The sequence below is a fragment of the Streptacidiphilus cavernicola genome, assembly GCF_042510955.1.
In the GTDB taxonomy this organism is placed as follows: Bacteria; Actinomycetota; Actinomycetes; order Streptomycetales; family Streptomycetaceae; genus Streptacidiphilus; species Streptacidiphilus cavernicola.
In genome coordinates, this window is record NZ_JBHFAB010000001.1 from 227172 (window position 1) to 283878 (window position 56707).

Sequence of the window (56707 nt, forward strand, 5' to 3'; positions counted from 1 at the left end):
CTGTGCCTGGACTCCCCCAACGGCGCCACCGCCAACGGCACCCGGCTACAGATCTGGTCCTGCAACGGCTCCGCCGCCCAGCAGTTCCCGCTGATCTGACGCCAACCGCACGCACCGCACCACTCCGAAGCCGGCGGACGGGCTCCCTCCGGGGAGCCCGTCCGCCGGCTTCGTGCTGCGCCGGGCACGGGGCAACCGCCGCAGTAGCCCGTCCGCTCCCACGACCACGTCATCGGCAGCCACCACGTCACCACTGCGATTCCCCGTCAACCCACCGACCCTCGGACTACGGTTCTGGACTCCACTCCGGCCACGGCCCCGCGATTCGGCTACCGGAACACCTCGTGCGACTCCACCCAGCCGATCCCCTCGATCTCGACAGTGCCGCTCTTGACCGTGTACGTCATGCGGCAGCAACCGAAGCGCCCTTCCCGCAGATCCACCTCGCCGGGAAGAACAGGCCAACGGTCAGGGTCCGCCTGGACCAGGCTGGCCGTGATGCGGGCCACCGCCCACCGGTCCGCGGGCAGGGAGTCGATGACCTCCGCCGTCAAGGCCTCGAAGATGACGTTGCGCTGCGATTCCATACCAGACCCAACTCCCAACGATCCCAGCAGGTACGGCCTGCCAGGGCTTTCATCACCTGCCCCTGACCCGACATGCGAACCGTCGAGGTGATTGCTTGCAGGAGTAGGTCGCGGCGGACAGCGAGCGGCCGCAAAGCGCACAGACGGCTACTACCGTCGCTGCCGGCTCCGACGCGCCCACCTCCGCCCGCCTGGCCTGGACCGCTCGCCCGCCCGCCCACCGCAGGACAGCACCTCGCCGGTCACCCCGCCATCCGCAGCGACCCGCGGCATACCCGCGCCTCCCGGTCGCCGTGCGAACAGCGCTACCGCATCGCTCCTGAACTCCACCGGGGAGAGACTGCCGTCCCACCAGGACGCCCTTCTTCGGACCCACAAGGTCCATTGTTCAGAGTGTCTCCACGCAATGCGCTCGACTGCAGCACGCGGGCCGGGGGGCCTCAGTGCCCCCGGCGGGGGGTGAGGTAAGCGCAGGCGACCACTACAAAGGAGGAGGCGGGGACAAGGAGTTCGGCTACAGCGCGAGCCTGCTGACCGCAGCCCATGCCGAACCCCGACTCGGCTACGTCCCGGCCCTGAACCTCAGCAAGACCCAGGTGCGCGCCAAACCCGAGTTCACCTACCAGGAGGCCATCGCCCGGGTCGGCCGCCTGTTCTGCCCGCACACGCCCCGCACACGCCCCGCACGCTCATCGAGCTCTACCTCAAGATCCGCTCCTGCAGGTCCGAGGCCGAACGCGCCCCGGTCGTAAGGAACTCGCGCTCATCGAGCCCTCCGCGCAGCCGGGCCAGGTCGGCCGCCGCGAAACCCTCGGTGCACGTCCCCGAAGACATCGCGGGCGGGTGGCACAGACCCTGATGACTGCCATCGTCATCGCCATCCACAACATCAAGGAGATCGCCGCTTCGAGGGGGCCAGTGGCAGAAAGGCGGACGCCGCCCTCCGACTCACCGACGACCACGTGCTGCCCCGCACCCAAGCTCGGGCTGGCGCCTGTGTCCGCTCCTGGACCTGCTACCGCATCGAACCGAAGCGGTGTCCCGAAGCCCCTGACGTAGCCCCGCCAACGCAACCGAAGATCACATAGCCACAGGACCGGCGCAGCCTACGCGGAAGGCACCGGTCCCTGTGGCATGCCCGCACGCAGACCACTATCCCGGCTCAAGGCCCCTGGAATCCGTGCCGAGCGCTCCGGACCTATTGTCCGACAAGCCCAGCCTCAAATGACGAGATCCCGGCCAGCCACCGAAGTGTCTGACCGGGGTCTATTGGTGGGCCGTTCACGACCTGGCCTGACCTGGGACTATGACATGCATCCCGTTCCACCTTCCCAAGCCCGACAAGATTGCTTCCCAAATTGGCATGTCCACATAAGTCACTTCCAGCACCCTACTGCTGTTCCAGTCGGCAAGAAGCCAACACCGCAGACGGGTCGTTCACGAGATTCGCTGCCCAGGGTCGATGACGACAGTTGATCAGGCACGTCCCGAGCGGCCTAGATCACTCCCCGGATATATGCGCTTGCATGCATCTGGGTATATCCCCTACCGGCGGTCGTTGCTTGGAATGGCGCCCCGGACAGCGAATGCGTGGCCCAGATCCCGGCAGTCAGCGATCTTCGGCGGCGCCGATTGGCCGCCAGCGAGGGGCGGCGATGCCGATAGCGTATTGGCTGACCGGTGTCGGAGTTTGGCGAGCGGGCCCCGATCACTGGCGTCCGCCAGCGCCGGTGGCAAGGCCTGTCAGCGAGTGGTGGATTCTCCCTTTGTCGACCATGATTAGGTCGGGCGTCGGAGCCATGTCGATCTCGCCATTGCGTCTGGCCCAGTGGTACAGGCGGATTACTCCGGCTGATGTCTTCCGCGGTGAGCTTTGGAGTGTGTCTCATGTGGCTGCTTTCGCCAGTTTCTTGTAGCACGTCAGCGCGGCTGCGAGTCCGAGGAAGGCGAGGAAATGGCTGCTCTTGCGTTCGTAGCGGATGGTGAGGCGGCGGTAGCCGAAGGCCCAGGCGATGGGGGGACGATTCCGCGTCCGCACAGCCAGGCGAGGTGGTCGGCGGAGTGGTACGCCTTTGTCGCGCGGAGTTTGGCGGGGTGTCGGCGGCGTGGTCCGCGGCGGGAGCGGATCGGGGGCAGACCGAGGATCAGGGGCTTGAGTGCCTGGCTGTCGTGGGTGTTGGCGGCGGAGATCCCCACGATCAGGGATATGCCCTGGGCCTCGGACAGGATGTGCACTTGCTGCCGGGTTTGCCGCGATCGGCCGGGTTCGGGCCGGTCAGCGATCCCCCCTTTTCGCTCGGACCGACGCGCCGTCGGTGATGGCCGAGGTCCAGTCGAGCTCGTCGGCCGTGCCGAGTCGGTCCAGGACCGCTCGGTGCTGCCGGGGCCACACGCCGACCCTGGTCCAGGCCGCGAACCGTCGGTGCGCGGTCGCGGGCGAGACCCCGAACGACGGGGCAGGTGTCGCCAGGCGCACCGGCTCGTCAGCACGTACACAACCGCTGTGAACACCGCCCGGTCGTCCAACGGCGCACTGCCGCCACCTTGGCGACGTGGCGAGCACCCAGGCAACAACGGCGCGGCAAGCTCCCACAGACCATCAGGAACCAGTCGTTGCGACAGATCAACCCCCATGAGGGGCAATCATGCCGCAGGTCAGCTACTAGCCATATGAGACACGCTCTAAGCCTTCGACCAGCCAGGATCGTGGAGCCGGTAGGTCGTTCAGTAACGGTGCACAAGTTCGCCCAACGACTGCTGCAGGAAATCACTGGGGAACGCTTGCCTTATACATCTGGCCGGTGGGGTCGCTGGCGTTGGTGGGTTGGTTGTCGCTGTAGGCGTAGCCGTTCCACTGCTGGGGGTCGCCGGTGGCAAGGAGGGGGTCGGGGTTGAGGAAGTGGCCGGTGGCGGGTTGGTATTCGCGGGCGCCGAGGTTGGTCAGGCCGGTGGCGGGGTCCTGGGTGCCGCCGACGAAGCCCTTGTCGCCGAAGCCGTTGGCGACGGTCCAGTTGGTGGGTGTGGTGCCGCGGGGGTTTCCGAAGGGGTCGGTGTAGCGGCGGGTTTCCTTCAGGGTGGTGGCGTCCAGGGCGATGCCGGCGGTGCCGTGGGGGTCGGTGGCTTCGAAGGTTTCGATGGTGCCGCAGCGGACGATGGTCAGGTTGTTGGGCTGCGTGTAGTAGCGGGTGTCGCCGGTGACGTTGGTGTTGGGGGTGTAGGTGTACTCGTCGATGCCCAGGTTGATGGTGGTCTGGGTGGGGTCGCGGCGGATGAGCTGGTTGCCGCTGGTGTCGTAGAGGTAGGTGGTGTTCTTGTTGCTGGCGGTGGTGGTCCAGCGCTCGGCGATGCTGCTGCCGTCGCAGTCGGTGAGTTGCAGCTGGGTGCCGGGGGTGAGGTTGGAGACGGGGTCGTTCAGGCAGCGGCCGGAGGCGGGGTTGATCAGAGCGCTACCGGGTCCGGTCTTCCACTGCTGGCCGGTGCCGGCGTTGCAGTCGTAGAGCTGGATCAGGGTGCCGTTGGTGGTGCCGTTGGCGGCGGCGGTGACGCACTTGCCCTCGACTTTGAGGGTGCCGTCGGTGTTGAGGGTGAAGTTCTGGGGTGCGGCTCCGCTGCAGGCCGCGATTTGGATCTTGGTGCCGTTGGTGGTGGCTCCGCTGGCGTCTTCCGCGCAGAGCTTCCCGCCGCCGGAGGCGGTCAGGCCGGAGAGCAGGGGGCCGGTGACAGGGCCGGGGGTGGTGGTGCCGTCGGAGGCGAGGTGGTCCTCGCTGTCCCAGGTGAGGTTGGTGGTGCCGGCGGTGGTGGTGACTGCGGTGGTGTTGCCTTCGGCGTCGTACTGGTAGGCCGAGGCACCGGGGTTGTTGGGGCCGGTGCTGGCCTTGTTGAGCTTCGAGCCCGCGCCCTGTTTCCCGTGCCGCCGCGTATGCCCTCGAGTCAGTTGGTGACGTAGCCGCTCAGGTCGGCGACGACGTTGACCCTGCCGGTGTTGTTGTAGATCGCGATGGTGCCGTCCGGACCGATGGGGACCAGGGCAAGGTTGGGGATGGTGGTGCCGGCGCGGAAGTTGAGCGTCGACGCCAGCGGTCGGGTAGTCCCGCCGGGGTAGGCCGTCAGGTAACTCGCCGCGGTGCCTGCGGTCTCGGTCAGGTCTATCAGCACCGCGGCGGCGCCAGCGGGGATGCCGTGTACACCGGCGACCTTGAGGCGCAGTTCGGCCCCTGCTCCCAGCGGGGCCCTGGGCGCGCCGGTACCGGTGCGGGTGTCCAGCAGCCGGGTGGGCGTAGCGCTGGTGTAGAGCCCGTAGGAGCCGCGGTTGAATCCGTTGGTGAAGTAACCCACCACGTCGATGACCACGCCTGTGGTCCCGACCGCGTTGCGGACGGCTACCTTCCCGTCCGCTCCGGCTTGGACGATGACCATGTTGGACCGGGTCTCGTGTGCGGCGAAGGTGACCTGGGAGACCTCGGGAGTCGGCAGGCCGTCGTTGTCCAGGGTCAGGTAGCCGGCTTTGCTCGGGTTGACCGCGGTCACGTTCAGGATGACCTCGTGGGTGTCCGTCGCGGCGGGGAGTGTGTCGATGCCGCTGACGTTGACGGAGAAGCTGCCCCCGGGCCCGAGCGCGCCGTGGGTGTCACCGAGTCCGGAGCGGGTGTCGACCAGACGGGTGGGTGCCATCGGCGTCACCACGAATCCGCCCAGGGTCGAGGAAGGGACGAAGAGGCCTTCCTCGTCGACGATGATGTCCGCGCTGCCGTTGGCGTTGTACAGGTTCAGGGTGTCGTTCGCGCCCAGGGGCACAGTGGCCAGCGCGGAGACCGTCTGGCCTGCTGCGAAGTTCAGGACTGAGGTGGCGGGTCTGGCGCTGCCGGTGGCGTAGCCGGTGATGTACCCCGCACTGGTGGCATGGGTGACGGTGATGTTGACTACCGCGGCACGCGCGTGCGCCAGACCGTAGATGGTACTGATCCCCTGCGGCAGTTGGACGGTCACCACACCTTTGGGGCCGACCTTGCCCAGGTGTCCGCCGGTGAGGTCACGCGTGTCCAACACCCGGAACGGGTCTTCCGACCAAAACGTCGTCCCAGCTGGCGCCGCCGACGCGAGCGCCCGCACCGCCGCCGGCGTGGGATGGCGGTCCCCGGCCGCGTAGCTCGGCGAAGAACCGAGGAAGCCGGACACACCGGCCGTCAGTACCACCAAAAAGACGCATATGCGACGCAGCATCAGGAACAGTCTCGATTCACAAGCATGGCCGACAGGGTGCAGGTGCCTGCGGAGTCTAACGGCCTCACCGCGATTGATCGAGGTGAGGCCGTGACCACGAGGGCCGCTCGCGGCTGCGCCACCCGGGCATCGACGCCATGCCGACCACGACCGCACCCGGGGCACCGCCTACGCCGACTCGCTCACCGCATGGCTGGGCCCTGTGGGCGGCGGCGTCGGCGAGACTGCGCAACGATTGACGATCCCAGGTGCCCTGAAGTACCCGCTGCGCCACGCCGGGGAGCTGTTCAGTCTCGCGTCGAGGGCTCCGATGACCTGCACATTCTTGCGGCGGAGGCGTCATGACAATCCGTCACCACCGACTACAGGACAGAGCCGTTGAGTGGACAGGCCCTCCGCAAGAAGTACAAACGGCTCCAGGCGTTCAAGAAGGCCCATGCGTGCTGGAAACGCGCTGTGCGCCAGCACCCGAGGCTTTTTGCCCAGTGGGCATGGACACCGGGGTTCTCGTGATCAGGATGACAAGAGCGGAGTGACGGGAGACTCACGACGGCCCTCGACCACCCGCTGCAGAGCCGGGGTTCGCCGCTGGTACCGCCTCGTCAACCCGCTGATCTGCTCGACGAACGTCACCTTCGGACACGCGGTGTTCTCGCAGTACAGACGGCGCACCGACAAATCGATCCGCACTGCCCGACCTCCGACGGCCTCATCGGCGAGGTGCCGCTCATAGCGGCTGTGCTCCCACGACGACCACTGTCCGCACCCCGGGCATCCCACCGGACCCGCGCGAGTGCGTGCGGTCACCACCACCATGTCCTTCTTGGCCTCCACCGACTCGACAATGACCGTGTCAAGCTGCGGTAAGAGGGCCCTCAGTATCTCGTCACACAGTCGCAGCATCCCGCTACAGAGGGCCGAAGTCACGCCGTGTCATTGATTCCGATCAACGCCTACGAAAATCTTGTAAGAGCCAAGATCAAGACAGACCCGAACCAAGCCCGTGGTCCGCGTCCCCGACAGGCCCGCGCACCGTCGACCCGAGATCTGCCAGCAGCCCACCATCGGCGCACCCGTCGACCTCATGCCGAAACTGCGGCAACGACTGCCGTGGGGGCGGGCGCCCTGGGAGCTCGCCTACCGGTCGCTGCGCAGCCACATCGAAGGACTCAACGGTCGGCTGAAGGGAGTGAAGAGCTTCCTGCACTCCCGTGAGCGCCGGCAGAGCCGCGGCCGAGTCGCCCAGGCCCTGCTCGCGGCCGTCCAGGTGATGGTCGAGAACATCCACACCATCGAGTCGTACCTGCGCAAGCACCGTCTCTGGCTCGACGACGAATGCACCTTGGTCAACATCATGCCGACATTTGACCCCTACGCGCCCACCACGCTTCCGGAAGGGACCCCCGTGCCAGTCCGCCCGAACCCCGAACGGGACGGCCCACCGACAGATCCGTAGCCGATCCGGGCCCGAACGGGCGCAACAACCGCACACCGAACCGAGCCTTGGGACCACCAGCCCTCCGGTCCCAAGGCCGCTTCGCCATGCCCGCACAACCAACGCACGCTCCGCTCAGCGGACCCGCAGACTGCGCGGAAGCTTCCCGCGAGCCGCGGACACACCCATCCGGACCTGCAATGCAGGAGATCCCGCCCAGAATGATCATCTGGACGGGATCTCGTGAACCTTCCACGACCTAAGTCGTGAACGGCTCGTTGGTGGGGTGTTCACGAGTAGGGCTGAGCAGGGGCTCGGACGCTCAGTTGTTGATCGCTTCCCGCAGGCTCGGTGATCGTTTCCCGAATCGGCGCCCTGCGTGCTGTGGCGCCGAAGGTGGGCGGCTTGTGGGTGCCAGTCCTGGCTGGCGGACTCGCTGGCGCGGTCGTCGACTGCTGCTGGCTGGCCTTCGGTCGCAGAGCGGCCGTGGATGCGCCCGAAATAAATCAGCAATCGATTCAAGATCCTGGAAGCGATTTAATTCGGTTCAGCGGGGATTCTAAAATCGATGAAGTGGCATAGTTAAATCGGACATGGATCACCCGACGAGGCGTTGAACTGCGCTGATCCGGGTTGGTCGAGCCGCCCGGCGGCATGGTTGACGAATCCGTCAATGCGCTCTTTAATTACTTGAAGCGAGGGGTAGATTTCTTTCTTTGGGGATAGCCATGCCTTCTGACGTTCGAATTTCTCATGCGGTGGAGGTACTCCGAGGGCACCTCGCGGACACCGATTCCATCCACCTGACCCGCCGAGAGGTGACGGAGATCTGGCGCGAGGCTGAGCTGATTCAAGGTGAGACATGGCGTGCGGCGCGCGCGGCAGGGGGCACTGCGGTCGACGACTTTGATCTCTGGGGGGAGGCGATGAGGGCCCAGCGGACTCGCCTGAGCAGAGGGCATGCCATGGAGTTGCAGCTTGTGCTCGAAGACAGCGGCATCTACTGCGAGCCTGCCCTGGGGCGGCTGTCCTCCATGGCTGCCGTGGTTCACATCTATAGGAAGTGGCGCTGATCGGTAAGGTCGCCGGTCCGCTGATCTACTTCCTGATGCGGTGGAGCATAGCCGAGGAGGCGTCAGCGTATATGGCGGAGATAGCCGTGCCGCTGGGGCTGGTCTGCTTCGATCCCCAGGCCCGGCAGCTCAGGCCCTGAGCCCATGGCCCTGCGGCAGTCGCTTCCCAAGGAAGGTGCCAGCTACTGGGATCCGTAGCCGGCGGCCATCTCCAGGTTGGATTCGATGGCTCGGAACTGGGCGGTGAGGTATTCGGCCCAGGCACTGTTGGGAAACAGTTGGAGGTGGGGGCCGAGGGTGCCGGTGAGCATCCGGCGGAACTGGGTGAGTTCCCTGCTGACCCAGGTCAGTTCCCATGCCTCCAGTTCGGGTTCGCTCGCGCAGAAGTGGTAGCCGAGCTCGCGCGTCCAGAGCAGGGGCGGCCATCCTTCTTGCGCGCAGAGGTCTCTGAGCGTGACCAGTGCGCGACGGGTCTGCCAGCGGCTGAGTCCGCAGTCCGCGGCGAGTTCGAGCAGGGCCAGGCCGGTGGGGGCGACTTCGAGGAGCCGGGTGCGTACCAGGTCAGCGTGACGCTCCGCTGTCGCGGAGAGGCGCTTGGGCACGGCTGCTACTCACCCTTCAGGATGCGGGCCAGTTCCTCGTCCATGTCGGTCTTGCCGGTGTCGACCGCGGTCTCGATCCAGTCGAGGGTCGCGCGGACCCGGGCGATGTTCTCGTGGACGATGGTGCGTTCGTCCTGGCCCAGAGTGCGGTCGCGCAGGCCGGGGACGGCGCGGCCGGCGGCGGCGACGAAGGTGTGGCAGGCGGTGACCAGGTCCAGGAACTCCACGGTGCGGTCGATGTGCCGGACTGTTGGGGCGACGGGGCTGGTGCGCTCGAAGCTCTCGCGGGCCTGACGGCTGCGCTCGACTTGGGCATGGTTGACGTGGAAGCGGGCGGTGTCGTCGCCCATCGCCTTGAACGCGACCTCGGGGCGCCGCAGCAGGTTGGTCGCCGCTGTAGTGGCGACCGCCTCGTCGCGGGTGAACTCCTCGACCACGCGGGCCTTGTTCTCCGTGGAGACTTTGGCCGTGACCTGCGGGCGCCGCAGGAAATCGGTCGTGACTGTCGCGGCGACCTCCTCGTCGCTGGCCAGCTGGTGGATTGCGGTGATCTTCTCCTGGGTGCTCTGCGGGTTGTCGACGGTCCACCCCACCCGTCGGTTGGCGTCGTCTGCGCACCACCGGGCCTTGTCCTGCGGCGGCGTTTTGATCGCAGCGAACCTCTCCTCCTCGTCCTCGATCCGCGCCAAGATGCGGTGGATCGTGAACGAGACTCCTGGCTGCCGGCGTTCCTTCGGCCAGCGCGACGCCGCTTGCCGGTAGCTTTCCACCGTGGAGACCTGCAACCCGATGTCGTCGGCGAGGCGGAGCATGGACTGTCGGACCGACCCCGTGTCCACGGGGACGCCGCGGGGCCTGAGGGGTTCGATCTCCAGGGCTCGGTCGCCGATCGTGAACGCTCCCTGAGTCTGCTGTTCGACGACGTCGCGCAGTTCGGCGATGATCTGCTCGTAGCGGGACTGGCTGACGCTGCCGACCTTGTCGGTCTCCTGAGTCATGATTTGTCACCACCAACTACGGGCCGGGGCACGGCACTTGTGTCCGAGACAGGACGGGGCCCGCTTCCATCACGAGAGTCATCCCGCCAATCCTAAGATCGCAATAGATGACTGCAAATGACTCTCTTTGCACGGAAATTGGCGTCTGATGCCCCCACTCAGCACACACCATGCCCGCTGGATAGGCCACTGCGGTCGTTTGGGGTCATTGGCGGTCACCATCTGTGATCATGCCTATGTTCTCCTACGGTGGCGTGAGCTTTCGGACCGGAAGGGCCGGCCCGGAGTTCGCCGGTGGTCCTGCGGGTGGGAGGCAGATGATGACGACGCCGTGGTTCGAGCGACTGGACGAGGAAGAGGCCGTGGTGCGCGGCGAGTTGGCCGCGCTGCGGGAGAAGGCCGCCGCCCTGGAGGAGCGGCTCGCGCACTTGGCGATCACCCGGGAGACACTGGCGTCGCTGCAGGGCCGTGGCCGCGGGCGCATCATCAGCGGCCCGGTGCCGTCGGCACGGTTCCCGGGGCCGGCCGTCGTGTCCGAGGCGGAGCCGCCTGCTTCATCGGGGCCGCTGGATCTCGAAGTGGCCCGGGAGGGCATCTTGGTCCTGCTGGCCGGGGCGAACCGGGCGATGAAGGTGCAGGACATCGGGGACGCGATCGGCGAGCAGGCCGACCGGGTGGAGACCACGCGCGCCCGGCTGAAGAAGCTGGCGAAGGAGGGCCTGGTCGTCGAGGTGTCGCCGGCGTGGTTCGCGATCGCGCCCGCCGCCCCGCGACCTCGCCCGGAGAACCCGGAGGCAGAAGGGGCGGCCTGAGGAACAAGGCCGGGGGCGGCACCGCCGAGGGTTCAGCTCGGCGGTGCCGGATGCGTGAGGTCCGTTCAGCGGTGGCTCGCGCGCTTTGAGCGTAGTAGTCGTGCACGGCACTCGAAGCGCGGAGCCGCGAAATCACCGTGCCCGGTCGCCTGTTGGCGGTTTCGGGCGCGAATCGAGGCTCAATGCTTCCCACTTCGATCAGTCCCGCTCTGCGGCGGCCACAGCCCAGCACCGGTGAAGGCAGCCAGCCGGGCGACGGTGGCGACGTCGGGCCAGGAGAGTCCGGAGAGCAGGTCCGCGATGGCCTGCCGGTTGACCCCGGATCCCTCGGCCGTCGCCCGCAGGCTCAGCCCCTGCTCGTCCATGGCCTGGGCGAGGGTGCTGGCGATGTACCGCACGGCCTCGGCGGCCACGTCGGCGCCGGGCTGCTGGGGCCAGGCTTCCGGATCGTCGGTGAGTTGCCGCGGGGGGCGTGCGCGGGAGCGTCCGCCGACCATGTGCGCACCGTCCTGTCCATAGAAGTCGATCAATCATGGAATGGCTGCTTGTCCAGCCGGTATGTATGGACCGTGGCCCTTGATCCGCAGACGTCCGCGAAGATCACCCGCTATCGGCCTCGGAACCCTCCCGCCGCCTGGGACCAGGTCGCTCCGCTGGTGCGCTCGGTGGTCGCCGCGACGGTCACCGCGGTGCCCTACGACGTGGAGCGGCTGCTGCACATCACCGGACGCCTCGCGCTGTGGGCCGAGGCATCCGGATTGGAGCGGGAACCGGACGGCTGGCTTCGCAACGAGGTCATCGACGCGTTCGTGCTCTCCCTGCTCGGCGAGGTGGGCGCCTCGACCATCCGCACCTACCGCACCTGGCTGCTGCGGGTGCGCGACGCGCTGGCCTTCGCCGAGCGCGGCGAGCCGGCCCCGGCGCGACTGCACGCCCCGCCCAACCCCCACCAGCCCTACAGTCCGGCCGAGTTGGCCGAACTGCGGCACTGGGCAGCGCATCTGCCCCGCCAGCAGCGCGCCGACGGCCTGGCGCTGATGGGACTGGGCGCCGGCTTCGGTCTCACGCCGCGCGAGGTCGCGGCCAGTACCGGGGGCGACCTGCGTAGGTCTCCGGGCTCCGGTCCGCTGCTGCACACCGGGGTCCGCCGCCCGGTCCCGCTGGCGGCCCGCGCCGCCTGGGACCCGCTGCTTGGCGAACTGGCCGACGCGGCGGGCCGGGGTTACCTGTTCCGGCCCCGGCCCACGGTGGAGTTCGCCAAGAACCTCGTCAACTCCTGGCCGCTGGCGCACTGCCCGCCCGACCCGCTGCCCGCCCTGTCGGCGGGAAGGCTGCGGGCGACGTGGATCGTGGAGCTGATGGCCGCCCGTATCGACCACGACCTGATCGCCAAGGCCGCCGGACTGGCCTCGGCCGCCTCTCTGGCCCGCTACCAGCACCACGTTCCCCCGCTCGACGACGCCACCGCGATCCGGCTCCTGCACGGACCCGCCCGGTGACCCTGCCGCAGTCCTGGCGCGACCCCCTGAAGATTCGGGCCTGCCGTCCCAAGCCCGCCACCGACGCCCCCGCCACCTTGGCCGACTCCAAGGTCGGCCAACTCCTGCACCTGGTCCGCGCCAGCGGCAGCCTGGACCTGGTCGAACAAGAGCTGGCGGGGCGGCCCGGACCCTCCGGCCTTCCGGTCGAAGCCGTGCTGACCGGGCTGCTGCTGGCGCTGCACTACCACGACAGCGCACAACTGGCCGTCGCCTGCCGGGTCCTGCTCGATGAGCTCACCGACACCGCCAGGACCTGGCTCGGCATCGAAGCCGTGGACCGCACCGACCTCCACCAACGAATCGCGTTCGCCAAGCGCGTCTACCGGACCTTCGACCGCCTCACCACCGCACTGGACCCCGAACGCGTCGACCGCCGCAGCCGCCTGCCCCGCGACCAGGCCGACACACACGCCGCCACCTGGGAAGACACCAACCCCGAACACCTGCGCAGACGAGCAGTACTGCAGCAGATCAGCGACGCCTTCGTCCTGGCCCCGGTCCGCCACGCCCTCGACCGCGGCTGGCTCAAAGGCTGGCCCGGCGACGTCGGCGTCGACATGACCGGCGTCCCCGCCTGGCACCACCCGCCCAGCGACCGCCGCGACCTGGGCTCCATCGAGACCACCGCCGGCTGGCACTTCAGCGCCGGAGACACCGAGGGCGTCTTCGGCCACAGCCTGACCCTGCCGGTCGCCGCCAGCCGCCGCAGCAACGGCCGGCGCATCAGCCGCCACCCGCAGCTCGCACTCGGAGCCGTCCTGGACACCGGCGGCAAACGCCCCGGCCCCAACGCCGTCCACGCCCTGCAGCAGCTGCAGCACCTCGGACTGCCGACCGGCGTGCTGGCCGCCGACCGCGCCTACACCGACCAGAAGTCCGAACACTTCCAGACCCACGCCCGCAAACTCGGCTACCAACTCGCCCTGGACTACAAGCAGGAACACCGCGGCATCCAGGGCACCCACCACGGCGCCCTGCTGATCGACGGCACCCTCGCCTGCCCGCTGACCCCCAAGCCGGCCGCCACCGCCACCACCGGCCTGGACGACAAGCAGATCCGCGAGATCGACACCGACGAAGAACTGAAGAAGCGGATCGCCGCCCGAGAACCCTTCCACCTCAAACACAAGCAGGGCCCCGACCACACAGGCACGATCCGGCTGCAGTGCCCCGCAGCCGGAACCTCGCCCTCGATCACCTGCCCACGCTTCAACCGACTCCACCCACCCGCGCGTCCCGCGCCAACCGTCGTCGACCTGACCGACCGGCGGGCCGTCGCCGCCCACTCCGCCGCGAAGCCCGCCGCCCAGATCACCCAGGCCGAACGGCTCCACCCGCCCACAGCGAAGGAACTGCCCAGGATCTGCCAGCAGCCGACAATCACCATCCGCCCCGGTGACCTGGGAAAACTCGACAAGTTCCGCCAAGACCGGCCCTACCTCAGCGACGCGTGGCACGACGTCTTCAAGCCCATCCGGGCGAACAACGAGGGACTGAACGGGCGTGGGAAAGGGCACAAGGTCGACCTCGCCGAGCCGAAGCGCCGCCTCGCCCACGGCCGCGCGGCCCAGACCATCCTGGTCGCCCTGACGATCTGCACCCTGAACCTGCAGATCCTCCACGACTGGAAGCACACCACCGGCACCGCAGACCCGATCCTGGCGGCCGAGGACGGAGAACCGTCGGCCAGTGCGCCTGCGGGCAGACCCGCCGCGACCGGACGACCCCCGCCAACCGGCTAACCCGCAGTCAGGCGATGAATCCGAGAGCCAGGCCCCGCACCGCCGATGATCCACACGTCGGCGGCGGCCCCGGCATGCCCTCCGCACCCCGACCCACCCCCAGACCACACTGCTGAGCACCGGAAACCGAGCCACAGGGCCGCTCCGGCACTACAACGGCAGCCGGACGGACCCCGAAACCACGAGATCCCGCCGAGAAGGATCTTCTCGGCGGGATCTCGTCAACCGCTCCCGAGCGAACTCAAGAACAGCTGGTTGGTGGAGCTGAGGGGATTCGAACCCCTGGCCCCCTCGATGCGAACGAGGTGCGCTACCGGACTGCGCCACAGCCCCAACGAGAAGAAACTCTATCAGGTCCGCGAGGGTGGTTCTGCACGATTGCCGCGCTGGTGGGAGCAGGTCACTCGTTGGCGGCACGGGGGTGCGGGGCGTCGTCGGCGTACTGGTCGAAGAGCGGGGTGGCCGGGGGGCGCTTCGCCTTCGGGGGCTGGACCTGCGGCTGAGCCGGCGGCGGAGTGGCGGTCCCGCGGCCGGCGCTCCAGGTGTCCGGGGCGTTCAGGTCCAGGCCGCCGCCGGTGCTGCGGGGGGCGACCGGGGCGGTCACGTAGGTGGGGAGCGGGACCGGCACCGGGTCCCAGGACTCCGCGTCGGCCGCGCGGTCGCGCGGCGCGCTCCAGCCGTCCGTCTCGTCGGAGTCGTCCGTCTCGTCGCTGTCGGCGGCCTCGACCAGGGCCTGGACATGGTGCACGCCCGCACCCGCCGCGGTGCGTCCGGCCGGGTGGGCAAAGTCGCGCGGACGCGGGGAGGGGGCCGGGGCCGCCGCGGTGTCGGGCGCGGCAGCGGCGCGGCGGCGCTCGCGCTCCCGCTCACGGAGTTGCTGGGCGGCCTCGGCGGCGCGGCGGCGGTCGAGCTTGACCTCGAACCGGCGCCGCTCCTGGCGCCGCAGATGCGCGATGTAGACGGAGAAGAGAACAGCCGGAACGCCCGGGATCCAGAGCAGCGAGACGCCGCCCACCGCGGCGGCGATCATGCCGACGGTGAACGCGGCGAACAGCAGGATCACCATTCGCCGACGCCGCGCCAGCAGGGTTGCCCGGCGCTGCGGATCGGGACGGCGACCGGCGACGCCCTGCCCCTGCGGGCGAGCCGGACCGGAGCGGGCCGGGCCGGGGGACGGCTGGGCGGCGGCCGAAGCGTTCGGCGCGGACGCGGCTGCGGGCTGCGGTGCGGGCGATGCGGGCGGTGCGGGCTGGTGGGACGGGACCGGCCGCCCGGCTGCGGCACGCTCCGGCCCGGGAGCGGCGGCCGAGGGACGCGGCGACATCAGCGGTCCGGCGACGGACGGGCGCGCGGCGCGCGGCAGGGCCTGCGACGGCTGCTGCGTCAAGGGCCGCGCCGGTGAAGCCACCTGCCCCGCACGCGGCACCTGCCCCGAACCCGACGACTGCCCCGAACCCGACGCCTGACCCGCACGCGCTGACGGCCCGTTCGGCGAAGCGCCGTCCAGCGGCGGCACGTCCGCCTGCCCCGTGTCCGCCTGCTGTCCGGTGTCCGTCTGCCCGGTGACGGGCTCCTCGCGTCCGCGGGCGGCCTTCCGCTCCATCGCCGCGCGGCCGGACAGCAGCCGGATCGCGGTGCTGAAGCGCTCGGTGGGGCGGGCCTCGTTCAGCTCGTCCTGACGACGGAGCCACATCGGCACCAGATAGGCAGCCCAGGCCCCCACGATCACCGCGTAGATGAGGCCGCTACTGCTCACGCTTCACACCGTACGGGGGCAGGGGAGCCCCTCGCTGCAATTCCGGCCGGTGTGTCGCGCGATCGTGTTCATCTCACCCTATTTTTGTCGCTTTGGGCGGCAATTATTGGCAACGAGCGGCACCGAGCACCCAACTACTGGCCGAGATGTTGCTTCCCGCCGCGCCAGCGCGCCAGCAGTCCCTCCGGCACCTCGTCCGCCGTCAGCGCGAACACCAGGTGGTCCCGCCAGCCGCCGTCGATGTGCAGGTAGCGCGGACGGACACCCTCCTCGCGGAAGCCGAGCTTCTCCACCACCCGTCGGCTGGGGCTGTTCTCCGGACGGATGCAGACCTCGATCCGGTGCAGCCCCATGTCCCGGAAGCAGTGGTCCACCGCCATCGCCACCGCGGTCGGGATGATGCCGCGGCCGGCCACCGCCTCGTCCACCCAGTAGCCGACGTTGGCCGAGCACATCGACCCCCAGGTGATGCCGCCCACGGTCAGCTGGCCGACCAGCTCGCCCTGGTAGGTGACCACGAACGGCAGCATCCGCCCGGCCTGCGCCTCGGACCGCAGGAAGTGGACCATCTGCCGGTAGGTCGGCCGCGGGGTCGAGTTGTTGCCCGGCTGGGCCGGGGGCACGGTGGCCTCCCAGCGCCGCAGCCAGGACCGGTTCCGGGCGCTGGCCTCCTGCCAGGCCCGGCGGTCGCGCACCCGGATCGGACGCAGGCCCACCGGCCCCTCGTTCAGCTCGACCGGCCAGAAGGCGTTCAGCGCGGGCCTCCTGACGGGGCGTCCAGGTCGGTGCGCGGGTGGTCGCCGCCGCCGACCTGGTCCACGGCGTGCGCGAGCAGCGGCGCGAGGACGGCGAGGCCGTCCCTCACGCCGCCGCTGGAACCGGGGAGGTTGACGATCAGGGTGGACCCGGCCAGGCCGGACAGTCCGCGGGAGAGCGCCGCGGTGGGCACCCCGCCCGCACGGCCCTCGGCCCGGATCGCCTCGGCGATGCCGGGGACCGGACGGTCGATCACCCGGGCGGTCATCTCCGGGGTGAGGTCCATCGGGGTGAGCCCGGTGCCGCCGGTGGTGAGCACCACGTCGTAGCCCTCGGCCGCGGCGGCCCGCAGCACCTCGGCGACCCGCTCGCCGTCCGGGACCACCAACGGGCCCTCCGCCTGGAAGCCCATCGCGGTCAGCCCCTCGACCAGCAGCGGACCGCCCTTGTCGGGGTAGACCCCGGCGGAGGCGCGGTTGGAGACGGTGACCGCCAGCGCGCGGCGACGCGGCACCGCGGCCGGGGACGGTCCGGCGGCCGAGCCCGCCGGGGCCGGTTCAGCCGGAGACGGAGGCGGGGCCGCGGCCGGAGGCGGGGTTCTCACTGGGCGGCCTCGGCGAGAGCCTCGCGGTGCCAGTCGCCGCTCTTGCCGCCGGTCTTCGACTCGACCTGGACGGCGTCGATCCGCGCGCCCTTGTCGACGGCCTTGACCATGTCGATCACGGTGAGCCCGGCCACGGCGACGGCGGTCAGCGCCTCCATCTCCACCCCGGTCCGGTCGGCGGTGCGGACCGTCGCGGCGATCTCCACCGCCCGGTCGGTGACCACGAGGTCGACGGTGACGCCGGAGAGGGCGATCGGGTGGCACAGCGGGATCAGGTCGGGCGTGCGCTTGGCGCCCATGATCCCGGCGATCCGCGCCACCGACAGGGCGTCCCCCTTCGGCACGCCCTCGCCGCGCAGCAGTTCCACCACCCGGGGGGCCACCAGGACGCGGCCGGTGGCCCGAGCGGTCCGCACGGTGGCGGCCTTCTCGGAGACGTCGACCATGCGGGCCGCCCCCGTCGCGTCGACGTGGGTCAACCGGTCGCTGTGCGAGCTACTCAAGGTGTCGTCTCCTGGGGCCGTTGCCGTGCGGGCACAGGCTATCGCTGCCCGCCCCGAACGTCAGGTCAGCCACGGTCGCGGCTCCCGCAGGGCCCTGGCGGGCGGGGCTGCGGTGCATGCGCGCCGCAGGCGCGGAGCCCTGCGGGCAGCTGCAGTGCGCGAGCGCCGAGGTGCAGGACCCCGCCGGGCGGCCACGGCGCACGCGCGCCAAGGTGCGGCTTCGCCGCAGAGAGCGCGGCCCCGCGCCCCGCGCGGTCACTGCTCCGTTGCCGGGACCGCTTCCAGCAGGATCACCTGGACGGTCTCCCCCGCCGCCACCGCCGTGGTCGCCTCCGGCACCACCACCACCGCGTTGGCCTGGGCCAGCGAGCCGACCAGGTGCGACCCCGCGCCGCCGACCGGCGTCACGCTGCCGGCCTCCCCCGGCCTGCCCAGGACGTACCGGGCGCGGGCGAACTGACGGCGTCCGGACGGCGACTCCAGGGCCTGGGTCAGCGTGGCCCGGACCACCGGGCGGTGCACGTCCTCGACGCCCATCATCGCCAGGATGGCCGGCCGCACGAACAGCTCGAAGGAGATGTACGCGCTGACCGGGTTGCCCGGCAGGGCGAACAGCGGGATCCGGTCGTCGAGCAGCCCGAAGCCCTGCGGCTTGCCCGGCTGCATCCGCAGCTTGCGGAAGTCGATCTTCCCCAGCGCCGGTTCGGCCCCGTCCTCCTCGGCCGCCAGCGCCTCCTTGACCACGTCGTACGCGCCGACGCTGACGCCGCCGCTGGTGACCACCAGGTCCGCCCGGCTGAGCTGGTCCTCGATCACCTCGCGCAGCCGCTCGGCGTCGTCGGGCACCCCGCCGACCCGGTAGGCGATCGCCCCGGCGTCCCGCGCGGCGGCGGTCAGCGCGAAGCTGTTGGAGTCGTTGATCTGTCCGGGTCCCGGCTTGGTCCCCGGCGGCACCAGTTCGCTGCCGGTGGAGAGCACCACGACCCGCGGCCGGGGCCGCACCTTCACCGCGTCCAGGCCGATCGCGGCGAGCAGCCCGATCTGCGTCGGGCCGAGCACCGTACCGGCCGGAAGGACGGCCTGGCCCGCGCTGATGTCGTCGCCGCGGCGGCGGACGAAGTCCCCGCCGTCGGCCGGACGGAACACCTTGACCTCGCCGCTGGAACCGTCGGCCGCCCCGGCGGACGTGTCCGAGGCCGGACGCATCCCCGCGGCGGCGTCCCTGCCACCGCTCCCCCCGTCGGTCCACTCGACCGGGACGACCGCCTCCGCCCCCGGCGGCAGCGGCGCGCCGGTCATGATCCGGGCGCACTGGCCCGGACCGACCACCGGCAGGTTCGCCGTCCCCGCGGCGATGTCGCCGACCACGGTGAGCACCGAGGGGTACTCCGCGGTGGCCCCGGCGACGTCGGCGACCCGGACCGCGTACCCGTCCATGGAGCTGTTGTCGAACGGCGGGAGGTCACCGCCCGCGCTGATCCGGTCGATCGTCAGACAGCCCTGGGCGTCCAGGAGTTGCATGTCCAGCGGGGGCAGCGGCTGCACCTGGGCCAGGATGTCGGCGAGGTGCTCGTCGACGGTCCAGTAGCGCTCCGCGGCCTGGTCGGCGGCGCAGGGGTCGCCCTCCGCGGTGTGCCGGTGGCCCGCGTCCTGCTGCTCCGCCGCCGTGGTCGCTCCGTCGCTCACTGTTGGTACCCCCTGCTGCCGTGTGGTCGAGCCGTTCGGTCCACCCTGACGGACCGTACCCGTCCGATCATGCCTGATCGGCTGCCCGATCCGGCTGATCGGGCCGACCGGGAGCCGCTTGCCCGGCTACTCGTCGCCCGCGAGGAGGTCCAGTTCGCCGTCGGCGACGAAGTGCCGGAGCCAGTCGCGGAACTCCGGGCCGAGGTCCTCCCGCTCGCAGGCGAGCCGGACGATGGCGCGCAGGTAGTCGCCGCGATCGCCGGTGTCGTAGCGGCGGCCGGTGAAGATGACGCCGTGCACCGGGCCGCCCCGGCCCGGCGTGCGCTGGGCCAGCACCCGCAGCGCGTCGGTGAGCTGGATCTCGCCGTTCACCCCGGGCTTGGTGGTGTGCAGCACCTCGAACACGCTGGGGTCGAGCACGTAGCGGCCGATCACCGCGTAGCTGCTGGGGGCCTCGCCCGGGGCCGGCTTCTCCACCAGGTCGGTGATCCGGACGATCTCGTCGTCCGCGCCCAGCGAGCCGTGCCACTCGGCCGGCTTGACCGCGGCACAGCCGTAGAGGTGCGCCTGCGAGGGCTCGACTTCGATCAGCGCCACGACGCTGCCGCCCAGCTCGCGCTGGACGTCGATCATCTTGGCGAGCAGCGGGTCGCGCGGGTCGATCAGGTCGTCGCCGAGCAGGACCGCGAAGGGCTGGTCGGCGACATGCGGCTCGGCGCAGAGCACCGCGTGGCCGAGGCCCTTGGGGTCGCCCTGCCGGACGTAGTGCATGGTGGCGAGCTCGCTGGAGGCGCGGACCCGGTCCAGCTTGACCTGGTCGCCCTTGCGGATCAGCTGCTCCTCCAGCTCGTAGGCGCGGTCGAAGTGGTCCTCCAGCGGACGCTTGTTCCGGCCGGTGATCATCAGCACGTCGGTCAGCCCGGCGGCGGCGGCCTCCTCCACCACGTACTGGATGGCCGGCTTGTCCACGACCGGGAGCATCTCCTTCGGGGTCGCCTTGGTCGCCGGAAGGAACCGCGTGCCCAGACCGGCTGCGGGGATGACGGCCTTGGTGATCTGGCGCGTACGAGCTCTCGTCATGGGGATGACTGTACTGTTCCCGGGCTGCGGATCAGGGCCGACTCTCAGCATTCAGGGACAGATCACAGCCTTGCGCGAGAAGTGCGTATACCGGCTGCGACGTGGAGGTTTCCGAAACCTTCAGACCCACTTCCGGTACCGTCCCCGGCACCGTTCCCGGGGCACGGGCGGCGGCGAGCGCCTGGTCGGCGGCGCGGAGCAGCAGGGCCGCGTGACCCCCGTCCCTGGGCAGCACGGCGATGCCGATGGCCGCACTGAGCCCGTTCTCCGGAGCCGCCCCGGACCCCGCACCCGCACCCGACGCCGCGTCCACCCCGGTCTCCGACGGCCCGTCAGCCGCCACCAGCGCCGGAACCGGTACGGCGGGGAGGGCCAGCGGGTGCCGGCGCACGGTCCAGCGCAGCCGCTCGGCGACGTGCTCGGCCCCGGCGGCGTCGGTGTCCGGCAGCAGCACCAGGAACTCCTCGCCGCCGTAGCGCCCGAACACATCGGCCTCGCGGACCTCCATCGCCAGCCGCTGGGCCAGGTCCCGCAGCACCGCGCCGCCGCGCTGGTGGCCGTGCTCGCGGCGGATCCGGTCGAACCCCTCGACCTCCAGCAGCAGCAGGGCGAGCCGGTCCGCGCCGTCCGGCTGCGGGTTCCGGGCGCAGCGGGCGATCTCGCGGTCCAGCGAGAGCTGGAGGTAGCGGTAGTTCCAGACCCCGGTCAGCGGGTCGGTGTAGGAGGTGCGTTCGAGTTCGGCGCGGCTGTGCTGCAGCCGTTCCACTTCCTGCCGCAGGCTCTGCGTGTGCGCCGCGGCGATCCGGCGGGTACGGCGCAGGCTGGTGCCGACCACGGCGACGGCCAGCAGGGCGATCAGCAGCAGCGCGGCGAGGACCGCCGTCCACTGGTTCGCTGACAGGTCGGTCGGCATGGGAGGCCCTTTCTCGCCGCGTGCAGACTGGGCATGCACCGCTCACACCAGATCCGAAAGGGATGCCCCTTCGATGTTCAACGACAAGACAGCGCTGAGGACACGGCTTCTCGCCGCCCGCGCCGAGATGTCACCCGAGCAGCGGCAGCAGGCGGCGCTCGCGCTGGGCCGCCGAGCCCTCGACCTGCTGCCGGAGCAGCCGCGGGACGGACTGCCGAGCGTGGTCGCCGGCTACGTCTCGATGGGCGCGGAGCCAGGGACGCACGCCTTGCTGGACGCGCTGCGCGCGCGGGGCGCACGGGTGCTGCTGCCGGTGCTACTGGAGGACAACGACCTGGACTGGGGCGTGTACCAGGGCGCGGACGCGCTGGTGGCCGCCCGCCGGGGGCTGCGCGAGCCGGGCGGCGCACGGCTGGGCGTGCGGGCCGTGTGCGAGGCGGACCTGCTGCTGATGCCGGGCCTCGCGGTGGACCGACGCGGCGTCAGGCTGGGCCGCGGCGGCGGCAGTTACGACCGGGTGCTGGAGCGGCTGGCCGCGGCCGGGGCGAGCGGCGGCCGGGGCGGGCCGCGGGCGTCGCTGGTGACCCTGCTCTACGACGGCGAGGTGCTGCCGGAGGTCCCGGCCGAGCCGCACGACCGTCCGGTGGACGCGGCGGTGACGCCGTCGAAGACCTACCGCTTCGACAGCGCCACCGCCTGACCGTCACGACCTCACGGCTTCAGCGTCAGTGTGTCGGCCGCCGCCGCCTTCACCGCCGACTCGGTGAACGGCCAGGTCAGCAGCTGCCCGTCGGCCCACAGCTGGGTCTGGTCGTTGTAGTGCGCGTCATAGGCGTGCCCCGACGCCCCGCCCAGGTTGATCCACCGTGAGGCGTCCAGGTCGGACAGGTCCACCACCATCCGCATCGACGGCGCCCAGTCCACCTGGTAGCCGGCCGAGGCGTTCCAGCCGGTGGCGTCGACCGCCGCGGTGCCGCCGTCCAGCTGGTACGGGCCGCGGTTGAGCAGCTTGTGCACCAGCCCGGAGAAGATCGAGGAGTTGTCGGTGCCCAGCGTCTGCTCCTTGAGCGTCAGCGTGTGGATCCGGCCCCAGCTCCAGCTGCCGATGTCCTTGCCCATCAGCGCGGTGAGCTGGTTGCGGGCGTCGACCACGGCCTTGACCAGCATGTTGTCCAGGCCCTGGACCTGCGCGCCGCGGCTGTCGGTGTAGGTCCACCAGCTGCTCTCCGGGTCCTTCAGCAGCTGGGTGACCGCGGTGGTCCACTGGTCGCCGCCGTCCGGCTGGGCCTGGTCGGGGTCGCGGGTGCCGCAGATCGACTCCAGCTTGGGCGGCCCGTTGAGGCTGTCCGCCGGGACGTTGGCACTGGTCGGCGGCAGCTGCATGACGCAGTCGGTGGTGGCCCTGACCTGCGCCGGGAACTTCTCGTCGAAGGCCAGGTGGAGCAGGTTGCTCCAGACCGCGTTGTAGTACGCGGCGGCGGCGGAGCCGGAGTCCTGCTTGTCGTTCCAGTCCTTCAACAGCTGCAGCGCGTCGGTGTAGTAGGGCTTGTCGTAGTCGGCCGGGAGCTTCACCTTGAGCAGCATCGGCACCAGCGTGGTCGCCATGGTGCTGGTGTCGTCCAGCTGCATCTGCTGCATGTCGTCGGGCGAGATCCGGCCGTCGTTCTTCAGCTTGGAGGTGATCAGGCTGGTGATCTGCTTGGCCCGGGTGCCGTAGCCCCAGTCGTCGGTCAGTTCGTAGGGGTAGCTGCGGTCCACCAGCGCCTGGTTGGCGGTGACGATGTAGCCGGCCGCCGGGTTCTCCACGTAGGGCAGCGCCTTCTGCGGGATCATGCCCTTCCACCGGTACGCGGAGTCCCAGCCCGGCTCGGGATAGGTGCCGTCGTCGCCGGTGGCGCGGATCGGGATCTGGCCCGGCGCCTGGTAGCCGATGTTGCCCTGGGTGTCGGCGTAGATCAGGTTCTGCGAGGGCACCGCGAAGTCCTGGGCGGCGGCCCGGAACCCGGCGAAGTCCTTGGCCCGGTCCAGCTCGAACACGGCGTTCATGGTGCGGCCGGAGAGCGCGGGGTCCAGTGCGGTCCACTTCAGCGCGATGGCGTAGCCGCCGCCGCGGGCCGGGGCGTCACCGCCGACCGGGGCGTCCTGGCCGACGTTCTGCTCCTCGGTGCTGTGGTCGGAGATGATCGGCATGCCGTCGGCGGTGCTGCGCACGGTGACGGTCTGGTCCGGCCCCCCGGCCACCTTCAGCACCACCTGACGGGTGGTGAACTTCTGCTCCTTGCCGTCCAGCAGGTAGGTGTCGGGGCCGGTGACCTGCTCCAGGTAGAGGTCCTGGACGTCGGCGCCGAGGTTGGTGAAGCCCCAGGCGATGTCCTGGTTGTGGCCGATCACCACGCCGGGCATCCCGGCGAAGGTGTAGCCGGTGACGTCGTACGGGCAGGCGGCGCTGACGGTGGTGCAGTGCAGCCCCATCTGGTACCAGATCGACGGCATCCCCGGGCCCAGGTGCGGGTCGTTGGCCAGCAGCGGCTTGCCGGTGGTGGTGTGCTCGCCGGACACCACCCAGGAGTTGGAGCCGATGCCCTGCCCCGGGGTGCCCAGCAGCGCGGGCACGCTGTCGACGTTGGCGGCGAGCTGGGTCGCGGCCTGGTTCAGCCCCTGGACCGTCGTCCCGCCGCTCCGGTAGCCGGCGTTGGTCCCGGCCGCCGCGCCGCTTCCGTTCGGACCGGAGGAGCCCGGAGAGCCCGACGAACCGGAACCGGACGCCACGTCGCCGTCGGCCGGGGTGTAGACCGCCTGCGGGGTGCCAGCGCCCTTGACCGTCCCGGTCTTCAGGATCGTCCCGTTGGTGCTGTACGGGTAGTCGGGGTAGAGCTGGGCGATCTGCTGCTTGCTCAGGCTCTGCGAGAGCAGCGAGCGGTCGATCTCCTGCTGCATGTTGCCGCTGAGGTCCCAGGCCATCGCCTTCAGCCAGGACACCGAGTCCACCGGGGTCCACGGGGCCGGCTTGTAGCCGCTGTAGGCGGTGCCGAGCAGCGCGTACTCCAGCGAGGCCCCGGCCCCGCCCGGGTGCTGGCCGAGCCAGGCGTTGACGCCGGCCGAGAACGCCGTCAGGTACTGCTTGGTGGCGGTGTCGAGCTGGGTGTCGTACTCCTTCTGCGCGACCCCGCGCCAGTCCATGGTCTGGATGAAGGTGTCGGTCTCCACCTGCCCCTTGCCGAACATCGAGGAGAGCGTGCCCGAGGTGATGTGCCGGTCGACGTCCATCTGCCAGAAGCGGTCCTGGGCCTGGACGAAGCCCTGCGCCATGAACAGGTCGGCCGGGGTGTTCGCGTAGATCTGCGGGATGCCCTTGCTGTCGCGGGTGACCGTGACCGGGCCGGACAGCCCGGCCAGTTGGAGCGTGCCGGTGGTCTGCGGGAACGAGGACCTGACCGTCCTCACCCCCAGCCAGCCGCCGAGTGCTGCGCCGACGACCAGCAGCAACGCGAGCAGGATCACCAGCAGTCGGAGCCGGCGGAACTTCTTGGTGCGGGGCATCAGGGTCCTTGTGGGGCAGGGGCTCGTCCGCCGCCGTGCGGTGCGGCGGAGCCGACGCTAACACCTGATCCGGAATCGGCTACGACTGGTACAGAGCTCGCGACCTGCCCCATCCTTCACGTCTTACCCTGCAATACCAAGACCAGGTAAAATGTTGCCCCGAGCAACCGTCCCCTCCGACGTCTCCTGCTGTCCCCTGCCGTCTCCTCCGTCCCCCTGCCATCCTGCCGTGAGGTGCCCCTGCGTGACCGTTCACCATCTCGACACCCTGCTGCTCGCGTTCTCCGTCATCCTGCTGGTCGCCGTCGTCGCCGTACGCCTCGCCTCCCGGAGCGCGCTGCCGAGCCTGCTGCTCTACCTCGGCATCGGGGTCGCCCTCGGCCAGGACGGGCTCGGCATAGCCTTCGACGACGCCTCGTTGACCCAGGTCCTGGGCTATGCCGCGCTGGTGGTGATCCTCGCCGAGGGCGGGCTCAGCACCTCCTGGACCTCGATCCGCCCCAGCGTCCCCGCGGCGGCGGTGCTGGCCACCGTCGGCACCGGCGTCAGCGTCGCAGTGACCGCCACCGGGGCGCACCTGCTCACCGGCGCCGACTGGCGGCTCTCGCTGCTGCTCGGCGCGGTCGTCTCGTCCACCGACGCCGCCGCCGTCTTCTCGGTGCTGCGCCGGGTGCCGCTGCCGTCCCGGCTCAGCGGCCTGCTGGAGGCGGAGTCGGGGTTCAACGACGCCCCGGTGGTGATCCTGGTCGTCGCCTTCGCCACCACCGGACCCGTCGACACCTGGTACGTGCTGCTCGGCTCGATCGTGGCGCAACTGGCCATCGGCCTGGTGCTGGGCCTCGCGGTCGGCCGGCTGGGCGCGCTGGCGCTGCGCCGGGTCGCGCTGCCCTCGTCCGGCCTCTACCCCATCGCCGTGGTCGCGCTGACCCTGTTCGCCTACGCGGGCGGAGCGCTGCTGGACGGCTCCGGCTTCCTCGCCGTCTACATCTGCGCCCTGGTGCTGGGCAACTCCCGACTGCCGCACGGGCCCGCCACCCGGGGCTTCACCGAGGGCCTGGCCTGGATCGCCCAGATCGGCATGTTCGTGCTGCTCGGACTGCTGGTCAACCCGCACACCATGCTGCACGCGCTGGTCCCGGCGCTGGTGGTCGGCCTGGTGCTGGTGCTGCTGGCCCGGCCGATGTCAGTGCTGCTCACCATGACGCCGTTCCGGATCGCCTGGCGCGAACAGGCCCTGCTGTCCTGGGCCGGGCTGCGCGGCGCGGTGCCGATCGTGCTCGCCACCATCCCGGTGGTCGCCGACGTGCCCGGAGCAGACCAACTCTTCAACACGGTCTTCCTGCTTGTGGTGATGTTCACCCTGCTCCAGGGCCCCACCCTGCCCTGGGTGGCACGTAACCTCGGTATCGGCGACCCCGCGCGCGCCGGCAGGCTGGACGTCGAGTCCGCCCCGCTGGAACGGCTGCACGGACACCTGCTGTCGCTGACCCTGGCGCCCGGCTCGCGGCTGGCCGGAGTCGAGATCGCCGAACTGCGGCTGCCCAAGGGCGCGGCGGTGACCCTGGTGGTCCGGGACGGTTCCAGCTTCGTCCCGGGGCCGACGACCGTGCTGCGCCCCGACGACGACCTGCTGGTCGTCGCGACCGACCAGGTCAAGGACCGGGCCGAACGGCGGCTCCGGGCGGTCGACCGGGCCGGCAAGCTGGCCGGCTGGCTGGAGCGCAGGAGCGAGTACTGAGACCGGGCGTCGTCACAGCTCGTCGTCACAGCTCACAGAGGGCACGGTGGACTATCGCCGTGGAATACCGCATCATTGACCGTCGTTAGCACTCATCAGGCGAGAGTGCCAGGAGGAAACACAGTGCCGACGTACCAGTACCAGTGCACCGAGTGCGGCAACGGGCTCGAGGCCGTCCAGAAGTTCACCGACGACGCCCTCACGGTCTGCCCCAGCTGCACCGGCAGGCTGCGCAAGATCTACTCCGCCGTCGGCGTGGTGTTCAAGGGCAGCGGCTTCTACCGCACCGACAGCCGCTCCTCGTCGAGCAGCACGGTGAGCGCGGCCAAGCCGGCCGGCGAGTCGTCGTCGACCCCGTCCACGACGTCCTCCTCGACGCCCGCACCTGCGTCGACCTCCTCGGCGCCCTCGGCCCCGAAGGCCGGGAGCGGATCGAGCACCTCCGCCTGATCCCGCGTTTCGTATGCTGCGGGTCATGACGAACCCTCAGCACGGCACCTCCGCCGCCGGTCTCCCCGCCGCCGAGATCGGCGTGATCGGCGGCACCGGCCTGTACGCGCTTGTGGACGACCTCGTCGAGGTGTCCGTCGACACGCCGTACGGGCCGCCGAGCGACTCGCTCTTCGTCGGCGCGATGGCCGGGCGGCAGGTCGCCTTCCTGCCCCGGCACGGCCGTGAGCACCGGATCCCGCCGCACCGGATCAACTACCGGGCCAACCTCTGGGCGCTGCGCTCGCTGGGCGTGCGCCAGGTGCTGGGCCCCTGCGCCACCGGCGGGCTGCGGGCCGAGCACGGCCCCGGCACCCTGCTCGTCCCGGACCAGTTCGTGGACCGCACCTCCGGCCGCACCCAGACCTTCTACGACGGCGTGCCGCGCGCGGACGGGGCGGTGCCCGAGGTGGTGCACGTCTCCGCCGCCGACCCGTACTGCCCGGCCGGACGCGCGGTCGCGGTCAAGGCCGCGGGCGCGGCGGGCTGGGAGCCGGTGGACGGCGGCACCCTGGTGGTGATCGAGGGCCCGCGCTTCTCCACCCGGGCCGAGTCCCGCTGGTACGGGGCGCAGGGCTGGTCCGTGGTCGGCATGACCGGCCACCCGGAAGCCGTGCTGGCCCGGGAGCTGGGGCTCTGCTACACCTCCATCGCCGTGGTGACCGATCTGGACGCGGGCGTGGAGACCGGCGAGGGGGTGACCCACACCGAGGTGCTGCGGGTGTTCGCCGGGAGCATCGACCGCCTGCGCGGGGTGCTGCACGGCGCGGTGGCGGGACTGCCGGCCACGGCGGAGCGGGACTGCGTCTGCTCGCACGCGCTGGACGGCCTGGAGACCGGCCTGGGGTTCTGATCCACCCGTCAACGGCTCTGATCCGTCAACGTCGGAGGGGTGCTTCTACCTCTTCCGGGCGACGGAGTTTTCCACAGCCCCCGAGTTGTCCACAGACCACGGCTCCGGGGCTGATCCGGCTTGCGGAACGGGCCAGGGTGGGAGACAGCCCCACCGGCTCCGGCCGGTGCGGCTCCCCCTTCCCGCGCTTTCCGTATCCGCAGGTGGTGACCAGCCATGTCCGCAATGATCGACAGCCCGGTCCGGCACGTGAACCGGCATCGTGCGCACTCCCTCCGCCCCACCCCCGGCCGCGACACCGCCCCTACCGCTACCGCGGACCGAGCCGCCGAGTCCGCGACCGACCCGCTGTGGACGGCCACGGAGTCGGTGACGGAGACCTGGGACGACCGAATCTGGGACGACAAGGGCTGGGACGTCGACACCCTGGAAGCCTCCGGGGCGGAGTCGGCCGGGACGGCGGCCTCCGCCGCCCACGCACCGTCCCCCGCCACACTGTCCCCCGCCCCGGTTCCAGCTCCCGCCCCTGCTCCCGCCCCCGCGTTCGACACCCGGCCCGTGGTGGCCCCCGGCCCCGCCTCGCAGCCGGGCGACGGCCTCTCGGTGCCGCCGCGGCGTACGGTCGGGCCGTTCCCGCCGATCAGGGCCGGTGGCGGGCGGCACCGCCTCCCCGCCGCCGTACGCCGAAGGCCGGGCCCGATCGCGGCCGGGCTGATGGTCGCAGCGACCACCCTGGCCGCGGGCACGCTGCGCTTCTCCGCCCCGGCCCCGCTCCGCACCTCGGCGGACGCCGGGCACCAGTGCGGGCCCCTCCTGCCGGGCGAGCCATGCCGCTGAGCGGCGGCGCCGCCGCTCAGCCGCCGTGGTGCGGCGGCGTCTCGCGGCGGTACCACGCCTCGTCCCGGCCGGACTCGGCGTCCCCGCCCCAGCCGCGGTCCGTGTCGTCACGGCTCGGCCGGTTCAGCGGGTCGTCGAAGACCAGCCCGGGACGCCCCGTCGACGCCGCGGCCTGGCGCACCACAGCCCCGGGCACCTCGGCCTCGGGGGTCATGGCCTCGGGGGTTTCCTCATCCGGCATCGGCTCCATCCCCTCAGGCTACGCGGCCCCGCAGGGGCTACGCGGCCTCGAATCCGGAGTGGTCTGCGATCTTCCGCAGTTCCGCCAGCGCGTGCTTCTCGATCTGCCGGATTCGCTCACGGGTGAGCCCGTGCTGCTTGCCGACCTCGGTGAGGGTCCGCTCGCGGCCGTCCTCCATCCCGTAGCGGGACCGGATGATCGAGGCGGTGCGCTGGTCGAGCCGGCCGATCAGGTCGTCCAGCTCCTCCCGGCGCAGCATGACCAGCACGGCGTCCTCGGGGGACGTCGCCCCGGTGTCCTCGACCAGGTCGCCGAACTGGGTCTCCCCGTCGTCGTCGACCGTCATGTTCAGGCTGACCGGGTCACGGGCCCAGTCCAGCACGTCCTTGATCCGCTCCACCGTGGTGTCCAGCTCGGCGGCGACCTCGGCGTGCTCGGCGTCGCGGCCCAGTTCCTTGGACTTCTCGCGCTGGACCCGGCGGATCCGGCCCAACTCCTCGACCAGGTGCACCGGGAGCCGGATGGTGCGGGACTGGTCGGCGATCGACCGGGTGATGGCCTGGCGTATCCACCAGGTGGCATACGTGGAGAACTTGAAGCCCTTGCCGAAGTCGAACTTCTCCACGGCACGGACCAGGCCGGCGTTGCCCTCCTGGATGAGGTCCAGCAGCGGCAGGCCGCTGCGCGGATACCGGCGGGCCACCGCCACGACCAGACGGAGGTTGGAACGGATGAAGACGTCCTTGGCGCGAGCGCCGTCCTCGGCGATGGCGCGCAGCTCGTCCTCGCTCGCGTCACCGGCGGACTCGCTGTTCGCCAGCAGATGTTCGGCGAAGACGCCCGCCTCGATGCGGGTGGACAGTTCGACCTCCTGCGCGGCGTCGAGCAGCGGGGTCCTGGCGATCTCGTCGAGATACATGCCGACGAGGTCGCGGTCGGCCTCACCAGCGGTGGGACGCGCGTTGCGGGTCCGGTCGGCCTTGTCGCGGACGACGGCACGGGTGGCCATGCTTACTCCCTCTCGGAGGCGGGACGGGCCTGGCTGACCCGTTCTTGGCTGCCTTTCATAACGATGTAACGGCCAGAATCTGGACATCATTCCCAAGGAGGCGGTTTTTCCGCGCCGAGTGCAGTATCCTGTGGGATTTTCCCGAATATTCCTGCGGAGCGTGTTCGCTCGATCACAGCCGGACGGCCCGGGGGTCGCCTGGCGACCTGCGCTCGACCTTCACTCTCGACCTGTACTGACGTGAACGATTGTCCGCTCGCCCCTTGTTCCACGCTCGTCGGCGCATTCACGCCCGTAACGCCGACGCCGCCCCCGACCGGGCGGAGACCCGGGCGGGACGGCGGGACAACGGCGGGGACGACGGCGCAGTGGCCTTCGGCTGAGGGCTCAGCTCCCGGCGTACTGGCGGCCGGCGAAGCGGCGGGCGAAGCCGTCGCCCACGTTGGCAGTGACGGTGTAGTCGTAGCGGCCCGCAGTGCTGGTCAGCGTCCCGGTCCAGCTGCCTCCTGCGGCCACGGTGACCTGGCGGGAGCTGCCGCCGCTGGCGCCCTGGGCGACGTTGGCGCCGATGGTGAAGACCACCGCGACCGTGCCCGCGTTGGTGAGGTGCAGGGTCTGGGTGGCGCCGTCGGCGGCGTCCACGGCGTACGCCTCGGGGTGGCCCTTGGTGGTGCTGGTCCACGTCCGCACGTCGCCCTGGAAGCCGCGGAGGTAGCCGTCCGGGCCGTGCAGGTCGACGTCGTAGAGGCCGCCGCCGTAGCTGAGGGCGCTGAAGTAGTCGCTGATGCTGCCGCCGGCCGGGCAGGTGTAGCGCCAGTCGGCGTAGGTGCGGTGGTTGACCGCGTAAGCGGCGAAGCCGGCGCCGAGCGAGCCGTTGGCGACGGTCTTGAACCAGAAGCGGTTGGTGGAGGTGTCGGTCCAGGAGGTGGTGTCGAAGCGGTAGCCGACCGGCAGCGCCGGGCGGTCCCCGGTCTCCTGCGCCGGCGTGGTCGAGCTGGACGGGGCGGTGGCCGAGGGGAGCGAGTCCTGCGCGTTGCAGGCGGCGACCAGCGCGGCGGTGTCCGGGAGGTTGGTCGGGAAAGCGGTGGGGGTGGTGGAGAAGGTGAAGGCCGAGGTGAGGTCGCCGCAGACCTGGCGGCGCCAGGCGGAGATGTTGGGCTCGGTGACCCCGCTCCAACGCTCCACGAACTGCAGCACCGAGGTGTGGTCGAAGGTCTGCGAGCAGACCTTGCCGCCGGTGCTCCAGGGGGAGATGACGGTCATCGGCACCCGCGGGCCCAGCCCGATCGGGTTGCCGCTGATGAACTCGTCGGCCGTGCCGGTCGGCGGAACAGGAGGCACCACGTGGTCGAAGAAGCCGTCGTTCTCGTCGAAGTTCAGGAAGACCACGGTCTTCGCCCAGGTCGCCTGGTTCGAGGCCAGCGCCTCCAGGATGCCGTTGACGTAGTTCGCGCCGTAGGCCGGCGGGTTCGCCGGGTGCTCGGACTCGGCCGCCGGCGCGACCACCCAGGAGACCTGCGGCAGCGTGCCGTTGGTGACGTCGGCCTTGAAGTCGGCGACCGAGTCCACCGAGCGGGCCATGCCGCGGGTGTAGAGCGGGGAGGAGGTGGAGGCGTTCTTGAACTGGGTGAACCAGGCCAGCGGGTTGTCGTCGTAGTTGTCGGCCTCCTGGTAGATCTTCCAGCTGATCCCGGCGGCCTGGAGCCGCTCCGGGTAGGTGGTCCAGGTGTAGCCCTTCTCGCTGTTGTCGGTGACCGGGCCGCCGCCGGTGCCGTTGGGGTCGATCCAACCCGACCACTGGTAGAGGCGGTTGGGGTTGGTCGGGCCCTGCACCGAGCAGAAGTACTGGTCGCAGATGGTGAAGGCGTCGGCCAGCGCGTACTGCCAGGGGATGTCGGCGCGGGCGTAGTAGCCCATGCTGGTCTTGGTCTTGGCGGGGATCCAGTTGTTGTAGAGGCCGCCGTTCCAGGCCGAGTGCGTGCCGGACCAGGAGTGGTCCAGGTCCACGATGCGCTGCGCGTCGGTGGTGCTGGTGTCCAGGTGCCACGGCTGGAGCACGCTGCCGCCGCTGGGGCCGCTGGTCGTCTGGTGGAACACGTCGGAGTTGTTGGGGAAGCGCAGCAGCGAGGTGTCGCCGAAGCCGCGGACCCCGGACAGCTTGCCGTAGTAGTGGTCGAAGGAGCGGTTCTCCTGCATGAAGATCACGACATGGCCGATGTCGTTGATCGAGCCGGTGCCGGACGCGGACGTCGCGGCGGCGGCGCGGAGCACGGACGAGGGCAGCGCGTTGACGCCGACAGCGGCGGTCGCGGCGGCGCCCGCTCCCAGGAAGGTGCGACGGGAGAGCGACGGCATGGTGGTACCTCCGGAGACGCGGGTCGAGCGGGGCGCTCGAAACTCTCCGGGGGTCAGATGACGCGGGAGGCCGCCTGGCATGGCGTGGGCATGAACACGACTGGACGTTTGGTCCGTACCCGTTGCCGTTCTGTTACTTCAAAGGAGTCACCGGACCTCTCGCCGGCCGGGGCGGAAGACCCAGGAGCGCATCAGGACGAAGCGGGCCACCGTGGCCAGGGCGTTGGCGCCCACCAGCGCGCCGAGTTCGGCCAGGTGGGAGGCCCCGGGGTCGGCGGCGTGGACCAGCGCCAGGGTGGCCGTGCTCAGCACCAGCCCGATCAGGAAGGCGACCCCGCCCTCGACCTGGTGCCGCAGCGCGTCCCTGGAACCGGCCACCCCGAAGGTGAACCGCCGGTTGGCGGCGGTGTTGGCGACCGCGGTGGCGAACAGGGCGACCGCGTTGGCCATTACGGCGGGCGTGAGTTGACGCAGGATCAGGTAGAGCGCGAGATACGCCGCGGTGCTGAGCACGCCGATCACCGCGAAGCTGCTCAACTGCCACCGCAGCGCCGGACGCTGCCGGGTCGGCCGCTCCCGGGGCGGCACCGGCGGCCGGTCGCCGCCGCGCAGCGTGCTCCTGGCGACCCGCCACATCCCGCGGAGGTCGTCCTTCACCGTCCGGACGATGTCCACCCGGCTGTCCGGGTCGTCCACCCAGTCGACCGGGACCTCGTGGATCCGCAGGCCGCTGCGCTCGGCGAGCAGCAGCAGCTCGGTGTCGAAGAACCAGGCCTGGTCCTCGACCGAGCCCAGCAGCGCCTTGACCACGTCCGTCCTGGCGGCCTTGAAGCCGCACTGGGCGTCGGAGAACCCGGCGGCCATGGTGGTGCGCAGCAGCAGGTTGTAGGTCCGGGAGATGAGCTCCCGCTTGGGGCCGCGGACCACGGCCGAGTCCCGGTGCAGCCTGCTGCCGATGGCCAGGTCGCTGTGGCCGGAGAGCAGCGGGGCGACCAGCGGCAGGAAAGCGTCCAGGCCGGTGGAGAGGTCCACGTCCATGTAGCCGACGACGTCGGCCTCGCTGCTGCTCCAGACCTCGCGCAGGGCCCGGCCGCGCCCCTTGCGGTCGAGGTGGACCGCCCGTACCCGCGGCAGTTCGGCGCTGAGCGCGGTGGCGACCTGCCAGGTGGCGTCGGTGCTGGCGTTGTCGGCGACGGTGATGCCGAAGCGGTACGGGAAGGTCGCCGTCAGATAGGCGTGCAGCCGCCGCACGCTGGCGTCGAGGACGTGCTCCTCGTTGTAGACCGGGACGACGACCTCGACCAGGGCGGTCCGTCCGTCCGGGGCCGAGGGGTCGTCCCGGGCCGACCGGTCGTACGGGGCGGACTGGTCGTCCCGGGCCGCCTGGGGCTGCTGCGGTGGCTGCGCCGGGGCTGCGGACTGCCCCGCCAGCGCTGTCGGTTGGCTCATGACCACCACCGTTCGGCACCGGCCTGTGCTGAGGCTGTGGCTGGCGTAGGGCGGGGGTGAGAGTCCCGATCACGCCACGGTCACCCCCGCAGCAGGCCCTTGACCACCTTTCCGGAGGCGTTCCGCGGCAGTTCCGCGACGAACTCGACCTGCCGCGGGACCTTGTAGTTGGCCATCTCCCGCCGGGACCAGGCGATCAGCTCCGCCCCCGCCTCCTCGTCCGCGCCCGCGTCCGCGCCGTCGCCCGCGCGGGGCCCGGCGGCGACCACGAAGGCCTTGCCGACCTCGCCCAGCCTCGGGTCCGGGACGCCGACCACGGCCACGTCCGCGACCAGCGGGTGCCGGGCCAGCACCCGTTCGATCTCGGCCGGGTAGGCGTTGAAGCCGCCCACCGTGAACATGTCCTTGAGCCGGTCGGTGATCCGCAGGTTTCCGTCCTCGTCCATCACCCCGATGTCGCCGGTGCGCAGCCAGCCGTCGTCGGTGAACGCCGCGGCGGTGCCCTCCGGGTCCTCGAAGTACTCCCGCATCACGGTGTAGCCGCGCACCTGCACCTCGCCCGGGGTGCCGGGCAGCAGGGCGGCGTCCGACCCGGCCGCCGCCCCGGGCTCGGCGTCGGCGATCCGGACGGTCACGCCGGGGACGGCGCGGCCGGAGGTGGCGGCGATCAGCCCGGGGTCGTCGCCGCGCCGGCCCATGGTGACCAGCCCGCAGGACTCGGTCAGGCCGTAGGCGGTGAGCACGGTGCCGAAGCCCAGCTCGTCGTGGATCCGGGTGACCAGCTCCAGCGGCACCACGGCCGCGCCGGTGACCGCGAGGCGCAGCGAGCGCAGGTCGGCCCCGGCCCGTCCGGGGTGGTCCAGCAGCGACTGGTAGACGGTGGGCGCGCCTGGCAGCACGGTGACCCGCTCGGCGGAGATCTTGGCCAGCACCGCCCCGGCGTCGAACACCGGCTGCGGCAGGATCACCGCGCCGCGCATCAGCGAGGCGAGCACCCCGGCCTTCCAGCCGAAGGTGTGGGTAAACGGGTTGACCACCAGGTAGCGGTCGCCCTCGACCAGGCCGACCACGTCGGCCCAGGTGGCGAAGGCCCGCAGGGACTGGGCGTGAGTGGTCACCGCGCCCTTGGGCAGCCCGGTGGTGCCGGAGGTGAACATGATGTCGGCCGGGTCCTCCGGGCGGACCGCGTCGGCCCGCTCGCGCACCGCCCGGTCCGGGACCTGCCCAGCGGCGGCCAGGAAACCGCGCCAGTGCTGGAAGCCCTCGCCCGCCTCGTCCCGGTCGCCGAGCACCACCGCGGTGCGCAGGTCGGGTAGGTCGCGCAGCGGACGTCCGTCCGGCCCGGCGCCCCCGGCCGCGGCACGCAGCGCGGAGACGTAGCTGACGCCGAGGAAGGCGTCGGTGACGAACAGCAGCGCGGCCCGGGTGCGGCGGACGAGGTCGACCGCCTCCGCGCCCTTGAGCCTGGTCCCCAGCGGCACCAGCACTCCCCCGGCGCTGACCGCGCCCAGCGCGGCGACCACGTAGTCCGGGGTGTTCGGGGCCCAGATCGCGACCCGGTCGCCGGGGCGGATCCCGGCCGCCAGCGCCGCCGCCGCCGCGCGCTCGACCCGTGCGCCCAGCTCCCAGTAGCTGATCCGGGTCCGCGCGCCGACCACGGCCTCGCGGTCGCCGTGGCGCTCGGCGGCCGTCCGCACCAGTCGGGGGACAGTGCCCCACTCCAGATCTCCGCGCACCGGGACCCTCCGTTCGCTCGGCCGCCCAGACGGGGCCGCACCCTGCCGCCACTGCTTTATGACGCTTCGTCAGATTAGATCGGCGGCAGCCTTCCGGCCAGACCCGGGGACCCCTATTCTGACGGCACGTCAGATTCGGATCGGCCGGGAGAACCCATGCTCAAGGACCGCACGGCGATCGTCGGCATCGGACAGACCCGCTTCGCCAAGCACCTCGACGAACCCGAGAAGACCCTCGCCTGCCGCGCCGTCCTGGCCGCGCTCGACGACGCGGGCATCGACCCGGCAGAGGTCGACGGCCTCGCCTCCTACACCATGGAGGAGACCGACGAGGTCGAGCTGGCCAAGTCCATCGGCGCGGGCGACATCACCTTCTTCAGCCGCACCGGCTTCGGCGGCGGCGGCTCCTGCGCCACCGTCGCCCACCTGGTCATGGCCGTCGCCACCGGGCAGGCCAGCGTCGGCGTCGCCTGGCGCTCGCGCAAGCGCGGCTCCGGCGTCCGGCCGTGGACCAGCACCTCGGTCCAACTCCCCACCCCGGCCCAGTGGACCCGCCCGTTCGGGCTGCTCCGCCCGGCCGACGAGATCGGCATGCTGGCCCGCCGCTACATGCACGAGTACGGCGCCACCCGGGACCACCTCTTCAACGTCGCCCTGGCCTGCCGCAACCGCGCCAACCAGAACCCGGACGCGGTGATGTACGACCGCCCGCTGACCCGCGAGATGTACATGGACGCCCGCTGGATCTCCGAGCCGCTCTGCCTCTACGACAACTGCCTGGAGACCGACGGCGCGCTCGCCTGCGTCATCGTCAGCGCGGAACGGGCCAGGGACTGCCGCCGCAAGCCGGTCTACGTCCACTCCGCCGCGCAGGGCCTGCCGGCCCAGCACCACGGCATGGTCAACTACTGGAACGACGACCCGCTGACCGGCCCGGCCTGGACCGCCGCCCGGCAGCTGTGGAAGACCGCCGACCTCGGCCCCCAGGACGTGGACACCGCCCAGATCTACGACGCCTTCACCCCGCTGATCCCGCTCTCGCTTGAGGGCTACGGCTTCTGCGGACGCGGCGAGGGCGCGGCCTTCACCGAGGGCGGCGCACTGGAACTCGGCGGGCGGCTCCCGATCAACACCGCGGGCGGCGGGCTCTCCGAGGGCTATGTGCACGGCTTCAACCTGATCAACGAGGGAGTGAAGCAGCTGCGCGGCAGCTCCACCTCCCAGGTCCCCGACGCCGCGACCTGCCTGGTCACCGCCGGCGAGGGAGTCCCCACCTCGGCCCTGCTGCTGCGCAACTGACGTATCGTCACCACTTGAGAGGACCATGGTCGCCATGTCTGTCACCGACGCGGTGAACACCGCCGGGGGCCTCACCGAGGGCCTGCTGCTGCCCTGGCCCGACGCCGACGGGGAGCCGTTCTGGCAGTACGCGCTCCAGGGCGAACTACGGGTGCAGGCCTGCGCCGACTGCGGGCTGCGGCGGTTCCCGCCCCGGCCCAGCTGTCCGCGCTGCCACAGCTTCGCGGACGTCTGGCAGCCGACGTCCGGGCGCGGGCGGATCTGGTCCTTCGTCATCGCCCACCCGCCGCTGCTCCCCGCCTACGCCGAGCGCGCCCCGTACCCGGTCGCGGTGGTCGAGCTGGACGACGATCCGGGCATCCGGATGGTCGGCACGCTCACCCCCTCGGTCCGCCGCCCGGACGCGCCCTGGAACGCGGTGCCGCCGTCCCGGCTGCGGATCGGCGCACCGGTCCAGGCCGTATACCAGACCCTGATCCCCGGGGTCGCGGTTCCCCGCTGGGCCCTCCTCACGGGGTGAGCCCGGACCTCCCCGCCCACCCGCTCCACTAGCCTGTCCCCATGACTTGGCTGATCACAGGCGGTGCTGGCTACATCGGAGCGCATGTCGTACGCGCGATGTCCGAGGACGGCCGCGGCGTCGTCGTGCTGGACGACCTCAGCACCGGCGACGCCGCGCGGCTCCCGGCCGGGGTGCCGCTGGTGACCGGCTCCACCCTGGACCGCCCGCTGCTGGACCGGGTGCTGGCCGAGCACGGCGTCACCGGCGTGCTGCACATCGCCGCCAAGAAGCAGGTCGGCGAGTCGGTGGAGCAGCCGCTGCGGTACTACCGCGAGAACGTCGAGGGGCTGCGCACCGTCCTCGAAGCCGCGGTGGCGGCGGGGGTCCGCAGCTTCCTGCTGTCCTCGTCCGCGGCCGTCTACGGCATGCCGGACGTCGAGACGGTGACCGAGGACACCCCCTGCCTGCCGATGAGCCCCTACGGCGAGACCAAGCTGGCCGGGGAGTGGCTGGTCCGGGCGACCGGACGGGCCCACGGCATGGGCACCGTGGCGCTGCGCTACTTCAACGTGGCCGGGGCGGCGACGGCCGAGCTGGGCGACCCGGGGGTGTTCAACCTGGTGCCGATGGTCTTCGAACGGCTGGCGGCGGGGCTGCCGCCGCGGGTCTTCGGCGCGGACTACCCGACCCCGGACGGCACCTGTGTCCGCGACTACATCCACATCGCGGACGTCGCCTCCGCGCATGTCGCCGCGGTGCGGCGGTTGGAGGCGGACCCGGACGGCGAGGTGCGGCTGACGCTGAACATCGGCCGGGGGGAGGGGGTCTCGGTCCGCGAGATGCTCGACGCCATCGGCAGGGTCACCGGCCTGGACACCACCGCCGAGACCGTCCCCCGCCGGGCCGGCGACCCGGCCCGGGTGGTGGCCTCGGCGGACCTCATCGCCAAGGAGCTGGGCTGGACCGCGGAGCACGACCTGGAGTCGATGGTCAGCTCCGCCTGGTCCGGCTGGCAGCAGCGCCACCCGGGCGGGGCGGGGTAGGCCCTTCACCGACGGGGGTCCGGTTACGACGTGGCGGTCGCCGTGCCCAGGACCGCGTCCAACGCGTAGACGCAGCGGTCCTTGCTGCAGGCGAAAACCCGGCCGTCGACCGCCACCGGGGAGCCGGTGATCTCGCCTCCGGTGTCGAGCTTCCAGCGGAGCCGGCCGGTCGGCAGGTCCAGGGTGTGCAGCGAGTGGTCCCTGCTGCCCACGTGGACCAGCCCGTCGGCCGCGGCCGGCGCCCCGGTCAGGTCGCCGCGCGCGCTGTAGCGCCACCGCTCCTCGCCGGTCCTGGCGTCGAAGGCGTAGACCGTGTCGCCGCTGCCGACCAGCACCGTGCCGTCCTCGACCACGACCGGGTCGACCCCCTGCCGTCCGCCGGTCCGGGCGCGCCAGCGCACCGCGCCGGTGTCCGCGTCCAGGGCGAACACCGCGCCGAGGTAGTCGGCGGCGTAGAGGCCGCCCTCCCGGTCCAGCGTGGGTGGGGTGAACAGGACCACCGGGGCGTCGAAACGCCACCGTTCCGTCCCGGTCTCCTCGTCCAGGGCCAGGATCCTGGTGCCGGAGGTGAGGTGCAGCACGCCCTGGCGCAGCACCGGCCGGGACGGGACGTCCTCGCCGACCGGGTGGGTCCACCGCGGCCGACCCGTCGTCAGGTCGACGGCCCGCAGCCGTCCCCCGCCGTAGTAGTAGACCGAGTCGCCGACCACGCTGGGCCCGGACTGCTGGCTCTCGTAGTCCTGCTGGGCGTCCGCGGCCTGCCACATCGGGCTGCCGTCGACGGCCGAGCGGACCTGGACGCCGCCGCCGCGGGTGCCCGCGACCACCGCGGCCCCGCCCGCGTCCAGCGAGTAGGTCCAGCCGTCCAGGACCGCGCGCCAGCGCTCCTCGCCCTCGTCGGCGGAGAGGGTGAACAGGTTCGGCCCGTCGGCGGCGTGCACCTGGCCGTCGGCGACGGTCATCGCCCAGGCGACGTCGCGGGTCTTGAAGCGGCGCCGCCCGCTGGCGATGGTGAAGGCGTGCACCTCGAAGCTGGTGACGTAGAGGATGCCGTCCTCGACCTGCGGAACGCCCCAGACGTCGTTGGACATCCGGAACCGCCACGGCCGCCAGCGCGCGCCGGCGGTGGGCGGCGGCGCGACCGAGGCCCCGCCCTGGTCCGACTGGGCCGACGGCGACGGCTGAGCGTGTTGGCCGGGCTGGGCGCTCTGGCCGGGCTGGGCCGGGAGCCTGCGCACCCACCCGGTGCCGGGCGGCGGCACCGGCTCGCCCTGCGCGGGATCGACCGGCGGCGCCGCCTTGACCCCGGGCCCGATCGAGACCGAACCGCCGTCGACCAACTGCACCACCGGCGGACCCGGCTGCGGGACCATCGACTGCGGAGCCACCGGCGGGGCCGAGACGTCGGGCTGCCCGGCGTGACGGCGGCCGCCGCTCGCCGGGTAGACCCGCTTGGTCGGCAGATGATCCAGGTCACTCGCGGGCGCAGCCTGCGGCACCGGCTGCGGGCCCTGCGGGGCCTGGTATCCGACCGGCTGGGGCGGAGCGGGCTGGAGTACCGGCCCCGCGCCCCCGGGGTGCGAGGTCCGCGGATCGAACCGCCCGGCAGCCGGAATCGGCACGAACGCCGCCCCAGCTGCACCGGCCACCCCGGCCGCCGCCGCCCCCGCCAGCCCCCCGCCCGGACGCCGCCCGCGCCTGCGGTCGATCAGCTCCAGCGCCACCGGCGGCAGCCAGTCGCGGTCGTCGTCACCGTCGCTGTTGGAGAACAGGTGCGGGGCCAGCTCGGCCTGGATCTGGGCCGGGGTCGGCCGCCGCTCGGGCGCGGGACGCATGCAGGCCTTGACCAGCGGGGCCAGCTCAGGAGCCAACCCGGACAGGTCGGGCGACTCCCTGAGCAGCATGAACACCGTCTCCACCGGGTTCGCCCCGTGGTACGGCGCGTGCCCGGTCGCGGAGAAGACCAGCAGCGAGCCCAGCGAGAAGACGTCGCTGGCCCCGGTCACGCTGCGGCTGTCCCTGGCCTGCTCGGGGGACATGTACGCGGGGGTGCCGACGGCGACGTTGGTCATGGTCAGCCGGGTGTGCGAGACCCCGGCCGCGATCCCGAAGTCGATCACCCGCGGCCCGTCCTCGGTGACCAGCACATTGGACGGCTTGAGGTCGCGGTGCACCAGGCCCGCGGCGTGGATCGACTGCAGCGCCTCGGCGATCCCGGCGATCAGCCAGCGCACCGCGTCCACCGGCATCGGGCCGCACTCGGCGACCAGGTCCTCCAGCGAGGGGGCCGGGATGTAGGCGGTGGCCAGCCAGGGCACCGGGGCGTCGGCGTCCGCGTCCACCACGGCCGCCGTGTAGAAGCCGCTGACGGTACGGGCCGCCGCGATCTCGCGGGCGAACCGGACCCGGAACAGCTGGTCCTCGGCCAGTTCCGCGCGCACCGTCTTGATCGCGACACGGCGCCCTGCGGAGGACCTGGCCAGGTACACCAGGCCCATCCCGCCCGCGCCGAGGCGTCCGAGCACCTCGAAGGGCCCGATCCGTCTCGGATCGTGCGCCGTCAACTGGTCCACGTCCTCAGCCACCTCCCCGTTGGTACCGCCACGCGCGTCGACCGCGCTGGGCTGATTGTCCAACGCCGACCCGTGCCAGGGCCAACCCGACCCGACAGAATCCGGCGCCGCATCCGGTACGGATCCGCGCCAACCAGTACGCCACGGACGGCGACACCTTCGCCCCGACGCGTCGCACCGGGCCGGAAAACGTTGCGCGAGAGTTAGATTGACAAGTTGATGTGTTCAGACGGCGCGGTCGGCGCCGCCACGGAAGGCCGGGGATGACTGTGACGGGTGGCACCGCGGGACAGCTGGTCCCGGTCCTGGAGGACCTGCTCGGGACGGAGCTGCCGATCAGACTGCGGACCTGGGACGGCGGCGAGGCCGGTCCGGCCGGGGCGCCGCTGCTGGTGCTCCGCAACCGCCGGGCGCTGCGGCACCTGCTCTGGCGTCCGGACGAGCTCGGCCTCGCCCGCGCGTACGTGGCCGGGGACCTGGAGCTCGACCCGTCCAGCGACCTCTACGAGCTGCTGGGCGCGATGGCCCGGCTGGTCGAGCAGAGCAGCAGCGTGACGCTCCGGCCGAACCCCCGCGACCTGCTCGGTCCGCAGGGCCGCAGGCTGCTGCGGACCGCCGTCGGCGCCGGGATGATCGGCCCGCGCCCGCCGCTGCCACCGGAGGAGGCGACCCGGGTCAGGAAGGCCGGCGTCCGGCACTCGCCGCAGCGGGACCGCACGGCAATCAGCCACCACTACGACGTCGGCAACGACTTCTACCGGCTGGTCCTCGGCCCGTCCTGGGTCTACTCCTGCGCCTACTGGCCGACCGGGACGGACACCCTGGAGGCCGCCCAGGCGGCCAAGCTCGACCTGGTCTGCCGCAAGCTGGGGCTGCGCCCCGGGATGCGGCTGCTGGACGTCGGCTGCGGCTGGGGCTCACTGCTGCTGCACGCCGCGGAGCACTACGGGGTCGAGGGCGTGGGCGTCACCCTCTCCGCCGAACAGGCCGAGGGCGCCCGCGAGCGGATCGCCGACGCCGGGCTGGGCGACCGGCTGACGGTCAGGCTGCAGGACTACCGCGCGGTGGACGACGGCCCGTACGACGCGATCTCCAGCGTCGGCATGGCCGAGCACGTCGGCGCGGACCAGTTCCGCCGCTACGGGACGACGCTGTACGGGCTGCTCGCGCCCGGCGGGCGGCTGCTGAACCACCAGATCGCCCGCCGCCCCAACCTGCCCGGCGAGCCCTACCGGACCAGTCCCTTCATCGCCGCGTACGTCTTCCCGGACGGCGACCTCTCCCCGATCGGCGACACCGTCAGCCTGCTGGAGCAGGCCGGGTTCGAGATCCGTGACGTGGAGTCACTGCGTGAGCACTACGCGAGGACGCTGCGCTGCTGGGTCGCCAACCTCGAACAGGACTGGGACCGCGCGGTGAAGCTCTCCACGCCGGGCCGGGCCCGGGTCTGGCGGCTCTACATGGCCGCCTCGGCACTGGCCTTCGAGGAGAACCGGATCGGGGTGAACCAGATCCTGGCCGTACGCACCGGGCCTGACGGCGACAGCGGGCTACCCGCGGCACGGGCCGAGTGGCTCGGCTTCCAGCAGGGCCCAGCCGCCCCGGAGGCCCCGGAATCCGGCGCTCCGTCAGCCTGACGGACCATTTGGCACACCGCCGAATAGCGCGGAGATCTTGCCACGGTAAACTGACGGCATGACAGGACAAGTTCGCACCGTCGACGGGCGTGTCGCCGGGCGACGCGGGCAGGCGACGCGGCAGAAGCTGCTCGAATGCCTTAGCGAGATGCTCAGCACATCGCCCTACCGGGACGTCAAGGTCATCGACGTCGCCCGGATGGCCGGTACCTCCCCCGCAACGTTCTACCAGTACTTCCCCGACGTCGAGGGCGCTGTCCTCGAAATCGCGGACGGAATGGCCCGGGAAGGCGCCGCGCTCAAGGACCTGGTCGCCGAGAAGTCGTGGGCCGGCAAGTCCGGCTACCAGACGGCTGAGGAGCTCGTGGAGGGCTTCCTCAACTTCTGGCGCGACAACGAGGCCATTCTCCGCGTGGTGACCCTGGGATCGGCGGAAGGGGACAAGCGGTTCTTCAAGATCCGCATGAAGATCCTCAACGCCGTGACCAACTCACTCACGGACTCCCTCAAGGCCTTGCAGGACACCGGGAAGGCGGACAAGTCGGTCAGTGCACCGGCCGTCGCCGGCTCCCTGGTGGCCATGCTGGCCGCCGTCGCCGAACACCAGAAGGGATTCGACTCCTGGGGTGTCAAGGCCAAGGAGCTCAAGCCGAACCTGGCGCTCCTGGTCTACCTGGGCATGACCGGCAAGAAGCCGCCGAAGTAGCTCTCGGACGGCAGCAGCACCAGTCCTGGGTCGCGGGCCCCGGCCGCCTGTCCGGCCGGATCGAACCTCTGGGCGTGCCTCGGGGGAGGTACACCGGTTCAGCCCCGCACCCGCGTCCACCCACAAGGGCGGCCACCCCGGCAACGGAGTGGCCGCCCTTCGCTCGTCCGCGGCTCAGCCGGGGTCGGGGGTCGGGTCGGATACCGGGTCGGGCTCGGGTACGGCGGCAGTTGCGGGCGGGGGCGGGGGCGGGGGCTCAGGTACGGCGGCAGCTGCGGGCGCGGGCTCGGGCGCAGCCGTAGGCGCCGAATGGGGCGGGGATTCCGGTACCGGCAGCGGGGTGAGTCGGAAGACGCGGATCTGCCGCTCCACCCTGGCCTGGTACGCCGCGTACGGCGGCCACATCCGCAGCAGCGCCGCCCAGGCCCGGTCCCGCTCCTCGCCCTCCAGCAGCGTCGCGGTGACCGGCAGGGTACGCCCGCGGTGCTCGACCAGCGCCTCCGGCCGGGCGAGCAGGTTGCCGGTCCAGGCGGGGTGCCCGGCCCGGCCGAAGTTGCTGCCGACGACCAGGAATCCGCCGTCCTGCTCCGGCAGGCAGGCCAGCGGGGCGACCCGGGGCTCGCCGCTGCGCCGCCCGGTGGTCGTCAGGAACACGGACGGCAGCATGTACTGGCTGATCATCACCTTTCCCCCGCTCAGCCGGTGCACCGCCTTGTCCAGCCGGGGCAGCAGACGCGGGGCGATCCGGGCGAACAGCACGGTCGAGGACACCCGCTGGACCAGCGCTTCCTGTCGGGACCCGGACCGGGACCGGGACCGGGGCTCGGTGGCCATCGCGGCTCATCCCCTCGCCGACGCGAACAGCCGCGCCCGCTCGGCGGCCAGGGTCCGCAGCAGATGTGGTGGGCCGAACAGCAGTTCGTCGGCGGCGGCACGCTTGAAGTACAGGTGGGCGTCGTGCTCCCAGGTGATGGCGATGCCCCCGTGCAGCTGGATCGCCTCGGCTGCGGCGGTCCGCAGCGCGTCCAGCGCGTGCGCCAACGCCAGCGGCACCGCGGTCCAGACTTCCCCGGCTTCCCCGGCCTCCCCGGGCCCGTCCCCAGCCGCACCGTCGATCCCCCGCTGTGCCAGCGTCCACGCGGCGTAGTACACCGCCGAGCGGGCCGTCTCCACCGCGACGTAGACGTCCGCGAGCCGGTGCTGCACCGCCTGGAACGAGCCGATCGCCCGCCCGTACTGCTTCCTGACCTGCACGTACTCCACCGTCCTGGCCAGACACTGGTCCGCCGCACCGACCGCCTCCGCCGCGACCGCGACGCCCGCGAGCAGCCCGGCCTCGGCCAGCGCGGGCGCGGCGTCCCTGACCGGGTCGCCGAGCGGCACGGCGGGTGCGTCGCGCAGTTCGACCCGGGCCGGGGCCCGGGTGGCGTCCATCGCGGCCAGCCTGCTGCGGCTGACCTGCGGCGCGTCCCCCTGGACCAGGAACAGCGAGGTCCGGCTGCGCGGGAAGCCGCCGGTGTGCGCGGCCACCACCAGCAGGTCCGCGCGAGCCCCGTCCAACACCTGCCCGGCCCCGCCGTAGACCAGCCAACCGCCGCCCAGGCCCGCGCCCGCGCCGCCAGCGCCCGCCGCACCGTCGCCGCCCGCGGTATCGCCCGCGCCGTCCCCAGCAGGGCCCGGACGGGCCTGGATGCCCCCGGCCCGTCCTCCGCCCGCGACCGTTCCGTTCGGGAGCCCCGGGGGGCGCCGCGGCACCAGGCCGAGCGCCAGTGCCGGCGGTGCGGCCAGCACCAGCGCCGCCGTGCGTTCTCCGCTCGCCAGAGCGGGGAGCAGCGTCGCGCGCTGCTCGTCCGTCCCGTGCGCGGCGATCAGCGCGGCGGCGAGGACCGAGGAGGCCAGCAGCGGCGACGGCAGCAGCGCCCGTCCGGTCTCCTCGCAGGCCAGGGCCAGTTCCACCGGGCCGAGGCCGGTCCCGCCGTGCTGCACCGGGAGGGTGAGGCCGGGCAGGCCCAGCTGGTCGGCGAACAGCCGCCACAGCGCCGGGTCGTAGCCCTGCGCGCCGGCCGCGGCAGCGCGCACCTCCTCGATGCCGCAACTCTTCGCCAGCGCCTCGCGCAGGGTGCGGCGGACGGCGTCCTGTTCCGGGGTGAGTGCGGGATCCATGACGTCTCCAGCCTTCGCGAGCCTGCTGCCTTGATCTGACGAACCGTCATCCTAGAAGCAGCCGACTGCCGGGCACAGGGGCGCAGCACAGTAAATCTGATGTACCGTCAGATTCCCTGCCGTCCTCGTCTGTGTGCTCTCTCCAAGGGAGTTGATCCACTCGTGCCCGCACCCTCGCTGCACAACCCGGTACCGGACGACTCACCGCGACGCCGCCGGGTCGCCGTCGTCGGCGTCGCCCACTCCGACTGCGGACGGGTGGACGACGCCACCCCGTTCCAGCTGCACGCCCAGGCCGCGCGCCGCGCCCTGGCCGACTCCGGGCTGCCGCGCTCGGTGATCAACGGCGTGGCCTCGGCCGGGCTCGGCCTGCTCGCCCCGGTCGAGGTCTCCGAGTACCTCGGGCTGCGCCCGACCTGGACCGACTCCACCTCGGTCGGCGGCTCCACCTGGGAGGTCATGGCCGCGCACGCCGCCGACGCCATCGCGGCCGGGCACGCCAACGCCGTCCTGCTGGTCTACGGCTCCACCGCGCGCGCCGACCTCAAGGCCCGCCGCCGCACCGCGGGCATCGCCCTGGGCGCGCGCGGCCCGCAGCAGTTCGAGGCGCCGTACGGGCACACCCTCATCTCCAAGTACGCGATGGCCGCCCGCCGCCACATGCACGAGTACGGCACCACCCTGGAACAGCTCGCGGGCGTCGCGGTCCAGGCCCGCGCCAACGCGGCGAGCAACCCCGAGGCGATGTACCGGGCCCCGCTCACCGTGGACGAGGTCCTGACCGGACCGGAGATCGCCTCCCCGTTCACCAAGCTGCACTGCTGCATCCGCTCGGACGGGGGCTGCGCGGTGCTGCTGGCCGCCGAGGAGTACGTCCCGGACACCGTGCACGACCCGGTGTGGGTGCTCGGCACCGGCGAACACCTCAGCCACACCCTGATGTCCGAGTGGGAGGACTTCACCGTCTCCCCCGCCGCGGTGTCCGGCCGCCTCGCGTACCAGCGGGCCGGAGTCGGCCCCGCGGACATCGACGTCGCCGAGATCTACGACGCCTTCAGCTACATGCCGCTGGTCGCGCTGGAGGACCTGGGCTTCTGCGCCAAGGGCGACGGCGGCCCCTTCGTGGAAGCCAAGCACGGGCGACTGCTCCGAGACGGCGAACTGCCCACCAACACCGACGGCGGCGGGCTCAGCGCCTGCCATCCCGGCATGCGCGGACTCTTCCTGATCGTGGAGGCCGTCCGCCAGCTCCGCCACGAGTACCCCGCCGACCGCCAGGCCTCCCGCCGGGGCTCTCCCGACCTCCCCCGACTCGCTCTGGCCAGCGGCACCGGCGGCTGGTTCTGCTCCTCGGCGACGATGATCCTGGGGCGCTAGCCACCGTCACCCGATCGGGGGAATGTGTTCGCGCGGAAAGGATTCACCCCGGTCGACCCACGTAGTCTGAGTGACGTAGCTATGAGTCACATGGCCCTGAGTGGGGTCGGCCTTCGCCGTTGCGATGGTGGCCGCGCCGTCTCGCGGCTCCGCCGCACAGCAGCCAACTACGCGAAAGCGGTGCGGGGGCCGGGCATCGCCCCTCCCCTGCGGCAAGTGCGGGGTGACGGGCAGTCACAACGAGAACCCACAACGACAACCCACAACGACAACAGAGCTGTCACCCGGCGACTGGCCCGAGGCGAACTCCGCTCCCCCGGCGTAGTTGGCTGCTGTGCGCCGGAGGCGCGAGACGGCGCGGCGACCGCTGCAACGGTGAAGGCCGACCCTACCGGGCGCAGCGCTCCCACGTCACCGGCCCGGACTGCGGCCCGACCCCCCGGCCCCACCCCCGGGCCCCCACCCCGCTAGGGACAGCGAATGACCTGACCGGCATAGGCCAGGCCGCCGCCGAAGCCCAGCAGCAGCACTGGCGCGCCGGAGCGCAGTTCGCCCCGTTCGACCAGCTTGGACAAAGCCAGCGGGATGGACGCCGCCGAGGTGTTGCCGGAGTCGACGACGTCGCGGGCGACTACCGCGTTCGGGGCGCCGATCTTGGCGGCGATGGCGTCGATGATGCGCAGGTTGGCCTGGTGCGGGACGAAGCCCTCCAGCTCGGCCGGGGTGATGCCGGCCTTCTCGCAGGCCTGCAGGGCAAGCGGGGCGATCTGCGTGGTGGCCCAGCGGAAGACGGCCTGGCCCTGCTGGGTGATCGTCGGGTCCCAGCCGTCGATGCGAACGGCGTCGGCCTTGGACGGGTCCGAGCCCCAGACCACCGGGCCGATCCCCTCCTCCTCGGCGGCGTCGACCACGGCCGCGCCCGCGCCGTCGGCGAAGATCACGCAGGTGCTGCGGTCGGTCCAGTCCAGCACGTCCGACATCTTCTCGGCGCCGATCACCAGCGCCCGGGTCGCCGCGCCCGCGCGGATCGCGTGGTCCGCGGTGGCCAGCGCGTAGGAGAAGCCGGAGCAGACGGTGTTGATGTCGTACACCGCCGGGGTGGCGATCCCGAGCCGGGCCGCGACCTGGGCCGCGGTGTTGGGGCTGCGGTCGATCGCGGTGCAGGTGGCGACGACCACCAGATCGACCGAGGAGGCGTCGAAGCCGCTGGTGGCCAGCGCCTTCTCGGCCGCGCGAAAGGCCAGGTCGGCGACGGTCTCGTCCTCGGCGATGTGCCGGGTTTTGATACCGACCCGGGTGCGGATCCACTCGTCGTCGGTGTCCACCAGCTTGGCGAGGTCGTCGTTGGTGAGGACCTTCGGCGGCTGGTAGTGGCCGAGCGCGACGATGCGGGAACCAGTCATGTCTCCACTCAAGCCGGTTACCGGTGAGTCACCCGGGGCTGCCAGGGACAGTATCCGGGCAGCGTTGCTGTAGGGCTCGAACAACTCGGTTGCGGGGACCGGCCCCGCCGAGGCAAGAGCCGGTCATGAGTTCGACCCGGGACACTCGATCCAGGTGTCGTACGGGGGTCCGGGAAGAGTCGCTCAGGCGCTGAGCGAGGCGGCGTCGCCCATGACTATGACCGGGTGCTTGGTCGGGTCGAGGTCCCTGAGCAGGGTCGCCATGTCGGCCTTGGCGAGGCTGACGCACCCGTGCGTCGGACCGCCGTGGTCCACGTGGATCCAGATCCCGCCGCCGCGCGAAGCGCCCATCGGACGCGCGGTGGACAGCGGGCTGGTGCCGGGGTCGTGGTTGTAGTTGATCGCGACGACGTAGTCGAAGGCGTCGGCGAGCGACTCGCCCTCGAAGCCGGTCCCGACCGCCTTGAACGCGCTGGAGTGCAGATAGGGGAGCTTGGTGCCGGGGCTGGGGTCGAGCCCGCCCGCGTCGGTGAGGCTGAACACGCCGATCGGGCTGTGCAGGTCGCCGGACATGTGGTGGCTGGTCCAGCCGTCCTTGGCGTTGTGCGCGGACCAGGCCGTGCCCGGCAGCCAGCTGCCGTCGGCGGTCCTGGTGTAGAGGACGACCTTGGACGTGTTGGCGTTCTTGCCGGTGCCGGTGACCAGCAGCACCTGCTGCGCGTTCGCCGGGACCTGGGCGCGGAACTTCGGCCCGAGTCCGGGCAGCTGGGTCAGCGCGGTGACCGGGGTGGGCCGGGTGACCGAGCGTGAGGCGTCGGCCGGGGCCGAGGTGCTGCGCCCGCTGTCGAGGGTCGGCGCGGCGAGGACCGCCGCCCCGGCCCGCTGCGGGTCCGGGTGCAGGAAGGCGGCCACCGCGATGACCGCGACGGCGGCGACCGAGCCGACGCCGAGGAAGCTGTTGCGCACCCGGCGCTTGCGCCGCGCCCGAGCCTTGGCGGCGGCCCGGACCTGCATCCTGGTCCCGGTACGGGAGACCGGACGCGGGGCGGAGCGGGCCGGCCGGGGCGGGCGGGGGTCGGTACGGAAGTCGGCCTGGTCGGCCAAGTCGGCCAGGTCGGCGTAGTCCGGGAAGCCCGTGAAGCCGGGGTCCGCGAGGTCGGCGGGGTCCGGGTCGAAGGCGCCGGCGGTCGGAGCGGCGCCGTACGACGGCTCCGCCGGGTAGCCCTGACTCGGGTGGCCCTGGCTCGGGCGGCCCTGGCTCGGGCGGCCCTGGGCATGCGGAGCGGCGTAGCCCTGCTGGGTGGCGTACCCCTGCTGCGTGGCATAGCCCTGCTGGGCGTAGGCAACTTGCTGGGAGTACGTCAGATCCTGCTGGTCGGCGTAGCCGTATGCGCCGTATGCCCCATATGTGTCGCCACCCCGATGACCTCCGCCGCGGATCCGCTCGCCGTACTCGTTGTACTCCGCGTCCGACGCACCCTGCGCGTACTCGCCGTAGGCGCCGGTCTCGCCGTACCCGTATGACCCTGCGCCGGTGGCGTCGGGGTCACCGGGACCGGAGGAGTTGGCAGGGCGGGAGTAGCTCGACATGTACGGTTCAGTTCCTCGCGGGGTGGGTGCGCGTCCGGACGGGGCCCTGGTGGCAGGAGGGCATGGTGATGGGTCTTCGGCTACTCCTCGTGACGGCTCCGGTCAGCACCGGCAGTCGCAATCGTTACCCGCGTCACGGTACCCCCATCGGGTGACTCATCACAGGAATGGCGGCACCGCCATCACCATGCCCTCACACTCCCGCCCGACCCCCGGAACCGTGCGGCAGCCCGCCTGACGCAAGGTCACCAGCGACGATCAGCAGTCGGCCGGACGGAACACCGGGGCGGCGATCGGCGCCTGTCCCGCGTCAACCTGTGTCCCCTCTGTGGGCAAGGTCACACGCAGCCGCAGACCGACCCGGAGCACCGCCGGGTCACAGCCGACCAGCGCGGTCATCATCCGCGGACCCTCGGCGAGGTCGACCACGGCCGCGACATAGGGCAGCCGGTCCCGGAACGGCGGGAGGTCGTTCGCGTGCACCACGGACCAGGTGTAGAGGACGGCGTCACCCGAGGCCTGCTCCCAGACCACGTCCTCGCTCCAGCAGTGCGGGCAGAACTCGCGCGGATAGTGGTGCGCCCGCCCGCAGCCACCACAGCGGCGCAGCAGCAGCCGCCCCTCGGCGGCGGCCTCCCAGTACCGACGGGTGAACGCATCGGGCTCGGGCAGGTCGGCGGGGTTCGCGTCGCGGCCGTGAGCCAGGGCGGCGGCGGGGACGGTGTCGCGGGCGGAGTCAGCGTCGTGGGCAGAGGTCACCGGATCGCTCCTCACGCGCCGAAGAGGTGGAAGGCGGCGTCGAGGGACCAGGTCTGCCAGCTCATCGCCAGCAGGGCCACCAGGGAGATCAGCGCCATCATCAGGTTCTGCCCCTGCTCAGCCCAGTCGTGGATCATGAGCACCAGGTAGAGCAGGTTCAGCAGCAGCCCCGCGACCAGGGCGACCGGGGTCAGCAGGCCGACGGTCAGGCCGAGGCCGAGGGCCAGTTCCGCGAAGACGACCACGTACGCCATCGGCTTGGGGCGAGGGGCGACCACCCGGTCGAAGCAGCGGCCGACGACCGGCCAGCGGTGCCCGGTCGCGACGCCCTTGGCCCACTCGATGCCGGTGCCGCGCTGGAGCCACCCCTTCTTGTCCTTGTGGCGCCAGCTCTCCAGCCACCACAGGCCGAGGCCGATGCGCAGCAGGGCGAGCCAGTGGGCGGCGCTGAGCCCGTAGGTGTGGACGACCTGCATGGACGGTCTCCCTGGTGACGGCCGGATTTTTTCTGACGTTCCGTCAGTTCAGCGCACACCCGGAGCTCCGCGCAAGGGCTGGGACGACCTCCGCCCTCTTCCAGCCCGCGCTTCCGGACAGTAATCTGATGGAACGTCAGATTTGAACGGAGGCACCGCCATGGTGGACGCGGGGGACGAGACCGATGTCAGCGGACGGCCGGTGCACGGCCGCCCGGTGGACCTCGATGCCTTCTTCCGCCCGTCGACGGTGGCGGTGATCGGCGCGTCCGACACCGAGGGGCGGCCCAACACCGGCATCACCCGCCAGCTCCGCGCCTGGGCCGAGCGGGTCGGCGCGCGGATGTACCCGGTGAACCCGGGGCGGCAGCAGGTGGACGGCGAACCCTGCTACCCCGACCTGGCCTCGGTGCCGGTTCCCGGCGGGGAGCCGATCGACCTCGCGGTGATCCTGCTCGGCGACCCCGAGCCGGTGATCCCGCAGCTGGTCGAGGCCAAGGTGCGGTTCGCGGTGGCCTTCGCCTCCGGCTTCGCCGAGACCGGCGCGGAGGGCGCGGCGGCGCAGCAGCGGCTGGCCCGGCTGATCGCCGAGGCGCCGACCGGGCTGCGGCTGCTCGGGCCGAACACCAACCTCAACGCCTTCGAGCGGTTCCGCGAGGACCTCACCGGACCGGCCATCGCGCTGATCACCCAGAGCGGCCACCAGGGCCGCCCGCTGTTCTCACTGCAGACACTCGGCATCCGGCTCAGCCACTGGGCCCCCACCGGCAACGAGGCCGACCTCGAAGTCGCGGACTTCGTCCACTGGTTCGCGGACCAGCCGGAGGTCGGCGCCATCGCCGCCTACATCGAGGGCCTCAAGGACGGCCGGGCCTTCCTGCTCGCCGCCGACCACGCCGCCCGGCGCGGCGTCCCGGTGGTCGCGGTGAAGGTCGGCCGCACCCGGGCCGGGGCGAAGATGGCCGCCTCCCACACCGGCAAGCTGACCGGCGCGGACGACGTGGTGGACGCCGCGTTCCGCCAGTTCGGGGTGATCCGGGTCGACGGCCTGGACGAACTCCAGGACACCGCAGCGCTGTTGGCGCGGGCCAAGCCGCCGCAGGCGGACGGGGTCGCGGTCTACTCGATCTCCGGCGGGACCGGCGCACACCTGGCCGACCTGGCCTCGGTCGCCGGTCTGACGATGCCTCAACTCTCGGATGCCAAGCAGGACGAGCTGCACCAGTGGATCCCCGACTACCTGAGCGTGGCCAACCCGATCGACAACGGCGGCCACCCGGTGGGCGACTGGCGCGGCCGGAAGATCCTGGACGCGATCCTCGCCGACCCGTCGGTGGGCGTGCTGATCTGCCCGATCACCGGCCCCTTCCCGCCGATGAGCGACAAGCTGGCGCGGGACCTGGTGGAGGTCGCCGAGACCACCGACAAACTGGTCTGCGTGGTCTGGGGCTCGCCGGTCGGGACCGAGGACGCGTACCGGGAGACGCTGCTCGGCTCCTCCCGAGTGGCCACCTTCCGCACCTTCGGCAACTGCGTGCGCGCGGTGGCCGCCTACCTGGAGCACCACCGGTTCACCCGCTCCTACCGCAGCCCCTTCGCCGCCGCGCCGCAGGCGCCGTGCGCGGGCAAGGCCAAGGCGCAGCGGGTGCTGCGCCCCGGGCAGCAGCTCAGCGAGGTGGCGGCGAAGCAGCTGCTGCGCGCGTACGGGCTCCGGGTGCCGCGTGAGCAGTTGGTGACCAGTGCGGCCGGCGCGGTGCGGGCGGCCGGGGTGGTCGGCTATCCGGTGGTGCTGAAGGGCTCCGCGCCCGAGGTCGCCCACAAGACCGAACTCGGGCTGGTCCAGGTCGGGTTGACCTCGGCGAGCCAGGTCCGCGACGCCTTCCGGCTGCTCACCGACAACGCCAGGGCGGCCGGGATCGGCCGACTGGAGGGAGTGCTGGTCTGTCAGATGGTCGAGGCGGGCGTGGAGATGGTGCTCGGCGTCAACCACGACCCGACCTTCGGCCCGACCGTGACGGTGGGCATGGGCGGGATCTTCGTGGAGGTGCTGGCCGACACGGCAGTCCGGATACCGCCGTTCTCCTGCCCCGACGTCCGGACCATGCTGCGGGAGCTGCGCTGCTGGCCGCTGCTGCAGGGGGTGCGCGGCGGGCCGCCGATGGACGTGGACGCGCTGGTGGAGGCGGTGATGCGGGTGCAGCGGATGGCGATGGAACTGGGCGGGGACCTGGCCGAGCTGGACATCAACCCGCTGATGGTGCTGGAGCGGGGCAAGGGCGTGGTCGCCCTGGACGCGCTGGCGGTGTGCTCGTGAGCAGCGAGGTCCTGGTGGCCCGGGAGGGGCCGGTGCTGTGGCTGACGCTCAACCGGCCGGAGACCCTGAACGCGGTGACCGCGGGGATGCGCGAGCGGCTGGTCGCGGAGCTGGACTCCGCGTCCGGCGACCCGGAGGTGCGGGCGGTGGTGCTCACCGGCACCGGGCGCGGCTTCTGCTCCGGCGCGGACCTGCGGCCCGCGGGCGGGGGCCCGGTGGTTCCGCGCGTCCCCGGCGACGTCGCGCGGGTGCTGCGGACCGGGGTCCAGCGGATGATCGCGGCGGTGCTGGACTGCGAGAAGCCGGTGGTCGCGGCGGTGAACGGCACTGCGGCCGGGGTCGGCGTGCACCTCGCGCTGGCCTGCGACCTGGTGCTCGCCGCCGAGAGCGCGAGCTTCGTGGAGGCCTTCGTCCGCCGCGGTCTGGTCCCGGACGGCGGCGGGGCCTATCTGCTGCCGCGGCTGGTCGGCCCGCAGCGGGCCAAGGAGCTGATGTTCTTCGGCGACGCCCTGCCCGCGGCCGAGGCGGAGCGGCTGGGACTGGTCAACCGGGTGGTCCCGGCGGAGGAGCTGGCCGGCACGGCGGCGAAGTGGGCCGAGCGGCTGGCGGCGGGCCCGACCCGGGCCCTGGCGTTGACCAAGCACCTGGTCAACGCCTCGCTGGAGGCGGACCGGGCGGTGTCCTTCGCGGCCGAGGCGACCGCGCAGGAGGTCAACATGACCACGACGGACGCCCAGGAGGGCGTCCGCGCCTTCGCCGAACGCCGGTCCCCGCAGTTCAAGGGGCGTTAGCCCTCGATTATCTCGACCGCGCCGATGTAGCCGGTGGACTGCTCCAGCGCCGCTTCCGCCTCGCGGCGGCGGTAGTCGGCGGCGCCGCGGAGCACCGCGCCGTGCGGGCTGACCTCCAGGTCGAGGACGGTGGCCTGCCAGCCGTGGCCGAGGTCGGTCGGGGCGACCACCTTGAGCACGATCTGGGGACGCTCGCCCGGCAGCGACTCCCAGAGCCCGGCGATGGTGCTCGCTCCGGCCCGGGTCAGCGTGAAGACGCCGTCGGAGCCGCACTCCAGCACCCCGTCGGCGCTCTCCCAGGCGCCGGTGACCTCGGCGGCGAAGGGGTCGGGCGCGGGCTTGGGGGTGCGCAGCCAGAGCATCCAGGCGCCCAGCGCGAACGGCAGCGCCAGCGTGTCCGCCAGGGCCGACCAGCCGTAGGCGAAGCCGCCGAACTCGACGCCGGGGCCGCCGAACGCGACCCACTCGTAGGTGCCGCCGACGGCCAGGAAGAGCACGGCGCCGATCGCCAGCGAGTAGCGGTCGCGCAGCAGGCGTCGGCTGATCTGGTCGGCGACCAGGTAGATGAGCAGGATGACCAGGGCCTGGGCGCCCCAGTCACGGAGGAGGCCCCCGAGCGGCGTCGGCCCGGCCAGACCGCCGTTCTGGGTGGTCCCCCACAGGTAGAACACCGGGGCGTTCACCGCCACCAGTCCGGCGACCATCGCGGTTATGGCCCTCGCCCAGCGCTTGACCTGCTGATTCATGGCGGCTCCGTCCCCTGGCTCTCCCCGGAGCCGTGCCACAGGGTACGCAAGCACTGATCATCGCCGTCAAGGGACATTCCGCCCACTTTCAATCTGACGACCCGTCAGCTTTAATGGACATCCGACTCCGCGACCACCTCTGTGAGGACCCGATGGGCCACGAAGGCATGGCGGTGGCCGCCGTCCGCTATCTGCGGACCGCGGCTGGGCCGTCCGCTCCGCTGCCCGCCCCGGCACCGGTGCTGCGCGCCGTGGGGCCGGACGAGCGGCTGCCCGACGCCGCCGCGGACCCGCGGGTGCTGCGGAGCGTGCTGGGGCACTTCTGCACCGGGGTGACCGTGGTCAGTGCGCTGGCCAGGGACGGGGCACCGGTGGGCTTCGCCTGCCAGTCGTTCTCGTCGCTGTCGCTGGATCCGCCGTTGGTGAGCTTCAACGTAGCGCGCAGTTCCGCCTCCTGGCCACGGATCGCGCACGCGGGGCACTTCTGCGTCAACGTCCTGGCCGCCGACCAGGGCGACCTCTGCCGGACCTTCGCGGTCAGCGGGGCCACCGGCGCGGACAAGTTCGCCGGGGTGGACTGGAGCCCCGCGGACGTCACCGGATCGCCGCGGATAGCCGGGGCGCTGGCCTGGATCGACTGCACCATCCACGCCGTCCACGTCGGCGGCGACCATCTGATCGTGCTCGGACGGGTCTGCGACCTGTCGGTCGAGCGGAGCGACAGCGGGCCGCTGCTGTTCTACCGCGGCGGCTTCGGCGGGCTCACGCCGTAGCAGGGCTCACGCCGTAGCGGGGAGCAGGGGTGGGGCGGGGCTCACGCCGTTGCGGGGAGCAGGGGCGGGGTGGCCGGGGGCTTGGCGCGTAGGAGCAGGGCGCAGCTCGCGGCGATCACGCAGAGCGCTCCGGCCCCGTACCAGGCCGCGTCGTAGCTTCCCAGCTGGTCCCGGACCAGGCCCGCGCCGAGGGCGACCAGGGCGGCGCCGACCTGGTGGCCGCAGAAGACCCAGCCGAAGACGATCGGGGCGTCCTCGCCGAACCACTCCCGGCACAGCGCGATGGTCGGCGGGACGGTGGCGACCCAGTCCAGGCCGTAGAAGACGATGAAGACGACCATGCTCGGATGCACGGTGCGGGCGAACAGCGCGGGCAGGAACAGCAGCGACGCGCCCCGCAGCAGGTAGTACGTGCCGAGCAGCCTGCGGGAGTCCAGACGGTCGGTCAGCCAGCCCGAGAAGACCGTGCCGACCACGTCGAACACGCCGACCAGCGCGAGCAGGCCTGCGGCTGTGGTCTCGACCATGCCGTGGTCTCCGGCGGCCGGGATGAAATGGGTGCCGACCAGGCCGTTGGTGGTCGCGCCGCAGATCGCGAAGGAGCCGGCCAGCAGCCAGAACGGGCGGGTTCCGGCAGCCTGGCGGAGGACGCGCAGGGCGCGGACTCCCTTACGGTCGTCGGTATTTGAGGGTGGCGTGGGCCCCGGCGGCGGCGTGGCCTCCGGGGGCGGCGTGGGGAGGTCGGTGGCGCCGTACGGGAGCAGGCCCAGGTCGGCGGGGCGCTCGCGGAGCAGCAGCAGGACGATCGGGACCACCGCGAGCGAGCAGCCGGCGACCGTGAGCGAGGCGCTGCGCCAGCCGTAGTCGCTGATCAGCCAGGCCAGGACGGGCAGGAAGACCAGGTTCCCGGCCGCGCTGGCGGCGGTCAGCACGCCGGTGACGAGTCCGCGCCGGGCCAGGAACCAGCGGCCGGTGACGGTCGCGGTGAAGGCCAGCGCCA

The 56707-nt window shown here is 71.8% G+C and carries 48 protein-coding genes, 1 tRNA gene and 2 pseudogenes (2 of these 51 only partly in view); 20 read left to right on the forward strand and 31 right to left on the reverse strand.

Translation table 11 applies throughout. From position 1 onward, the window contains the following. Positions 1 to 99, forward strand: partial view of an arabinofuranosidase catalytic domain-containing protein gene (locus tag ACEZDE_RS01020; protein WP_380530579.1) — the 3' portion only. Its footprint begins 1782 nt before the window's first position; only the last 99 of its 1881 coding nucleotides appear in the window; its start codon lies off the left edge, out of view; its stop codon occupies positions 97 to 99. A 230-nt stretch (positions 100 to 329) separates the two neighbouring features. Here the strand turns inward: ACEZDE_RS01020 and ACEZDE_RS01025 are convergent, their stop codons facing one another. The 5 genes and pseudogenes from ACEZDE_RS01025 to ACEZDE_RS01045 form a co-directional block, all read right to left on the reverse strand. Then, a complete protein-coding gene (locus tag ACEZDE_RS01025) occupies positions 330 to 587 on the reverse strand; it encodes a hypothetical protein (RefSeq protein ID WP_380530582.1) in 258 nt (85 codons plus the stop codon). A 1885-nt stretch (positions 588 to 2472) separates the two neighbouring features. After that, positions 2473 to 3221 (reverse strand): annotated as a pseudogene (locus ACEZDE_RS01030) (IS5 family transposase). Positions 3222 to 3354: 133 nt separating this feature from the next. Beyond that, a complete protein-coding gene (locus tag ACEZDE_RS01035; protein WP_380531171.1) occupies positions 3355 to 4521 on the reverse strand; it encodes a ricin-type beta-trefoil lectin domain protein in 1167 nt (388 codons plus the stop codon). Beyond that, positions 4518 to 5633, reverse strand: a complete 1116-nt coding sequence (locus ACEZDE_RS01040) for a hypothetical protein (protein ID WP_380530584.1) — start codon at positions 5631 to 5633, stop codon at positions 4518 to 4520. The genes ACEZDE_RS01035 and ACEZDE_RS01040 overlap by 4 nt, the downstream gene beginning before the upstream one ends. Before the next feature lie 687 nt (positions 5634 to 6320). Further along, a complete protein-coding gene (locus tag ACEZDE_RS01045; protein WP_380530587.1) occupies positions 6321 to 6641 on the reverse strand; it encodes a transposase family protein in 321 nt (106 codons plus the stop codon). Positions 6642 to 6810: 169 nt separating this feature from the next. On the opposite strand from ACEZDE_RS01045, the gene ACEZDE_RS01050 reads away from it, so the two are divergent. Continuing rightward, positions 6811 to 7263 (forward strand): hypothetical protein, encoded by a 453-nt coding sequence (locus ACEZDE_RS01050; RefSeq protein WP_380530590.1) that lies wholly within the window; start codon positions 6811 to 6813, stop codon positions 7261 to 7263. Positions 7264 to 8305: 1042 nt separating this feature from the next. Then, positions 8306 to 8455, forward strand: a complete 150-nt coding sequence (locus tag ACEZDE_RS01055; protein WP_380530593.1) for a hypothetical protein — start codon at positions 8306 to 8308, stop codon at positions 8453 to 8455. A 42-nt stretch (positions 8456 to 8497) separates the two neighbouring features. On the opposite strand, the gene ACEZDE_RS01060 is transcribed toward ACEZDE_RS01055, so the two are convergent. Both ACEZDE_RS01060 and ACEZDE_RS01065 read right to left on the reverse strand, forming a co-directional pair. After that, entirely contained in the window at positions 8498 to 8917 is a 420-nt protein-coding gene (locus ACEZDE_RS01060) for a RacP protein (RefSeq protein ID WP_380530596.1), read from the reverse strand. Between the two features lie 5 nt (positions 8918 to 8922). Then, positions 8923 to 9915 (reverse strand): DUF6192 family protein, encoded by a 993-nt coding sequence (locus ACEZDE_RS01065; RefSeq protein WP_380530599.1) that lies wholly within the window; start codon positions 9913 to 9915, stop codon positions 8923 to 8925. 317 nt (positions 9916 to 10232) lie between these two features. Here ACEZDE_RS01065 and ACEZDE_RS01070 point away from each other — a divergent pair, with 317 nt between their 5' ends. Continuing rightward, positions 10233 to 10727, forward strand: a complete 495-nt coding sequence (locus ACEZDE_RS01070) for a hypothetical protein (protein WP_380530602.1) — start codon at positions 10233 to 10235, stop codon at positions 10725 to 10727. A 179-nt stretch (positions 10728 to 10906) separates the two neighbouring features. On the opposite strand, the gene ACEZDE_RS01075 is transcribed toward ACEZDE_RS01070, so the two are convergent. Continuing rightward, positions 10907 to 11224, reverse strand: coding sequence for a helix-turn-helix domain-containing protein (locus ACEZDE_RS01075; RefSeq protein ID WP_380530604.1), 318 nt, complete (start codon positions 11222 to 11224; stop codon positions 10907 to 10909). Between the two features lie 72 nt (positions 11225 to 11296). Here ACEZDE_RS01075 and ACEZDE_RS01080 point away from each other — a divergent pair, with 72 nt between their 5' ends. After that, positions 11297 to 12226: a hypothetical protein gene (locus ACEZDE_RS01080; RefSeq protein WP_380530607.1), complete on the forward strand. Its 930-nt coding sequence runs from the start codon at positions 11297 to 11299 to the stop codon at positions 12224 to 12226. Next, the gene (locus ACEZDE_RS01085; RefSeq protein WP_380530610.1) at positions 12223 to 14010 is read left to right on the forward strand and encodes a hypothetical protein; all 1788 of its coding nucleotides are present in this window, start codon (positions 12223 to 12225) and stop codon (positions 14008 to 14010) included. The genes ACEZDE_RS01080 and ACEZDE_RS01085 overlap by 4 nt, the downstream gene beginning before the upstream one ends. A 256-nt stretch (positions 14011 to 14266) precedes the next feature. Here ACEZDE_RS01085 and ACEZDE_RS01090 read toward each other — a convergent pair. From ACEZDE_RS01090 to ACEZDE_RS01125, 8 genes are all read right to left on the reverse strand, one after another. After that, a tRNA-Ala gene (locus ACEZDE_RS01090) sits at positions 14267 to 14343 on the reverse strand. Positions 14344 to 14410: 67 nt separating this feature from the next. Continuing rightward, positions 14411 to 15766, reverse strand: coding sequence for a gephyrin-like molybdotransferase receptor GlpR (locus ACEZDE_RS01095; protein ID WP_380530613.1), 1356 nt, complete (start codon positions 15764 to 15766; stop codon positions 14411 to 14413). Between the two features lie 134 nt (positions 15767 to 15900). Next, positions 15901 to 16521: a GNAT family N-acetyltransferase gene (locus ACEZDE_RS01100; protein WP_380531174.1), complete on the reverse strand. Its 621-nt coding sequence runs from the start codon at positions 16519 to 16521 to the stop codon at positions 15901 to 15903. Beyond that, a complete protein-coding gene (locus tag ACEZDE_RS01105; protein ID WP_380530617.1) occupies positions 16518 to 17036 on the reverse strand; it encodes a MogA/MoaB family molybdenum cofactor biosynthesis protein in 519 nt (172 codons plus the stop codon). The genes ACEZDE_RS01100 and ACEZDE_RS01105 overlap by 4 nt, the downstream gene beginning before the upstream one ends. A gap of 86 nt (positions 17037 to 17122) precedes the next feature. Beyond that, the gene (moaC, locus tag ACEZDE_RS01110) at positions 17123 to 17572 is read right to left on the reverse strand and encodes a cyclic pyranopterin monophosphate synthase MoaC (RefSeq protein WP_380531177.1); all 450 of its coding nucleotides are present in this window, start codon (positions 17570 to 17572) and stop codon (positions 17123 to 17125) included. Positions 17573 to 17884: 312 nt separating this feature from the next. Next, complete coding sequence (glp, locus tag ACEZDE_RS01115) at positions 17885 to 19315, reverse strand: molybdotransferase-like divisome protein Glp (protein WP_380530620.1); 1431 nt, start codon at positions 19313 to 19315, stop codon at positions 17885 to 17887. Between the two features lie 126 nt (positions 19316 to 19441). After that, the gene (locus ACEZDE_RS01120; RefSeq protein ID WP_380530623.1) at positions 19442 to 20395 is read right to left on the reverse strand and encodes a UTP--glucose-1-phosphate uridylyltransferase; all 954 of its coding nucleotides are present in this window, start codon (positions 20393 to 20395) and stop codon (positions 19442 to 19444) included. Positions 20396 to 20426: 31 nt separating this feature from the next. Further along, positions 20427 to 21308 carry a GGDEF domain-containing protein gene (locus ACEZDE_RS01125; protein ID WP_380530626.1) on the reverse strand — a complete coding sequence of 294 codons (882 nt, stop codon included), beginning with the start codon at positions 21306 to 21308 and terminating at the stop codon, positions 20427 to 20429. A gap of 73 nt (positions 21309 to 21381) precedes the next feature. On the opposite strand from ACEZDE_RS01125, the gene ACEZDE_RS01130 reads away from it, so the two are divergent. Then, positions 21382 to 22008, forward strand: coding sequence for a 5-formyltetrahydrofolate cyclo-ligase (locus ACEZDE_RS01130; RefSeq protein ID WP_380530629.1), 627 nt, complete (start codon positions 21382 to 21384; stop codon positions 22006 to 22008). Between the two features lie 11 nt (positions 22009 to 22019). Here the strand turns inward: ACEZDE_RS01130 and ACEZDE_RS01135 are convergent, their stop codons facing one another. Then, the gene (locus ACEZDE_RS01135) at positions 22020 to 24848 is read right to left on the reverse strand and encodes a penicillin acylase family protein (protein ID WP_380530632.1); all 2829 of its coding nucleotides are present in this window, start codon (positions 24846 to 24848) and stop codon (positions 22020 to 22022) included. A 151-nt stretch (positions 24849 to 24999) separates the two neighbouring features. Between ACEZDE_RS01135 and ACEZDE_RS01140 the strand changes: the two genes are divergently transcribed. The 4 genes from ACEZDE_RS01140 to ACEZDE_RS01155 all read left to right on the forward strand — a co-directional run bounded on the left by ACEZDE_RS01140 (position 25000) and on the right by ACEZDE_RS01155 (position 28765). Next, the gene (locus tag ACEZDE_RS01140) at positions 25000 to 26586 is read left to right on the forward strand and encodes a potassium/proton antiporter (protein ID WP_380530635.1); all 1587 of its coding nucleotides are present in this window, start codon (positions 25000 to 25002) and stop codon (positions 26584 to 26586) included. A 123-nt stretch (positions 26587 to 26709) separates the two neighbouring features. Then, positions 26710 to 27036, forward strand: coding sequence for an FmdB family zinc ribbon protein (locus ACEZDE_RS01145; protein ID WP_380530638.1), 327 nt, complete (start codon positions 26710 to 26712; stop codon positions 27034 to 27036). A 13-nt stretch (positions 27037 to 27049) separates the two neighbouring features. After that, entirely contained in the window at positions 27050 to 27928 is an 879-nt protein-coding gene (locus tag ACEZDE_RS01150; RefSeq protein ID WP_380530641.1) for an S-methyl-5'-thioadenosine phosphorylase, read from the forward strand. A 216-nt stretch (positions 27929 to 28144) separates the two neighbouring features. Beyond that, positions 28145 to 28765: a hypothetical protein gene (locus tag ACEZDE_RS01155; RefSeq protein ID WP_380530644.1), complete on the forward strand. Its 621-nt coding sequence runs from the start codon at positions 28145 to 28147 to the stop codon at positions 28763 to 28765. Between the two features lie 16 nt (positions 28766 to 28781). Here the strand turns inward: ACEZDE_RS01155 and ACEZDE_RS01160 are convergent, their stop codons facing one another. The 5 genes from ACEZDE_RS01160 to ACEZDE_RS01180 all read right to left on the reverse strand — a co-directional run bounded on the left by ACEZDE_RS01160 (position 28782) and on the right by ACEZDE_RS01180 (position 35555). Continuing rightward, on the reverse strand, positions 28782 to 29006 hold the full coding sequence (locus ACEZDE_RS01160) for a hypothetical protein (protein WP_380530647.1): 225 nt from the start codon (positions 29004 to 29006) through the stop codon (positions 28782 to 28784). A 37-nt stretch (positions 29007 to 29043) separates the two neighbouring features. Further along, positions 29044 to 30015, reverse strand: coding sequence for a sigma-70 family RNA polymerase sigma factor (locus ACEZDE_RS01165; protein ID WP_380530649.1), 972 nt, complete (start codon positions 30013 to 30015; stop codon positions 29044 to 29046). Between the two features lie 387 nt (positions 30016 to 30402). Next, on the reverse strand, positions 30403 to 32370 hold the full coding sequence (locus ACEZDE_RS01170) for a phosphocholine-specific phospholipase C (protein ID WP_380530651.1): 1968 nt from the start codon (positions 32368 to 32370) through the stop codon (positions 30403 to 30405). A gap of 147 nt (positions 32371 to 32517) precedes the next feature. Further along, positions 32518 to 33819 carry a glycosyltransferase gene (locus ACEZDE_RS01175; RefSeq protein WP_380530653.1) on the reverse strand — a complete coding sequence of 434 codons (1302 nt, stop codon included), beginning with the start codon at positions 33817 to 33819 and terminating at the stop codon, positions 32518 to 32520. Positions 33820 to 33899: 80 nt separating this feature from the next. Beyond that, positions 33900 to 35555 (reverse strand): FadD3 family acyl-CoA ligase, encoded by a 1656-nt coding sequence (locus ACEZDE_RS01180; RefSeq protein ID WP_380530656.1) that lies wholly within the window; start codon positions 35553 to 35555, stop codon positions 33900 to 33902. Positions 35556 to 35711: 156 nt separating this feature from the next. Here ACEZDE_RS01180 and ACEZDE_RS01185 point away from each other — a divergent pair, with 156 nt between their 5' ends. From ACEZDE_RS01185 to galE, 3 genes are read left to right on the forward strand one after another with little or no spacing between them, the layout of a single operon-like run. After that, positions 35712 to 36854 (forward strand): lipid-transfer protein, encoded by a 1143-nt coding sequence (locus ACEZDE_RS01185; RefSeq protein ID WP_380530659.1) that lies wholly within the window; start codon positions 35712 to 35714, stop codon positions 36852 to 36854. A 34-nt stretch (positions 36855 to 36888) separates the two neighbouring features. Further along, positions 36889 to 37374 (forward strand): Zn-ribbon domain-containing OB-fold protein, encoded by a 486-nt coding sequence (locus tag ACEZDE_RS01190; protein ID WP_380530661.1) that lies wholly within the window; start codon positions 36889 to 36891, stop codon positions 37372 to 37374. A gap of 41 nt (positions 37375 to 37415) precedes the next feature. Further along, entirely contained in the window at positions 37416 to 38399 is a 984-nt protein-coding gene (galE, locus tag ACEZDE_RS01195) for a UDP-glucose 4-epimerase GalE (RefSeq protein ID WP_380530664.1), read from the forward strand. Between the two features lie 23 nt (positions 38400 to 38422). Here galE and ACEZDE_RS01200 read toward each other — a convergent pair whose 3' ends face one another. Beyond that, positions 38423 to 40972, reverse strand: a complete 2550-nt coding sequence (locus ACEZDE_RS01200) for an outer membrane protein assembly factor BamB family protein (protein ID WP_380531179.1) — start codon at positions 40970 to 40972, stop codon at positions 38423 to 38425. Between the two features lie 263 nt (positions 40973 to 41235). On the opposite strand from ACEZDE_RS01200, the gene ACEZDE_RS01205 reads away from it, so the two are divergent. Next, complete coding sequence (locus ACEZDE_RS01205; RefSeq protein WP_380530668.1) at positions 41236 to 42609, forward strand: class I SAM-dependent methyltransferase; 1374 nt, start codon at positions 41236 to 41238, stop codon at positions 42607 to 42609. 58 nt (positions 42610 to 42667) lie between these two features. Then, entirely contained in the window at positions 42668 to 43315 is a 648-nt protein-coding gene (locus ACEZDE_RS01210) for a TetR/AcrR family transcriptional regulator (RefSeq protein ID WP_380530671.1), read from the forward strand. 342 nt (positions 43316 to 43657) lie between these two features. Here ACEZDE_RS01210 and ACEZDE_RS01215 read toward each other — a convergent pair. After that, a pseudogene (locus ACEZDE_RS01215) lies at positions 43658 to 44149 on the reverse strand (nitroreductase family deazaflavin-dependent oxidoreductase); the annotation flags it as partial. Positions 44150 to 44155: 6 nt separating this feature from the next. Next, a complete protein-coding gene (locus ACEZDE_RS01220; protein ID WP_380530673.1) occupies positions 44156 to 45478 on the reverse strand; it encodes an acyl-CoA dehydrogenase family protein in 1323 nt (440 codons plus the stop codon). Between the two features lie 162 nt (positions 45479 to 45640). On the opposite strand from ACEZDE_RS01220, the gene ACEZDE_RS01225 reads away from it, so the two are divergent. Continuing rightward, complete coding sequence (locus ACEZDE_RS01225; protein ID WP_380530676.1) at positions 45641 to 46855, forward strand: thiolase C-terminal domain-containing protein; 1215 nt, start codon at positions 45641 to 45643, stop codon at positions 46853 to 46855. A gap of 467 nt (positions 46856 to 47322) precedes the next feature. On the opposite strand, the gene ACEZDE_RS01230 is transcribed toward ACEZDE_RS01225, so the two are convergent. The 4 genes from ACEZDE_RS01230 to ACEZDE_RS01245 form a co-directional block, all read right to left on the reverse strand. Continuing rightward, positions 47323 to 48258: a beta-ketoacyl-ACP synthase III gene (locus ACEZDE_RS01230; RefSeq protein WP_380530679.1), complete on the reverse strand. Its 936-nt coding sequence runs from the start codon at positions 48256 to 48258 to the stop codon at positions 47323 to 47325. A 183-nt stretch (positions 48259 to 48441) separates the two neighbouring features. Next, positions 48442 to 49848 carry a L,D-transpeptidase family protein gene (locus tag ACEZDE_RS01235; RefSeq protein ID WP_380530682.1) on the reverse strand — a complete coding sequence of 469 codons (1407 nt, stop codon included), beginning with the start codon at positions 49846 to 49848 and terminating at the stop codon, positions 48442 to 48444. Between the two features lie 258 nt (positions 49849 to 50106). Next, positions 50107 to 50553: a Zn-ribbon domain-containing OB-fold protein gene (locus ACEZDE_RS01240; RefSeq protein WP_380531182.1), complete on the reverse strand. Its 447-nt coding sequence runs from the start codon at positions 50551 to 50553 to the stop codon at positions 50107 to 50109. A gap of 65 nt (positions 50554 to 50618) precedes the next feature. Continuing rightward, positions 50619 to 51083 carry a DoxX family protein gene (locus ACEZDE_RS01245; RefSeq protein WP_380530685.1) on the reverse strand — a complete coding sequence of 155 codons (465 nt, stop codon included), beginning with the start codon at positions 51081 to 51083 and terminating at the stop codon, positions 50619 to 50621. Between the two features lie 160 nt (positions 51084 to 51243). Between ACEZDE_RS01245 and ACEZDE_RS01250 the strand changes: the two genes are divergently transcribed. Together ACEZDE_RS01250 and ACEZDE_RS01255 are read left to right on the forward strand one after the other, a co-directional pair. Next, positions 51244 to 53397, forward strand: coding sequence for an acetate--CoA ligase family protein (locus ACEZDE_RS01250; RefSeq protein WP_380531185.1), 2154 nt, complete (start codon positions 51244 to 51246; stop codon positions 53395 to 53397). After that, a complete protein-coding gene (locus ACEZDE_RS01255) occupies positions 53394 to 54188 on the forward strand; it encodes an enoyl-CoA hydratase/isomerase family protein (RefSeq protein WP_380530688.1) in 795 nt (264 codons plus the stop codon). Before ACEZDE_RS01250 ends, ACEZDE_RS01255 begins: the two co-directional genes overlap by 4 nt. Here ACEZDE_RS01255 and ACEZDE_RS01260 read toward each other — a convergent pair. Then, complete coding sequence (locus tag ACEZDE_RS01260; protein WP_380530690.1) at positions 54185 to 54934, reverse strand: hypothetical protein; 750 nt, start codon at positions 54932 to 54934, stop codon at positions 54185 to 54187. The two genes, ACEZDE_RS01255 and ACEZDE_RS01260, sit on opposite strands and share 4 nt — an antisense overlap. Before the next feature lie 113 nt (positions 54935 to 55047). Between ACEZDE_RS01260 and ACEZDE_RS01265 the strand changes: the two genes are divergently transcribed. Then, on the forward strand, positions 55048 to 55707 hold the full coding sequence (locus tag ACEZDE_RS01265) for a flavin reductase family protein (RefSeq protein ID WP_380530693.1): 660 nt from the start codon (positions 55048 to 55050) through the stop codon (positions 55705 to 55707). Positions 55708 to 55748: 41 nt separating this feature from the next. Here ACEZDE_RS01265 and ACEZDE_RS01270 read toward each other — a convergent pair whose 3' ends face one another. Further along, positions 55749 to 56707, reverse strand: the 3' portion of a protein-coding gene (locus tag ACEZDE_RS01270) for an MFS transporter (RefSeq protein WP_380531188.1). 430 nt of this gene lie beyond the right edge of the window; 959 of the gene's 1389 nt are visible here — the last part of the coding sequence; its start codon lies beyond the right edge, outside the window; it ends in the stop codon at positions 55749 to 55751.

What these genes read in the sequence shown, in the direction of transcription:
- ACEZDE_RS01025 (WP_380530582.1), bottom strand. Translation starts at nt 587, where the DNA reads ATGGAATCGCAGCGCAACGTCATCTTCGAGGCCTTGACGGCGGAGGTC.
- ACEZDE_RS01065 (WP_380530599.1), bottom strand. Translation starts at nt 9,915, where the DNA reads ATGACTCAGGAGACCGACAAGGTCGGCAGCGTCAGCCAGTCCCGCTAC.
- ACEZDE_RS01070 (WP_380530602.1), top strand. Translation starts at nt 10,233, where the DNA reads ATGATGACGACGCCGTGGTTCGAGCGACTGGACGAGGAAGAGGCCGTG.
- ACEZDE_RS01075 (WP_380530604.1), bottom strand. Translation starts at nt 11,224, where the DNA reads ATGGTCGGCGGACGCTCCCGCGCACGCCCCCCGCGGCAACTCACCGAC.
- moaC (WP_380531177.1), bottom strand. Translation starts at nt 17,572, where the DNA reads ATGGTCGACGTCTCCGAGAAGGCCGCCACCGTGCGGACCGCTCGGGCC.
- ACEZDE_RS01120 (WP_380530623.1), bottom strand. Translation starts at nt 20,395, where the DNA reads ATGACGAGAGCTCGTACGCGCCAGATCACCAAGGCCGTCATCCCCGCA.
- ACEZDE_RS01125 (WP_380530626.1), bottom strand. Translation starts at nt 21,308, where the DNA reads ATGCCGACCGACCTGTCAGCGAACCAGTGGACGGCGGTCCTCGCCGCG.
- ACEZDE_RS01130 (WP_380530629.1), top strand. Translation starts at nt 21,382, where the DNA reads ATGTTCAACGACAAGACAGCGCTGAGGACACGGCTTCTCGCCGCCCGC.
- ACEZDE_RS01135 (WP_380530632.1), bottom strand. Translation starts at nt 24,848, where the DNA reads ATGCCCCGCACCAAGAAGTTCCGCCGGCTCCGACTGCTGGTGATCCTG.
- ACEZDE_RS01140 (WP_380530635.1), top strand. Translation starts at nt 25,000, where the DNA reads ATGTTGCCCCGAGCAACCGTCCCCTCCGACGTCTCCTGCTGTCCCCTG.
- ACEZDE_RS01150 (WP_380530641.1), top strand. Translation starts at nt 27,050, where the DNA reads ATGCTGCGGGTCATGACGAACCCTCAGCACGGCACCTCCGCCGCCGGT.
- ACEZDE_RS01155 (WP_380530644.1), top strand. Translation starts at nt 28,145, where the DNA reads ATGTCCGCAATGATCGACAGCCCGGTCCGGCACGTGAACCGGCATCGT.
- ACEZDE_RS01160 (WP_380530647.1), bottom strand. Translation starts at nt 29,006, where the DNA reads ATGCCGGATGAGGAAACCCCCGAGGCCATGACCCCCGAGGCCGAGGTG.
- ACEZDE_RS01165 (WP_380530649.1), bottom strand. Translation starts at nt 30,015, where the DNA reads ATGGCCACCCGTGCCGTCGTCCGCGACAAGGCCGACCGGACCCGCAAC.
- ACEZDE_RS01170 (WP_380530651.1), bottom strand. Translation starts at nt 32,370, where the DNA reads ATGCCGTCGCTCTCCCGTCGCACCTTCCTGGGAGCGGGCGCCGCCGCG.
- ACEZDE_RS01175 (WP_380530653.1), bottom strand. Translation starts at nt 33,819, where the DNA reads ATGAGCCAACCGACAGCGCTGGCGGGGCAGTCCGCAGCCCCGGCGCAG.
- ACEZDE_RS01185 (WP_380530659.1), top strand. Translation starts at nt 35,712, where the DNA reads ATGCTCAAGGACCGCACGGCGATCGTCGGCATCGGACAGACCCGCTTC.
- ACEZDE_RS01190 (WP_380530661.1), top strand. Translation starts at nt 36,889, where the DNA reads ATGTCTGTCACCGACGCGGTGAACACCGCCGGGGGCCTCACCGAGGGC.
- galE (WP_380530664.1), top strand. Translation starts at nt 37,416, where the DNA reads ATGACTTGGCTGATCACAGGCGGTGCTGGCTACATCGGAGCGCATGTC.
- ACEZDE_RS01205 (WP_380530668.1), top strand. Translation starts at nt 41,236, where the DNA reads ATGACTGTGACGGGTGGCACCGCGGGACAGCTGGTCCCGGTCCTGGAG.
- ACEZDE_RS01210 (WP_380530671.1), top strand. Translation starts at nt 42,668, where the DNA reads ATGACAGGACAAGTTCGCACCGTCGACGGGCGTGTCGCCGGGCGACGC.
- ACEZDE_RS01220 (WP_380530673.1), bottom strand. Translation starts at nt 45,478, where the DNA reads ATGGATCCCGCACTCACCCCGGAACAGGACGCCGTCCGCCGCACCCTG.
- ACEZDE_RS01230 (WP_380530679.1), bottom strand. Translation starts at nt 48,258, where the DNA reads ATGACTGGTTCCCGCATCGTCGCGCTCGGCCACTACCAGCCGCCGAAG.
- ACEZDE_RS01235 (WP_380530682.1), bottom strand. Translation starts at nt 49,848, where the DNA reads ATGTCGAGCTACTCCCGCCCTGCCAACTCCTCCGGTCCCGGTGACCCC.
- ACEZDE_RS01245 (WP_380530685.1), bottom strand. Translation starts at nt 51,083, where the DNA reads ATGCAGGTCGTCCACACCTACGGGCTCAGCGCCGCCCACTGGCTCGCC.
- ACEZDE_RS01250 (WP_380531185.1), top strand. Translation starts at nt 51,244, where the DNA reads ATGGTGGACGCGGGGGACGAGACCGATGTCAGCGGACGGCCGGTGCAC.
- ACEZDE_RS01260 (WP_380530690.1), bottom strand. Translation starts at nt 54,934, where the DNA reads ATGAATCAGCAGGTCAAGCGCTGGGCGAGGGCCATAACCGCGATGGTC.
- ACEZDE_RS01265 (WP_380530693.1), top strand. Translation starts at nt 55,048, where the DNA reads ATGGACATCCGACTCCGCGACCACCTCTGTGAGGACCCGATGGGCCAC.